This window comes from Algibacter agarivorans, assembly GCF_039543245.1.
Taxonomy (GTDB): Bacteria; Bacteroidota; Bacteroidia; order Flavobacteriales; family Flavobacteriaceae; genus Algibacter_G; species Algibacter_G agarivorans.
Window position 1 is genome coordinate 1 of the sequence record NZ_BAABJJ010000012.1, and the last position, 57671, is coordinate 57671.

Consider the following 57671-nt stretch of genomic DNA (forward strand, 5'->3'; position numbering starts at 1 on the left):
TGTTGCACCACAAAGGTAACTTTGCGGAACAAATTTCCCTTTCTCTTTTTTAATCGTTTAGGACGCTATTGTTATGTAATTATTGATGAATGTCATCATCAAAAAGCAAAAAGCTACAGGTCAATAATTAATTATTTTAAACCAAAAATACTTCTTGGTCTAACAGCAACACCAGAAAGAATGGATGGTGGAGATATTTTAGAAGATTTTGACAATAAAATTGCAGCAGAAATTAGACTACCTGAAGCAATGAACAGAAAATTACTTTCTCCTTTTCAATACTTTGGAATTACTGATAGTATTGATTTATCTAATGTTAAATGGGTTAGAGGTCGATATATCGCAAGTGAACTAACAGATATTTATACGGAGAGCGACAGTAGAGTTGGAGAAATAATAAATGCTTTAGACAAATACACAAAAGACATCAACGATGTCAGAGCTTTAGGTTATTGTGTTTCTATGGAACATGCCAAATATATGGCAGAAAAATTTACTTTAGCAAATCTAAAAGCAGACTATTTAACTAGTAAGAATAGTAAAGACAGAGTTCTGATTCGTAAAAAACTAGAGAAGAAAGAAATTAATTATTTGTTTGTGGTTGATATTTTTAATGAAGGCATTGATATTCCTGAAATTGATACTTTACTATTTTTAAGACCAACAGAAAGTCTAACTATATTTTTGCAACAATTAGGAAGAGGTTTAAGGCTATATGAAGAAAAAGATTGTTTAACCGTTTTAGATTTTGTTGGAAATTCTAGACCAGAATATAATTTTGAAAGTAAATTTAGAGCATTAATTGGTAAAACGAATACAACAGTTGTCAAAGAAGTTGAGGATAATTTTCCTCACTTACCATTAGGATGCTCAATAATTTTAGAGAAAAAAACAAAAGAAACTATTCTAAAAAATATAACAGCTGCAACATCATTAAATAAGAACAAATTAATTCAAAGAATTCAGCAGTTTCAACACGACACTAATTTACCTTTAACAATCGGTAATTTTAGTAAGTTTTATAATATCCCATTACAATCGATTTACAAAAGAGAAAGTTGGAAAAGGCTTTGTCAACTTGCGGGTAAAATAAATGATTTCGATTCAGAAAATGAAAAAGAAATTGTTTCTGCAATTTCAAATAAGTGGCTTTCAACAAATTCGTTTAGCTACTTTTCTTTCATTTTAAAAATTGCAAAAATAAATTTCAACATAAATATTTCAGAATTTAATTCAAATGAAAAAACGATGCTATTAATGCTGCATTATGATGTTTGGCAAAAAGAAGGTGGATTTGATTCGTTAGAAAAAAGCATAAAAACTATTGGTTTAAATAGTATTTTGGTTGAAGAAATAAAAGAAGTTCTTGAAGGGTTAATCGAAAATATTGACTTTAAAGAATTACCTATTAAACTTCCTTACGAACAGCCTTTAAAACTACATAGTCGTTATACGCGAGACCAAATTTTAACTGCATTCGGAAAAAGTAGTTTTGAGAAAAAATCTTCGAACAGAGAAGGAACAGCCGAAAACAAGGATTTAAACACAGAAATATTGTTTATCAATCTTGTAAAATCAGAAGAAAATTTTTCGCCAACAACAATGTATGATGATTATGCTGTAAATGAGTTATTATTTCATTGGCAAACTCAAAATCAAGCAAGACCAGATTTAGGCAAAGGCTTGTCTTATATAAATCATCTAAAAACAAACAAGCGAATTTTACTATTTGTTAGAGAAAAATCTAAAAACGAGTTTGGTAAAAGTTTAGGATTTGTTTTTATTGGCGAAGGAAAACTAAAAGATCACTATGGCTCTAAGCCAATGAGTATTAATTGGAAACTTGAAGAACCTATGCCACATTATTTGTGGAAAGATGCTGCAAAACTTTCAATTGGATAACTGTTTATTTTATACTTAAAAAGCTAAACGCCTACCAACACCCAAAGCTCAACTTCTTCCTCAGAACGTCAATTTTGCTCGCGCATTGTTTTACTAGAACCAGCTTTCACTTTTCTTTTTAAACAGGTATCCAATTAAAACGCCCACCTTTAGCTAACTCCCTCTCTTTAGAATGGTCCTTCGATTATTAGACTTTACTAAATTTTAATTTTCCTATATTTAAACCACGTCACACCAAAACAATTAACCACTAAAATAATTAGTGTAAAATATCAATCGAAGGATTGTCCCCTAGAGGGGACTTGAGGGGTGTCTGAGTACAAAATTCAAATCATGAAAAACAAAATAATCCCATATCATCCAGAATTAAAATCACTCGCTAGACAGCTTCGAAAAAACAGCACGTTACCAGAAGTTCTATTATGGCAAAATATAAAGCAACGCGCTTACGGTGTCCAATTTCACAGACAAGTACCCATGCTCAATTATATTGTTGATTTTTATTGTCATGAAATTGGTCTGGTTATTGAAATTGATGGAAGTAGTCATGACCATAATTATTTAAACGATGCTAAAAGACAAAGGGAATTGGAAGCGTATGGCGTTACTTTTTTGAGATTCTTCAATGATGAAGTTAAGAAGAACATGTTTAGTGTTTTGCTGGTTATTGAGGAAACTGTGAAGAAATTGAGTAAATAAGACTTACTCTTGCGGACACCCCTAAAGTCCCCTCTAGGGGACAATTGTTCACGTTAACAATAATGATTTTAGGTTCATATATAATTGTTAAAAGAACTTGAAAATTTTCATTTTTTGTTCTAAGGCTTAATATTTAGGAATGTCCCCTAGAGGGGACTTTAGGGGTGTCAGAGTACAAAATTCAAATCATGAAAAACAAAATAATTCCATACCATCCAGAATTAAAACCATTAGCTAGACAGCTTCGAAAAAACAGCACGTTACCAGAAGTTCTATTATGGCAAAATATAAAGCAACGCGCTTACGGTGTCCAATTTCACAGACAAGTACCTATGCTAAAATATATTGTTGATTTTTATTGTCATGAAATTGGTCTGGTTATTGAAATTGATGGAAGCAGCCACGACCACAGTTTTGAATATGATACTGAAAGACAAAGGGAATTAGAAGCGTACGGCGCTACTTTTTTAAGATTCTCCAATGAGGAGGTTAAAAAGAATATGTTTAGTGTTTTGTTGGTTATTGAAGAGGCCGTGAAGGAATTGAGCAAATAAGACTTACGCTTGCGAACACCCCTAAAGTCCCCTCAAGGGGACAATCCATACCAATAAACTTTAGTACAAATTCTTATTGAAAAAATGTATTACCAATAAACACTAAAAAAGACACGAAAAGATATACCATAACAATTGTCCCCTAGAAGTTTATTGAAATTGATGGAAGCAGCCACGACCACGCTTTTGAATATGACGCTAAAAGACAAAGGGAATTGGAAGCGTATGGTGTTGCTTTTTTGAGATTCTCCAATGAGGAGGTTAAAAAGAATATGTTTAGTGTTTTGTTGGTTATTGAAGAGACTGTTAGTGAGTTAAGTAAATAAGACTTACTCTTGCGAACACCCCTAAAGTCCCCTCTAGGGGACAATTGTTCACGTTAACAATAATGTTTTTAGGTTCATATATAATTGTTAAAAGAACTTGAAAATTTTTATTTTTTGTTCTAAGGCTTAATATTTAGGAATGTCCCCTTGAGGGTTATCGAAATAAAAAACAAAATATTACAATTCAGGAAATGCTTCTGCCAAACCTTTTACCGCAACTTTAACTGAATTGATTCAGCAAAAAAAAAAAATTTTAAACTAAATTTATGCTACGTCACACTAAAACAATTCATCAATTAAATTATTAGTCTAAAATTCTAATCGAAGGAATGTCCCCTAGAGGGGACTTTAGGGGTGTTCTAGTAAAAAATCAAAAAGTCAATTTACCTCCGCTTCTTCTTACTCTTAAACTTGGCCTTATTCTTTCTTTTATTAAAAGGAATAGCATCATCAAAAGTATGTTTCGCTTCACCGTCAGGTTTATTTTTTCGCCATTTATCATTTTCTGGCAAGAGTACCTTCAATAAATCTTGACGCCCCAATTTATTCAAGGTCTTTTTAATCCAATCTTTGTTTTCGCTTTTATACCAAAAGAAAAAACGGTGTTGCTCGTCTTTTTCTTTACGTGTTATAGGTGTGTTAACTTTCTTAAGTGTGTAGGGATGATAACCACTATAATAAATAACAGTTGCTACCGTCATAGGTGTTGGTGTAAACCCTTGCACTTGCTCTAACTGGAAGCCCATATCTTTAGTTTCCGCAGCAAGATTTGCCATATCTTCAACTTCACAAGCTGGATGGTTCGATATAAAATAAGGAATCAATTGTAACTTTAAACCCTTCTTAATATTAATCTTATCAAAACGCTCCTTAAACTTATGGAAATAAGAAAACGATGGTTTACGCATCAGTTTTAAAACAGGGTCGCTGGTATGTTCTGGCGCAACTTTAAGACGTCCAGAAACATGCTTGGTCATCACTTCCTCTGTGTAATCATCTAATTCTTGAGGGTCGGCATTTTTATTAAACTCTGGCACCAACATATCATGACGAATACCACTACCTATAAACGATTTCTTAATTTTTGGATGACTATCAACCGCTTGATATAATTCGGTTAACGGCTTATGAGAGGTATCTAAATTGCTACAAATAACTGGAGAAATACATGAAGGCGCTACACACTTATCGCATATAGACTGAATCTTCCCTTTCATCTTATACATATTCGCACTTGGCCCTCCTATATCAGATAAATAGCCTTTAAAATCGGGCATATTTGCAACCGTATCGACTTCTCGCAGCACAGATTCCTGACTACGGGATGCTATAAACTTTCCTTGATGTGCCGAAATAGTACAAAAACTACAACCGCCAAAACACCCACGATGGATATTAATGGAAAACTTAATCATTTCATAAGCTGAGATAGGGCCACGCTTGTTATATTTTGGGTGAGGTAATCTGGTGTAAGGCAACTCAAAAGACGCGTCAATTTCATCCTCGGTCATCGTTGGATACGGCGGATTAATCATTAAAGTCTTATCTCCAACCTTCTGAAAAATTCGTCTTGCAGCCAATTTATTACTCTCCTGCTCTATCGTTTTAAAGTTAGAGGCAAACTTCTTTTTATCCTTTAAACACGTTTCGTGCGATACAATTTCAACATCTTCCCAATTACTATTCTTAGGCACTTTAGCACCCGCATCCAACAAAACTGCAGTTTGCTTTATCGTGGTAATACTAGAAAATGGCACCCCTTTTTGCAACAAACGCACCACTTCGCGCAATGGTTGTTCGCCCATTCCATACACCAACATATCTGCTTTAGAGCTTTCCAAAATAGTAGGCAGCAGTTTATCACTCCAATAATCATAATGGGTTACACGACGCAAAGACGCTTCAATACCTCCAATTAAAACCGGGACATCTGGCCACTTTTCCTTTAAAATTTTTGAATATACCGTAGTGGCATAATCGGGTCTAAATCCAATATCACCATTTGGCGTATAGGCATCCTTATCACGGCGCTTTTTATTCGCATTATAATTGCTAATCATAGGATCCATACAGCCTCCCGTAACCCCAAAAAACAATTTTGGAGCGCCCAATTTCACAAAATCCTGAAGATTATCATTTACATTGGGTTGTGGTACAATAGCAACACGCAAGCCATAACTCTCTAAAATACGACCAATAACGGCAGGTCCAAACGACGGATGATCGACATAAGCATCTCCACTAAATAGTATCACGTCTAGGGCATCCCAACCACGTATTTTCACCTCTTTGTTTGTGGTAGGCAACCAATCGGAAAGTTTTAACTCTTGCATAGCGCTGCAAATTTAGTTAAAAAAAGACTCTTATCTATTATATATCAACGAATCAGAATAATCATGGTGTTATTTGGGCGTTACCACAAGGGTCGCGCTTTCCACTATATCTTTTTCTCGTATCTCAAAAAAGGATGCCGTTCCAATCGCTAACGCGAAAAAATCGTTACTATTGAACAGCACTACTAAAGAATCAAAGAGATTAATATAAATGAGACCCTAAAACAAGCTGAAGGTAACAGCATTTAAACGATTAAACATGACAACCGTTCTACAAATAAACGTATCAACAAATCAACACTCTAAAGATCTATCGCCTTTAAACTCTCTATTCTATTACGTTCCAAAAAAGCATCAATTGTTTCAAAATGCTCAATAACACGTTGGTCTTTAAATTCGAACACCTTATTAGATAATCCTTGAAGAAAGTCTCTATCATGAGAAACTAAAACCAAAGTCCCATCAAACTCCAATAAAGCTTCTTTTAAAACATCTTTCGATTTTAAATCTAAGTGATTTGTAGGCTCATCTAAAATCAGCAAATTAACGGGTTCAAGCAGTAACTTAACCATAGCCAATCTGGTTTTTTCTCCTCCGGAGAGCATGCCTACTTTTTTATCAATGTCATCACCTTTAAACATAAAGCGCCCCAAGATATTCTTAATCTGTTTTCTTACATCGCCTTGGGCCACTTCATCAACCGTTTGAAATACGGTTAATGACTCATCCAATAAAGCCGCTTGATTTTGGGCAAAATAACCTACTTGTACATTATGACCCAAAGCACATTCGCCATCAACGACAATTTCACCCAAAATGGCTTTAATCATGGTAGATTTCCCTTCTCCATTTCGCCCTACAAAACACACTTTTTCTCCTCTAGCAACAGACATACTAGCATTTTTAAACACCACATGATCGCCATAAGATTTTGAAACATCTTTTACCGTAACCGGGTAATCTCCCGAACGCTGTGTTTTAGGAAAACGTAATTTTAATGCCGAAGTATCAATGTCATCCACTTCAATGATCTCTAGCTTTTCAAGCATGCGCTCACGAGAATTTACTTGATTAGTCTTAGAATAGGTCCCTTTAAAGCGCTCAATAAACGCCATATTATCGGCTATAAATTTCTGCTGCTCTTCGTAAGCTTTAATTTGATGAGCCCTTCGCTCTTCACGCAGCTGTAAATAATGGGAGTAATTAGCTTTGTAATCGTAAATACGCCCCATAGTAACCTCAATAGTCCTATTAGTGATATTATCGATAAACGCTTTATCGTGAGAAATAACCATTACCGCATTGGCTTTATTTAGTAAAAAGTCTTCCAACCAAATTACCGATTCTATATCTATATGATTGGTAGGCTCATCCAAAAGGATTAAATCGGGCTTTTGCAATAAAATTTTAGCCAATTCAATACGCATGCGCCATCCGCCACTAAACTCACTAGTAAGTCGCGTAAAATCTTCTTGCTTAAAACCTAATCCTTTTAAGGCCTTTTCAACTTCTGCATCATAATTAACATCTTCTAAAGCATAAAACGTTTCGCCCAAATCGGAAACACGTTCTATAAGTTTCATATAATCATCAGACTCATAATCTGTACGCGTTTCCAGTTGTTTATTTAACTCATCCATCTCTTGACGCATTTCATAAACATGACTAAAAGCTTTTGAAGCTTCATCAAACACTGTAGCGTTATCTTCGGTTAACAAATGCTGAGGCAAATAAGCAATTACGGTATCTTTAGGGGAACGCACATGTCCTTTTGTTGGATTTTGAACCCCTGCAATAATTTTCATCATGGTAGATTTCCCTGCACCATTCTTCCCCATTAAAGCAATTTTATCGTTAGCATTAATGGTGAAAGAGACGTCGCTAAACAAAGTATTCCCACTAAACTCTACTGCTAAATTATCTACTGAAATCATATTCTAAAAATTAAAGCCGCAAAACTAATAAAAGCATCGTATTGATAAACAAATAATTATTGAAATTCTAAGCTCATTTTTAAGAGGTATAAAGATTGGTGATTTTGGTTAATAACTGCAACTAAAAATAAGTAACCTCACTATTTGGTAATCAAATATATAATCGTAAATTTGCAAACTCTTTTTGAGAGAGGAATGTTTAATAATTAAAAAATCAAAGTGTGGACACATTAAGCTACAAAACGATTTCAGCAAACAAAGCTACTGTAAATAAGCAGTGGGTTTTGGTTGATGCTGAAGGTCAAGCGCTTGGTCGTTTAGCTTCTAAAGTTGCAAAACTTATAAGAGGCAAACACAAGCCAAACTTCACACCTCATGTTGATTGCGGAGATAACGTTATTGTTATCAATGCAGAAAAAATCACGTTATCCGGTAACAAATGGACTGACAAGTCATACATTCGTCACACTGGATATCCAGGAGGTCAAAAAAGTTTAACTGCTACAGAATTGTTTGGAAAAGATCCTGCAAGAGTAGTAGAAAAATCAGTTAAAGGAATGCTACCTAAAAACAAATTAGGTGCAGCGTTATTCCGTAACCTAACCGTTGTTGTTGGTACAGAGCACAAGCATGCTGCTCAAAAACCTAAAACAATCAATCTAGAAGAATTTAAATAAAATGGAAGTAATTCACAAAATTGGCCGTAGAAAGACGGCTGTTGCTCGTGCTTATGTTTCTCCAGGAAAAGGAAACATTACGATTAATAAAAAAGACTTAGCTAACTACTTTACTACAGCTACCTTACAGTACAAAGTAAAGCAACCTTTAGTTTTGACTAACAATGACAGCAACTTTGATATTACAGTTAATGTATATGGAGGTGGTATTACTGGTCAAGCAGAAGCTGTTCGTTTAGCCCTTTCACGCGTAATGTGTGAGATTGATGCTGAAAACAGATTAATCTTAAAACCAGAAGGTTTATTAACAAGAGACCCAAGAATGGTTGAACGTAAGAAATTCGGTCAGAAGAAAGCTCGTAAGAAATTTCAATTCTCTAAGCGTTAATATTAATGCTGAACTTGTTTCAGTATCTGTTTATCAGTTACTCCAAACATATTCAATCATATTACAAAACAAGCTGAAAAAATTTCAGCTTAAAATTAAACAAGTTAGTGTTGTCCTAGTCCAAAAGACAGGATTTAGTTTAGCATCTAAATGGTTAAGGCGAATTTTTATAAATGACCACTTAATCATTGCTAATTCAACAGAACGTAAACTATTACAAAAATGGCAGTAGAAGTAAAAGAATTACTTGAAGCAGGTGTACACTTCGGACACCTTACACGTAAGTGGGACCCTAATATGGCACCTTACGTATATATGGAGCGCAACGGCATCCATATTATCAACCTTTATAAAACAGCGGCAAAAATTGATGAAGCAGGTGCAGCATTAGCTAAAATTGCAAATTCAGGTCGTAAGATTTTATTCGTTGCAACAAAAAAACAAGCAAAAGATATCGTATCTGAAAAAGCTGGTGAAATTAACATGCCTTACATCACTGAAAGATGGCCAGGTGGTATGTTAACAAACTTTGTTACTATTAGAAAAGCTGTTAAAAAAATGGCTTCTATTGATAGAATGAAGAAAGACGGCACGTTTTTAACCTTATCCAAGAAAGAGCGTTTACAAGTTGATCGTTTAAGAGCTAAGTTAGAGAAAAACTTAGGTTCTATCGTTGACATGACACGTTTACCAGGTGCTTTATTTGTTGTAGATATCAAGCGTGAGCACATCGCGATTAAAGAAGCTCAAAAATTAAACATTCCAATTTTTGCAATGGTAGATACCAACTCAGACCCACGTCAAGTGGATTATGTTATCCCAGCAAATGATGATGCTTCTAAATCGATAGATAAAATTTTAACTCACGTAACTGCTGCAATATCTGAAGGTTTAGCAGAACGTAAAGCTGAAAAAGATGCAACTGAAGCTCCTAAAGAAGAAGCTCCAAAAGCAAAAGTGGAAGCAAAAACTGAAGCAGTAGTTGAAAAAGTTGCAGAGGTTGCAGAAGCAACTCCAGAGGTAGTAGTAGAAAAAGCTGCTCCTAAAGCTAAAGCTGCTCCAGATAAAAAAGCGGCAGCTGAAGAAGAAGAATAAATAACATTAATACAATATTATAAAGTCGTTTGATTCTTTTCTTTGTTGAAAATATATTGAACGACTTTTTTAAATTATAATTATTATGAGTACTACAGTAAAAGTAACAGCCCAAGAGGTAAATAAATTAAGACAAGCTACTGGTGCAGGTATGATGGACTGCAAAAAAGCCTTAGTTGAAGCCGAAGGCAATTTCGATAAAGCCATCGAGGTTTTACGAAAAAAAGGTCAAAAAGTAGCAGAAAAAAGAGCCGACAGAGATTCTTCTGAAGGCGCTGCAATTTCTAAAATTAATGCAGACCAAACTGAAGGGGTTGCCATTGTTTTAGGTTGTGAAACTGATTTTGTTGGTAAAAACGAAAACTTTTTAGCATTAGCAAGTCAATTTGCTGAGATTGCATTAAATCACGATTCAAAAGAAGCGTTTTTAGCTGCTGATTTTGGAGGTATGACTGTTGCTGAGAAATTAACTGAGCAAACTGGTGTAATTGGTGAAAAACTAGATATTACTGGTTTTGAAAAATTACAAGCACCATTTGTTGGAACTTATGTTCACATTAACAAAATTGCTGCTTTGGTTGGTTTATCTGCTAAAGTTGATAACGCTGAAACTTTAGTTAAAGATGTCGCTATGCAAGTTGCATCCATGGGAGCAACAACATTATCTTACAAGGATTTTGATCCTGCATTTATTGCATCAGAAACTGAAGCTAGAATTGCTGTTATTGAAAAAGACAATATTGAATTAGGACGTTTAGGTAAAACACTTAAAAATGTACCTCTATATATTTCTATGGCACAATTAACGCCTGAAGTTTTAGCGCAAGCTGAAGAAGCTGCAAAAGCAGAATTAAAAGCTGAAGGTAAACCAGAACAAATCTGGGATAGAATTTTACCAGGAAAAATGGAACGTTTCATTTCTGATAACACGACTTTAGATCAAGAAAAATGTTTGTTAGACCAGAATTTCATTAAAGATGAAAAAATAAACGTTGCTAAATACGTAGCATCTTACGGAGATGTTGAAATTACAGATTTCAAACGTGTTTCTGTAGGATAGTAAATTTCCGCGAATCCCGATAGCTATCGGGAAGAAATCGCAATAAAAATTAAAAGCCACTATTCTATTTTAGAGTAGTGGCTTTTTTATGCAAAAAATCCGCATTAGCAAATTAAGATATTGTTTATATTTGCACAACCTTGTTTCCATGTAGATGGAAATCTCATCAATTATTTATGAAATATAAAAGAATACTCCTTAAACTATCTGGCGAAGCCCTAATGGGAGAACGCCAATACGGTATAGACCCCGATCGCCTTGCAGAATATGCTGAAGACATAAAAACAATTACAAGTAAAGGTGTAGAAGTTGCCATAGTTATTGGTGGTGGCAATATTTTTAGAGGTGTTGCTGGAGCTAGTAAAGGGATGGATCGTGTACAAGGCGACCATATGGGTATGCTTGCTACGGTTATTAACGGCCTGGCATTACAAGGTGCTTTAGAAGATGCCGGTATCCCAACCAGACTACAATCGGCTATTAAAATCAATGAAGTAGCAGAACCATTTATTAGAAGAAAAGCTATGCGACATTTAGAAAAAGGTCGCGTCGTTATTTTTGGAGGTGGCACAGGAAACCCTTATTTTACTACAGATTCTGCAGCCGTATTGCGCGCTATAGAAATTGAAGCTGATGTTATTTTAAAAGGCACTCGCGTTGATGGCATTTATAATACAGACCCTGAAAAAGACGATAAAGCCATTAAATTCAACACCATAACTTTTGACGATGTATTAAGAAAAGGATTAAAAGTAATGGATACCACGGCATTTACCCTTAGTCAGGAAAACGAATTACCAATTATTGTTTTCGATATGAATAAAAAAGGTAATTTACTTAAAGTGGTTGCCGGCGAAAAAATTGGCACAGAAGTTAATATTTAATAATTGGCGCAATTTTTGAATAAACATATATAATTTGACCTAAAAGTTTAAAACCATGAACGAAGACATACAATTTATATTAGACACAACAAAAGAGGCTATGGATAATGCCATTAAGCATCTGGAAAAACAATTCCTCAACATTAGAGCAGGTAAAGCTAGTCCTGCCATGCTTGGCAGTGTTATGGTAGATTATTACGGATCGCAAACACCTTTAAGTCAAGTAGCCAATGTGAACACACCAGACGGCAGAACCATTACGGTACAACCATGGGAAAAAAGCATGCTTCAAGAAATTGAACGCGGTATTGCCTATGCAAACCTTGGTTTTAACCCTATGAACAATGGAGAAACCATTATTATCAATGTACCGCCTTTAACAGAAGAACGTCGAAGAGATTTAGCAAAACAAGCCAAAGCCGAGGCCGAAGATGCCAAAGTAAGTATTAGAACGGCGCGTAAAGATGCTAATAATGACATAAAAAAAAGTGAAGATGTTTCAGAGGATTTAAAAGCAAATGCCGAAATAGACGTGCAACAAATGACTGATAATCACGTTAAAAAAGTAGATGAACTTTTCGATAATAAAGAAAAGGAAATCATGACTGTATAATATTACACCAATTAAATTGGTATTTAAAGCGACGTTTTAGTCGCTTTTTTTATTAATTCTTAGTTTTTAGGTTGCATAAATGTTAAAACGTTGTTCACTTTTTCTTTTTATTATTTGTACTACCATAGTACAAGCCCAATCATTTTATGAAAAAAATGCAGAACCTAGGCAAGATTCCATTAAAAAAAGTGAATTTATTAGAAGTCTTGGCAATGGATACTTACCAACAAAATATTTCAATTTTGATTTAAGATATTTAATAAAGTATAACCAATATGAAGGTGTAAGAACGGGGCTTGGAGGCGTTACCAATGATGCCTTTTCAGAGAAATATCGGGTTAACAGTTACCTTGTTTATGGATTTAGGGATCATCGTTTTAAATATAGTATAGGAGGCGGTTTTAGAGTCACTAAAAAAACCAATACTTGGATAAACCTTTCATATACCGATGACTTACAAGAAACAGGCAGCACAAAATTTTTAACGGATAAGCGGCTTTTTCAATTTTTTGAACCTCGTTTGTTAAATATCGATTTGTTTCATAAACATGTTACAAAAGCCATAGCTTTAGAGCATCAATTATTACCTGAATTGCTAACCGAAACAGAACTAGCAGTCAGCAATATTGACCCCACTTATGCCTATGGCTATCCTTCAAACAATTCAGTAATACATTCTTTTCATTTAAGCACAGCAAAATTAGCTTTGCAATGGAATCCTTTTAGCCAGTTTGGATTAACAGAAAATGGATCAAAAGAAACCAAAGAAGGGTATCCAAAATTCACACTTCAATATACCAAAAGCTTTGATAATGTTTTTAAAAGTGATTTTAATTTTTCAAAATTAGACTTTAGAACCATTTATAAAATAAGGAATAAAAATGATGTGTTTTCAGAAATCACTTTAGTTTCTGGAATAGCAAACGGCAATACGCCATTAACACATTTGTATCATGCGTACCCCAACAATATTAGGAAAGAAACTGTTATGCAACGATTTTCGGTAGCTGGGATAAACAGTTTTGAAACGATGTATTTCAATGAATTTTTTTCTGATAAGTTTATCACATTCCAATTAAAGCACTTTTTAAAACCTTTCAATATTTCCGAACGTTATAAACCTCAACTGGTCTTAATTACACGCTATGCAATCGGTGATATGAAAAACCCAGAAAAACACGAAGACATCACTTTTGGTTCATTAAAAAAAGGATATACAGAATCTGGTTTTGAAATCAATAAATTGCTTTTTGGTTTCGGTTTAAGCTTCACATACAGATATGGCGCCTACCATTTACCTCTATTCACAGATAATTTTGCATTTAAATTTACATTTAATGTCTCATTATAAATAAAGCTGCCTCAAAAATAAATTTGGAGTAATACCAATTATCACATTGAGCATTAACGAAGTCAAAATGACAACTGAAAAAACTTTTCAGAGCCTCCTTGCCAATTAAATTAAGATGTACTAAAAGAAAAAAGACCGCCTGTATTTGGCGGTCTTTTATATCTACAAACTAATTATGAAAATTATTCATAATTTGGATTTTCAATTAACTCAGGACTTCTTTGTCTTCTCTCTAAACCAATAGGAAAATAGTAATGATGCTCTTCAAAAATACGATCCCAACTATCGGTTGCAGTACCCGAAGTTGTATGAATAATTTCATACATTCCCGGATTATCATAATCTTTGCGCCATCTCACTCCTGAATACTTATTGCCTTTGCCATCTCTACGATCTAATTCTGTATGGGCAATTCTCCATCGTCTTAAATCCCAGTAGCGGTGTTGTTCAAAAGCTAATTCAACAGCTCTTTCATTTTGTATCACTTCCCAAGTAATAGCTGGCTTATCTGGCATTAACACACGTCTGCGAACAGTATTTAAGGCTTCTAAAGCTTCTCCGTCTTTTTCTAAAGCAAATGCAGCTTCAGCCATATTTAGGTATATTTCTCCCAAACGGAACACCATAAAATCTGTACCTCCTAAAGCAAAACCATTTCCAACTAGATACTCTTCATTACTTCGTTTTTTGTTAAAAAACCCTGTACGCTGAATATCTCGTGCTGGTCCTTTAGCAGGAACATCAATTCCATCTACATTATCTGTTTCCAAAACACCATTTACATAAAGCCCTTCGTGCATCCAAACGGTTGCACCTCCATATTGAACTTCTGGTAAAAAGATATTAGCACGACATCTTGGGTCTTTTCGTCCAATAAAATCTGCCATATCATGAAAAATGCCTGCCACCAAAGTACTTCTATCTAATTTTCCCGAGGTACCGTCTGTGTATTCATACATTTCAAAAGTTTCTAAATAGGTATTAATAAATGTTGTGCCGCTAATAACAGCTGGCGCACACCATCTTTCCCAATCTTCAGACTTTGATCCTTCACCTACAAATACTTCAGCAAAAATGGTTTCACTATTGCCTTCTGCTTTTGTAAACAACTCATAATATGATTTTTCGGCTTCTTCAAAACTAGCAGCACCAGTTCCAAATAATGCAAAACCGCCTTGTTCTATTAATTTCTTTGAAGCATCATAAGATATTTGCCAATATTTGTCTGCATTGTCAATTCCCAATAAACCATTTAATTGCATGGTTCCAAATTCGCCAATACTACCAGCGTATAACATGGCTCTGCTTTTTAAAGCTAATGCCGTCCAAGATGTTGCGCGTCCATATTCCAAAGTTTTCCCTTCTAATAAAGCTTCAGCTGTATCACATTCTTCAGCAATAAAATCGTAAACTTCTTGCTCAGAATTTCTTGGCACTGAAATTTCTTCAAAAGACTGTGTGAGGCTTTGTGCACTTTTAATTATAGGAACCCCTCCGTAACGTTTTACTTTTTGAAAATACACCCATGCTCTTAGAAAGTGTAATTCTCCCAAACGCGCGTCCTTGTAATCTGCGGGCAAAACGCTATTAGGGTTATTTAATTCTTCGATACCCGTATTGATGTCGCGAACTAAATCCCACTTCCAATACTCATTGGAATCATTTCCAGTGCCTTGACTTGAAAAAGCCCCTTGCGTAAAGGTATAACCTGCTGGCCACCCCCCAAATGTTCTGGCGTAGCCACCAGCACAAGCATCAACAACTAATTCATGAATGTTACCATTACCAGCGCCTGGCAAAAAGTTTGTGCGTGCAAATACGTTTGCTACATATAGATCTACCAATCCTTCATCTGTCCAAACATTCTCTTCGGAGAATATACCAACAGATGTTCTTTCTAAAGGATCCTCACAAGACGACATGATGGTCATCATTGTAAGCGTTATTAACAATATTTTTATATTCTTCATAATATTTAAATCTTTAAGTTAAATTTATAAACCGATATTAACCCCTAAGCTTATATTCTTTTGTACAGGATAGGTTGCAATACCATCATTACTTCTCGCCTCAGGATCAAAATCAAAAATACCAGTATCTCTAATAGTTAATAAATTGTATCCAGCAACATATACTCTTGCACTCTTTAAATTGATTTTATTTAAAAGAGATTCAGGGATACTATAACCAAGACTTAAAGATTTTAGCCTTAAATATGTACCATTTCTTTGATAAATATCTAACGTTTGATTATTATGCGTATTTAATCCACTAGTTGATGGCGCAGGTAATTTTGCTGCAGAAGGATTAGAAGCATTCCAAGCGTTATCTGCCTGATACTTAAATGGTATAAAACCAATACTTGTATTAGCTGCCACTTCCAATGCCTCCAATTGAGCATCAAAATTACCAGCTCCTTGCCAAAGCATAGAGAAATCGAATCCTTTATAATCTGCATTTAAGCTTAATCCGAAGAACAATTCAGGAATTTCACTTCTTCCTATAATTTCTTGATCTCTCCAATTTATAGTTCCATCGTCATTTCTGTCAATGTATTTAACATCGCCTAAGGTTGGTTCTCCAATACTTGGGTCATAGTCTATACCGTCATTATCTATTTCATCTTGGGTATCATAGAACCCGTCTGTTCTGTAACCAAAACGGCGGTTTGCCCATTGTCCATTATTTTGATTTATCCTAGCATCATTTGGATCATTAGGATCAAATTCTCTTTCAACATCATCGATAATTTTCTCCCTTGTCCAAGTAATATTACCTGCAATATTGAAGTTTACATCACCAATATTATTTTTATGGGTCAATACCAATTCAAATCCCCTATTGCTTCGTACACCGAGGTTTTCTTGAGGTAAATCTGCTCCGAAAGTATCAGGAAATTGATCTAACCTATCTCTTAAAAGCCCTGCACGTCTGCGGTAAAACATATCAAGTTCTACTCCTAACTTGCTGTTCCATAATCTGGCATCAATACCAAAATTAAAAGTTTCCATAGTTTCCCAAGTAATGGTAGGGTTTGCTAGACCAATGGTTCTTAGAGTTGTATTAACAGCAGAACCGTAAGCATAAGTATTAGCTCTTCCATCTTGCAAACCAAATCCGCTTAAATAATCGAAACTAGATGTACCATCAAATCCTAAGCTGGCAAAAGACGTCCTAAACTTTAAAAAGTCTATTGTTGAATTATTCATCATAAAATCTTCCTTAGACACTACCCACCCCAAAGACACTCCAGGAAAGTAGCCCCAACGTGTATCGGTAGGAAATTGAATATTGGCATCTGCTCTAAACAAAGCTTCTAGTAAATATTTACCTTGGTAATCATAATTAAGACGGCCTACAACGCCCTTACGTCCATCTTGCGAAACAGAATCTCCGTTTTCTTGAGTTCCGATTCCAGCAAAAAGATATGGGATTTCTGAAGATAAAAGCCCCGTTCTACTGGCAGTAAAAGAATAATTATCTATATATCTATTTTCTAATATAAGTGCTCCAGACAAATTATGGTCACCAAAACTCCCCTTATAGTCTAGACCTATTTGAGTAGTTGTTTGGGCAAAATTAGTGCTTGTTGAATTAACTTCATCATCAGCAGTGGTAAAAGCAGGTAAGCTTACCCCTGTTTCGAAATCATGACTATAAGTGGTAAAAGGCACCCTTGTTAGGTTATTGATTATATTCGCTGTTTGGTGTGCAACTTTACCCGTAAAATTCAGTCCTTCTACAAATGGTAATTTATATTTAAAATTTAGAACTGCATCAAACTGCTTCCTTTTAGTATCGTTTATACCTGTTATGCCTCTAGTTGAATATGCAATAGCATTACTTTCAAGGGGGTGTGCCGCAGTTAATAAACCATCAGGGTTTTGCTGAACCGTTGGATTCATTGACGCTAAAAACCTAAATATTCTTGAGTAACTATCATTATCTCCCGAAATACCACTTGGTCTTTCTGTTTCTTCCTCTCTATACTTTAGGTTTACACCAATATCCAAACGCTTACTGATTTTAGCATCTATTGTTGCACCCATGTTATACCTTTTAAATTTTCCGTCGCCAGATTCTAACAATGATTTTTGATCTAACTTACCTATTGATGTAAAATATTTCACATTTTCGGAACCACCTTGTATATTAAAATTATGTTGCCTTGTAGTCGCCCAGTCTTTTAGCACCACATCTTGCCAATCTGTGCCTCTAAAACCATTTTCTGTACCAGCTTGGTATTTAGCGATATCTTCATCTGAATAAGTTAAATCAGCTATAGCTACGCCTTCCAAAAGTTCTGCTTGCTGTTGGTATCTGGCAAAACCTGCTGGACTTGCCATTTTAGGCAAAAAAGTTGGCTGTTGAAAGGTATAACTTCCTGAATAATTAATTTTTGGCGCGCCATATGTTCCTCGCTTAGTTGTAACAAGTATAACTCCATTACCTGCTCTAGCACCATAAACTGCAGCCGAAGCATCTTTTAATACAGAAACAGACGCTATGGTATTAGGATCTAGTTGCTGATAATCGCGAGGTACGCCATCTACAATTACTAAAGCATTGCCAAAGCCTCTAATACTAACATTAGCAGTATCGCCGCCAGGTTGTCCGTTATTTTGAGTAACTACCAATCCTGGTAGTCTACCAGCTAAAGATGCGGTAGTATTTGTGGTTGGTGTTCTAACAAGATCTTCGGATTTTACTGATGAAATTGCCCCTGTAATACTTTCCTTGCTCTGAGTACCGTAACCTACCACAACGATTTCGCCTAAGCTTGCAGCATCTTCAACTAGTACAATATCAATAGTTGTTTGGTCAGCAACAACTATCTCTTGAGACACAAAACCTAGATAACTTATTACCAATATGGAATTTTTATCGGCAACTTCAATTGAAAAATTACCATCAAAATCTGATTGAGCTCCGTTTGCAGTCCCTTTTTCAATAATATTAGCACCAGCCAAAAACATACCAAACTCATCTTTTACCGTTCCGCTTATCTGGATTGGTTCCTGTTTAATGATTGGTGTTTCAGAGGTTTGTTTTACTTCTTGACTTTTTTCTTTTTTCGGTGTTAAAATAATTTGCCTCTCAATAACATTATAATTTATGCTACTATCTTGAAAGACTTTCTCTAGTACTTTCTCAATTTTTGATTTTTTAGCATAAATATTTACTTTTTGGAGTAAAGACAAATCGTTTTTACTGTAAAAGAATTTAAACTCCGTTTTAGATTCAATCTCTTCGATGATTTCAAATATCGAAGCGTTTTCCATGTTTATATTAATCTTTGTGTTCTGAGCATATCCAGTGGTTGCCTGAAGTTGAAATAATGAGGAGACACATAAAAATAGGAATAATCTCATTTTTAGATCAATTTTAAATAAGGCGCATGTGCACCTTACCATTGAATTAATTAATTTTTTCATAATTTAGTTTAGATTATAGTTGATTCTTTACTTCTTTAATCGTTTTTTAAAGAGGAAAGTGTTCCAGCACTTTCCTTTTTTTTTGATTTTTATTATCTCATATATTTTTATGGTTTTTAAATTTTTAATAAGATTTTTTCATTAAAAACGGGGTTAAACATTTAGTTAGCATGAATTTTTAGTTAAACTGTATTCATATTTATTCTATTCTAAGGTGTAATTTTATAAGTATTTTCATTTACTACATATGTAAATCCTGAATGCTCTTTAAAAATTTTCAAAATTTCATCTAAGGTTTCTACAGTAAATGTTCCTGTAAACTCTTTTTTATTTAACTCATAAAACTGATTGTCTATATTAACATCAAAATGTCTTTCAAGTTCTTTAACAATAACATCAAAACGGTCATTAACAAAAAGTAACCTCCCTTCTTTCCAAGCTATATATTTGTTAACATTCACCTTATCAATCTCAATAACACCATCTTCTAAAACAGCTCGTTTCCCAGGCTTTATCATTATCGGCCCCTCTCCTTTGTTGTTATTTGACTTATATACACCAACACTCCCTTCTACTAACACGGTTGATGTATTATGTTCATTCTTATAACTAGACACGTTAAACTCAGTACCATATACTTGGGTATTTAAGTCATCCGTTATAACCGTAAACAAGCTTGTTTTATCCTTTTTTACAGAAAAATAAGCTTCACCATCTAAGAAAACATTTCTAGGCTTGTTTTTTAAAAACGTTACAGGATACCTTAATTTAGATCCGGAATTTAAAAAAACATGTGTGCCATCTGAAAGTAGTAATTCAAACTTTTTTCCATTTGGGACGGTTAATTGATTATAGGTTAAAATCTCTAATTCAGTAGAGTTATTTTTATAGGACAATAAAGTTTCTTCATGATTCACCACTCTATCTCCACTTTTATCTGTTATTACTTCAGAAGAAATCTCATCTAAAAACTTTACTGTACCATCATGCAACTCTAAAGTTATTCGTGGTTCTTCATTACTATTTATAATTTGATTTGTGTCTAATATCCCTGATGAATACAATCCATATGAAAGACTAATAAGTCCAATAAAAACAGCGGCTATTCTCCTTAATCGTTTTACAAAAGATGTATTTAATCTAAGTCGCTTGGCTTTATGTTCTGGCGTATCTCTTTTTTGCACTATAAATTGCCACATTTCATCAAAATCTTCTTCAGGAAGCACCTCTCCATCACCATGTATTAATCGAATAAAATTGGAGGCTTTTCGAATTGTTTCTTTTTTATCAGGGTGAGAAGACAACCAATTATTCCAAAAATTTGAAGTCATTTGATCGGGATTTAACACCCATTTCTGGAAATATTCATCCTTAATAAAATCATCTTCAGAAAAATTGATATATTTCATCTAATATTACTTGTAGTAGCTAAAAAATCTAAAGCCTATATTAGTAAGAGGAGAAAATCTGATTTTTACCCCATAAAAATTTAATTATTTATAAAATTTAAGACGTTTTTTAACATTTTTGCAATTTCTCTTTGTGTAAAGAGCTAATTGGTTTTACCAATAAAAAAAGCTAAAACAAGTTTTATGGGGCAAAATTATTTTCACATATGCTTCCTGAGCCCTTGTAAAGCTCTATCTACTAGTTTGTAAGCTCCTTTTTTGCTTAAAGACATGATTTGAGTTATTTCATTATAACTCAATTGAGCAATATATTTTAAATGAAGAACTTCCCGTTGTCTGTTGGTAAGTTTTGTTAAGGCGACATTCAATAGCCTTTTTTGCTGTTCAAAATTTTGTTTCTCAATTAGACTTCTTTCTTCAGAAAAGGAATATAGTGAATCTAAAACAGCATTTTTTTCAGTATCTGAAACCTTCATTCTGTTCTTTTGTGTTACTGAAATTATTTTTCTTCTAATACACGTATAGAGATAAGATCTAATAGATATAACTTTCCCTAAATAGGTTCTGTTATTCCATATTTCCACAAAAAGGTCTTGAATACAATCTTTAACTAACTCTTTATCATTGACTATTTTTAAACCATAATTATAAAGAGGAGAAACATTTTTTTTATATATCATAGCAAATGCTTCTTCATTTCCAAGTTGAAATTCTTGCCAAAGCTGCACGTCTCCAATTTCTTTTAAAACTTCACGGCTTACATACTTAATTTCAGTGAAATTTTCACGAGAATGCATCTCTTTATATAATAACCGTGACATAAAAAAAAAGTAGTTAGTCTAGTTTGTTGGGAACAATGTATAAAAAAAGCTTTCAAAATTATAATTTATTTAACAAAACTTATCCTTTTTTGATACTAAACGAAGCTTTTTATTCAATATAATTAAGCTATAAACTTTCAAGAAAGTATTATAAACGTTGATGGTTTGATAGTTTTTTAAGAACATCCAGAAAAGACACCTATATATTAATACAGTTTTTAATAATTTTATATTAAGTCTGGTTTTGAGGCAAACAGACTTGTATTTATGTTCGGCTTAAGCTTCACATATAGATATGGTGCTTACCATTTACCTCTATTCACAGATAATTTTGCATTTAAGTTTACATTTAACGTCTCATTATGAGGTATTATACTCGTTTTTTCTACCTTTGCCCATCTTTTAACTAAAGCATGTTTAAACTTTTTACAAAGGACTTTTGGGACGTTACCGCAAGATTGATTTTACGTAATAAAATTGCTATTCTTGTTGGTATTCTTTTGGTTACTATTTTCTTTAGTCGTCAATGGGAAAACATGCGTTTAGCCTATAGCGAGGCAAATATGTTGCCAGACGACCATGAGGTAAATATAACTTACAATAATTTTTTAAAGACTTTTGGAGAAGAAGGAAACCTTATTATACTTGGTGTAAAAGACCCCACTTTATTTACAGTTGAAAAATTAAATGCCTGGAATAAACTTTCAGATAATTTTAAGCAAAATGAAGCGGTTGAAACTGTTATTTCCATAAAAGACCTTCAAAAACTTGTAAAAGATACTGAAAATGAAAAGTTCAATTTAGAACCTTTTATTAAAGACTCTATTGTATCTGTAAATCAAATTGAAACACTTCAAAACGAACTTTTCAAAAAATATCCGTTCTACGATAATTTCTTATTCAATAAAGAAACAAAAACAATACGAACGGCTATTTACATGAATAAAGCCATTGTAAACACATCGGCAAGAAAAGATTTTGTTATTGATGTTTTAATACCTAGCATTGATGCTTTTGAATTAGAAAACAACTTAGATGTTAGGGTTTCTGGAATGCCCTATATCCGAACCTTAAATTCCACCAACATAGTTGACGAAATTAGCTTATTTATTGGTGCCGCATTACTGGTAACATCCATTATTTTCTTCTTCTTTTTCAGGTCGTTCAGAGCCACATTTATCTCACTAATTGTAGTTTGCATTGGTGTTATGTGGACCTTAGGAATTATTGGTTTATTAAATTACGAAATCACGGTTTTAACGGCACTTATTCCGCCACTTATTATTGTTATTGGTATTCCAAACTGTATTTTCTTAATTAATAAATATCAACACGAGGTTAAATTACATGGTAATAAAGTAAAATCATTACAACGTGTAATTACTAAAATTGGTAACGCTACATTAATGACCAATGTAACAACAGCGTCTGGTTTTGCAACATTTATTCTAACAGAAAGTAAACTTTTAAAAGAATTTGGTATTGTAGCCTCGTTAAGCATTTTAGCAATTTTCATTTTATGTTTACTAATAATCCCTATTATTTACACCTTTCTACCTTACCCAAAAGAGCGTCATTTAGAACACTTAAACAAACGTTGGATTGGTGGTTTTGTAAACTGGATGGAACGTATGGTCAGGCAAAAACGGATTGCTATCTACATAACATCTGTTGTATTATTAACTTTAAGCATCATCGGTATTTACCAAATAAAAATATCTGGAAGCCTGATTGAAGACATGCCTCAAGACTCAGAATTTGTTAATGATATTCGGTTTTTTGAAGATGAATTTAATGGCATTATGCCATTAGAAATCATGATTGATACCAAGCGAAAAAAAGGCGTTATGAAACTCTCTACGCTTAAACGTATGGATGACCTTGAAGATTTAATCATTGAAACTCCAGAATTATCAAAACCTATTTCAGTCGTTGGATTGGTTAAATATTCTAAGCAAGCCTATTACAATGGCAACACCAAATATTATCAATTACCAACATCGCAAGAAAACAGTTTTATTTTATCCTACGCCAAAAACTCATCTTCAAATGTAGATTTACTCAAAAACTTTGTAGATAGTACAGGGCAATACGCACGTATTACCACCTTTATGAAAGATGTTGGCACTGATAAAATGGAACGTATTGAAGAAAATCTTCAAACTAAAATAAATAAAGTATTCCCTAAAGAAAGATACGATGTTACCATGACAGGTAAAGCGTTGGTTTTTCAAAAAGGGACAAAATATTTGGTTAAAAACTTGGCCATATCCTTATCGCTAGCCATATTTTTAATCGCTTTATTTATGGCTTATATGTTTAGGTCTGCACGTATGATAATTGTATCGCTTATCCCTAACCTACTACCACTATTAATAACTGCTGGTTTAATGGGCTATTTAGGTGTTCCGATAAAACCATCAACCATATTAGTTTTTAGTATTGCTTTTGGCATTTCGGTAGATGACACCATTCACTTTTTAGCAAAATACAGACAAGAATTGCAAGCCAATCACTGGAAAATCAAAGTATCGGTTTATGGTGCTTTACGCGAAACCGGTGTAAGTATGTTCTATACGTCTATTGTTTTATTCTTCGGATTTTCAGTATTCACCATTTCTAGTTTTGGAGGCACTGTAGCTTTAGGCGCTTTAGTTTCTGCCACTTTATTATTTGCTATGTTATCAAACCTATTGCTTTTACCTTCATTATTATTGTCTTTAGAGCGCAGTATTGCGAACAAACAAGTACTTAGAAAACCTTCAATTAATATTATTCCCGAAGAAGACGAAACAGTATAAACTTTACTGGTAATTAATTTTATATTCCCACATGTTTTTTTAAACTCTGATTGCATAAAAGCCGATACGCTTTTTTTATATTTACATTATAAATTTATTACAAATGCAATCACGTACAGTTTCAGAATTACTATCGCAAGATATTGTTATACCAGAAGTAGAAATTAAAGGCTGGGTTAGAACCTTTAGGGCCAATCGTTTTATTGCTTTAAATGATGGCTCAACCATAAATAACATACAATGTGTCGTTGATTTTGAAAACTTTGACGAAGCCCTTTTGAAGCGCATAACAACAGGAGCTGCCATACATATTAAAGGCGAATTGGTTGAAAGCCAAGGCAAAGGTCAAAAGGTTGAAATACAAGTAAACGAATTAGAAGTGTTGGGAGATTCAGATCCTGAAACCTACCCTATTCAGCCTAAAAAACATTCCTTTGAGTTTTTAAGGGAAAATGCCCATTTACGCACGCGAACAACAACTTTTAGTGCAATTATGCGTTTACGTTCGGCACTATCATTCGCTATTCATAAATATTTTAATGATAACGGTTTTTATTATATGCACACGCCAATCATCACGGGTAGTGATGCTGAAGGTGCAGGTGAAATGTTTAAAGTAACAAATCTTGACACTAAAAACCCACCATTAACTGATGAAGGCAACATAGATTATTCTAAAGATTTCTTCGGGAAAGAAACCAATTTAACCGTTTCTGGCCAGTTAGAAGCCGAAACTTATGCCATGTCTTTAGGGAAAGTATATACTTTTGGCCCCACTTTTAGAGCTGAAAATTCAAATACGTCACGTCATTTAGCTGAGTTTTGGATGATAGAGCCCGAAGTTGCTTTTATGGATTTACCGGGCAATATGGATTTAGCAGAAGACTTCATGAAATCTGTAATAAAATACATACTTGATAATAATCTAGAAGACTTAGAATTCCTTGATAAACGTTTGCAAGACGAAGAAAAGACAAAACCTCAGGCTGAACGTAGCGATATGACTTTAATTGAAAAATTAAATTTTGTTACAGATAATCATTTTAAACGTGTTAGTTATACCGAGGCTGTTGATATTTTGCGCAATTGTAAACCAAACAAAAAAAAGAAGTTTAAATATTTAATTAATGAATGGGGAACGGACTTACAAAGTGAACATGAGCGTTTTCTTGTAGAAAAACACTTTAAGTGTCCAGTCATTTTATTTGATTATCCAGCTAATATTAAAGCATTTTATATGCGTTTAAATGATGACGGTAAAACGGTTCGCGCTATGGATATTTTATTCCCAGGTATTGGCGAAATTGTTGGTGGCGCGCAACGTGAAGAGCGCTTAGATATTCTAAAACAAAGAATGGCAGCCATTAATATCCCTGAAGAAGACCTTTGGTGGTATTTAGATTTACGTAAATTTGGTACCGCTGTGCACTCTGGTTTTGGTTTAGGTTTTGAACGTTTGGTTATGTTTGCAACAGGTATGAGCAACATTAGAGATGTTATTCCGTTTCCTAGAACACCACAAAACGCCGAATTTTAGTAAAAAAGTTTAAAAACAGGAATCTTGGTATGACTTTGGTATACTAATTCCTTTTTTTATCTTTGAATAATACCAATTTAATTTTAAAATCTTGTATGAATAATTTGAGTTGTTTTTCGCTTATATAAAGTAAAAAATCTAAGCATAGTCTTAGCTACGGTTCTATTTTTTCATGAAGTATCAGCGGAAAAGAAACGAATTATATGCACTATTTTATAATCAAATTGGTATAAAACCTTAAATCAAAATATGCTTAAACAATATTTACAATTCAAATTATCTCAAAAACTGTCGCCGCAGCAAATTCAATTAATGAAGTTGATACAGTTGCCAACACAAGCTTTTGAACAACGTTTAAAGCAAGAATTAGAGGAAAACCCTGCGCTTGAAGGTGGAAAAGAAGAAAATGATTCTGATTACGATTCTGATTTAGATAATACGGATGATTTAAACGACAGCGAAACCATAAATGCTGAAGATATTAATATTGATGAGTATTTAAGTGATGATGAAATTCCAGATTACCGCACCCAAGTTAATAATTACAGTAGCGATGATGAAGAAAAAACCATGCCCTATGCAGCAGGAACATCGTTTACACAGCATTTAATCAATCAATTAAACACCTACAGATTATCTGATGAAGAACGAGATATTGCTGAATTTTTAGTAGGAAGCGTAGATGAGAGCGGATACATTCGCAGAGAATTAAGTGATATCATGGACGATTTGGCGTTCACACAAAATGTTTATACCACTGAAGAGAACATTAATAAAGTTTTAAAAATCGTACATCAATTAGATCCTGCAGGTGTTGGTGCCAGAAATTTACAAGAATGCCTAAGTATTCAATTACACAGAAAAGATAAGACCTCAGCTACCGATTTAGCAATTAATATCATTGATAACGCATTTGACCAATTCACAAAAAAGCATTATAAAAAATTGCTTCAAAAATTCGATATTTCCGAAACACAGCTAAAGGATGCTATTCATGAAATTGAGCATTTAAATCCTAAACCTGGAGGTTCTTATGCTGGAAACAATAGAATTGTTGAACATGTGGTTCCAGATTTTGCTATTAAAATTGTTGATGGGGAATTAGAATTAACCCTTAATGGAAGAAACGCTCCAGATCTTCATGTATCTAGAGAATACAACAACATGCTTAAAGGCTATAAAGAGGCTAAAGATAAATCTAAATCACAGAAAGACGCCGTTATCTTTATCAAACAAAAATTGGACGCTGCCAAATGGTTTATAGAAGCTATAAAACAACGGCAGCAAACTTTATTTGTGACTATGAGTGCCATTATGCATTATCAAAGCGAATATTTTCTAACAGGAGATGAGCGTAATTTAAAACCCATGATTCTAAAAGATATAGCAGATGAAATAAATATGGATGTTTCAACGGTATCTAGAGTTGCAAATAGTAAGTATGTCGACACACCTTACGGCACAAAATTGATAAAAGAATTCTTTTCAGAATCGATGAAAAATGACCAAGGAGAAGATGTTTCTACCAGAGAGATAAAGAAAATTCTTGAAACTGTCATAGAAGAAGAAAGTAAGAAAAAACCTTTAACCGATGAAACATTAGCATCTATTTTAAAAGAAAAAGGCTACCCAATTGCCAGACGTACGGTAGCTAAATATAGAGAACAATTAGATATTCCTGTAGCTAGATTACGTAAAAAAATATAATGGATAAACTATTAAAAAGTATCTCGTATATTTTTCATCCATTAATAATGCCGTTACTTGGTGTTATTTTTTATTTTTCAAAATCTCCAAGATATATTCCTATAGAGGTTATTCAAGCAAAGTTAATATCACTTTTTATATTAACCTTCATGTTACCTGTTTTGCTTTATTTCTTGTTAAAAACTTTGGGAAAAGTAAAAACCATCAATCTTCAAACAACTAAAGAGCGTATTTATCCATTAATACTCAACTGTATTGTTATTCTACTGGTTTTGCAACGCATCATAACCCCTTCGCAAGGTCTTGAACTTTATTTTTTCTTTGTGGGGATATTATTATCTAATATGGCGTGCTTCTTACTAGTTATTATGAAATTTAAAGCTAGTATCCACATGATTGCCGTATCTGGGGTATTCATGTTTTTCATAGCTTTGAGTATCCATTTTAGCATAAATATAAATGGAACACTTGCCTTAATGGCTATAATAATTGGTGCGGTAGCCACATCCAGATTGCACTTAAAAGCGCACACTTATAAAGAACTTATCATGGGTGTTTTTGTAGGTGCAATTCCGCAATTGACATTAGTTAACTATTGGCTATAATGTGTCTTTAAGTGGTTTTACATAAACCCAGAGGGTTTTACTTCTGTATTTAAAACTGCAGGAATTTTGACATTTGAATTAGATTCAAATATCAAGCTCTTATAGTCTCCAAATAAATTTTTTATTTGTTTATTTGATGCTTTCTGAAGTATTACTTTTAAACCATTAATCATTCTGGAACCAGTCTCTTCTTAAGACAAACTATAAAAATGAATGCTTTTTTTGTGCCTTAAGGATCTTGTCGGATAGGTTTTTAGCAAACTCAACTTGTTTATTATTGGTGTTGGAGTATTGTTTATTCCGCTACTCGTCTTATTTTGACAGCTTGTAAATTACAATGACAAATAATAAAATTATTTTTCTCATAAGTGATTATCTAATTATACCATCTATAATACATAGAACATCAATCCAATCTTAATCGCATTCATATTTATATTATGACCATTAAGTTGAGCATCTTTAGAAAAAAGAGGATTTAAAGCATAATACAAATAAATATTCCAAGTGTTATAGCCAGCACTTAATGTTAAGCCGTATTGCAAACTATTAAAATCATCATTCTTACTGTGTTTTAAGCTTCCTAGATCGCCTATGTACTTTGATGTCTGCGCTAACACATAGCCAAACTTAAACCCCGTATAAATACGCCAAAATTTATACTCCATAGGGGTTGATGTTCGCCATCTGAATTCAAAAGGAACTTCTATCAAATAGCTAGAGAATTTGTTTTTAGAATAGGTACTACTACTCTCCAATATATCATAAGTGAAATCACGTGAATTATCTTTACTAATTAATAAATTTTGATTGAATGAATTTGCAGAAAACCCCAAGCCAACACCAATTGCAAAATTCCTTGATTTATTAATTGGCATATCTTTAATAAAACCTAGATGAAAACCTAATGAAAACCCACTTTGATTAAGTCCTGATGGTGTTTTAGCTAATAAGTTATAAGTAACTCCTGCATAAAATTGATCTTCTTTATATAGCGAATCAACTTCTTTAGTTACTATATTTTCTTGAGCATAAGAGAAAGTAATTATAAATAAAAAAAATAAAAAAGCATGTTTCATTATTAATAAATATTGCTAAAGCAGTTCTACAACTTTAAAATTGCAAAGTTATCAAAAGTTAAAAGGCGTTTTGATATATCAAAACGCCTTTTTTATATAAAATTAAGAGTGAGCAACTAATCTCTTCCAAATACACTACCTTTTTTAGTGGTATAATTTATTTTAAGAGCATTAACTTTACGCAATTCTTGTTTAATATCACCAATTAACCCCATATTAGCGTCTTTATCTACTTTTAAAGCAGTAGTTAGAAAGGGAATTAATTCTTCACGTTTTGAAGCGCGTTCGGCAGCAATAAAAGAAGCAATTTCTTTTACGTCAGCAAACTTATCATTTAACTGAATTTTTGCCTCAGTACCGTATTGTTTATAATTAGCACTTGGTTTACCCGCGTATATATACATTACCAAATCCTTTTTATCAAGCTTTTCTACCTGATCTGCGAATGGTAAATTATTATCAATCATTAAAGTATTTTGCCTCATAACAGTGGCTACCATAAAAAAGAATAATAACATAAATACAATATCCGGTAAAGATGCCGTATTAACCGCCGGCATATCGCCACTTTTTTTCTTTTTAAATTTAGACATATTTATAAATGTTAAATCTTAAATTATTTTTGTACTTCAGAAAGTTTTTGAGGATAATCTGCTTTTATTTGATCAATCTTCTCTTTTAACTTCTCTTTATTCCCAGGCCAGTTTACATCTTTATAGTTTGCTTCCATTTCTGTAAAAGATGTACCATATTGAGCTTGAGCTCTAACGTTTCTTAAGTCATTATATGCGGCTACCAATTCATTTTGTACAGCAATATATGTTTTATAAGATGTTTCTCTATCGTTCGCTAAAGAAATGATGGCTTTATCAGGATTATCTGATGACGATGGATCTTTCAGGCCTCTACAATAATCACAAGACCTGTCTCCACCATTATCTAAAAAGGCTATGGCTTTCTTTCTCAAATCCTTAAGTTCCAACGGTTCATCTTCTACCAATAACTGATCATTTTTATTCAACAAAACAGTAAATATATTTTTTTGTTTAATAATAACATCTTCATCAGACTCTTCCATTGGAGGAAGTTTACGGTTAATTCCCGAATCAGTCTCAATAGTAGTTGTTACCAAGAAAAATATTAGTAGTAAGAACGCAATATCGGCCATGGAGCCTGCATTTACTTCTGGTGCTGCTCTTTTTGCCATAATTTATTTATTAAATATTTTTTTAACTCCGCCTAATAACATAGATCCTATTGCAAGAATAGCTAGTGCATAAAACGCATATAATCCAGCTCCTACTGCTTTAGATGTTCCTTCATCTACATCCAAACCCTTATCTGTAAAAGGTGTTAAGTCTAAATCTGTTCCAGATGACATAGCATAAGATATAAATATCACTGCTGCAAATGCTCCAACTGTTATCAAAGTCTTTTTAATATCTCCAGCAAATAAACCTTTTAGAACAAATAATACAACCAATGCTAATACTATACCTAGTACAACGTATGTAACATATAGCATATTGCCACTCATACTTAGAGCTGTTTCATCGTCACCCGCCATAATAGTCAGTGCAAAAATCGCACCAAGTATAGCAAGCGCAAACGCTACTATTTTTAAAATTTTATGTAAACCCATTTTTTTTAAGTTTTAGATTATTACTTTTTGTTTCTAATCAATAGATCCATTAACGTGATAGAAGCATCTTCCATATCGTTAACAATACTATCGATTTTAGCAATAATATAATTGTAAAAAATTTGAAGTATAATAGCTACTACTAAACCAAATACAGTTGTTAAAAGTGCTACTTTAATACCACCTGCAACAAGTGATGGTTGCATATCTCCAGCAGCTTCAATTTTATCGAAGGCTTGAATCATACCAATTACTGTTCCCATGAAACCAAGCATTGGTGCCAGTGCGATAAATAATGAAATCCAAGATACGTTTTTCTCCAATTGCCCCATTTGAACACCACCATAAGCTACTACAGCTTTTTCAGCGGCCTCAAGACCTTCATCAGTTCTATCTAAACCTTGATAGTAAATAGATGCAATAGGTCCTTTTGTATTTCTACAAACTTCTTTTGCAGCTTCAACACCTCCAGATGATAAAGCATCCTCTACACTTTGTGTTAATTTTTTAGTATTTGTTGTTGAAAGGTTTAAAAAGATAATTCTTTCTATAGCAATTGCTAATCCTAGAATTAAACATAATAATACAATACCCATAAATCCAGCGCCACCTTCAATAAAACGCTTTTTTAATTCTTGATGAAATCCAAGAGGCTCATCAGCAGCAGCTGTGTCATCTTGAGTAATACTTGCTACTGTAGTTACAGCTGTACTAGTGTTTGCAATTGCAGTTGCATTAGCGGTTCCGAAAGCCATCATTCCTGTTATGGCAAGGATAGAAAATAATCTTTTCATGTTCTAGATCTTAATTTTATTAGTTAAAGTGTTAAAGATATAAAAAAAAAGCAATTAAAAAACAAAAATCTCAGCAGAGAGGAAGGGATTCGAACCCTCGATACCCTTTTGAGGTATACACACTTTCCAGGCGTGCGCCTTCGACCACTCGGCCACCTCTCTTTATTTAATAACTTTTTTTTACTGGGCTCAAATAACAAAAAAAACTTTGAACGCTAAAATTATAATAGTTAATTTTAAGTCATTTCTCCCCTTAAAGATGTTTCATAATTGGTTTTGAACATTTTAGGGGTTATATTTTTTCCCAACATATACATTAATTTACCAACTGCAGCTTCAGTTGTAATGTCTTTTCCTGAAATAACGCCTATTTTTTTCAATGCGCTACTTGTTTCATAATGCCCCATCATGACACTTCCACCTGAACATTGGGTAATATTTATAATATGAATGCCTTTAGAAATATTTTCTTTTAACATATTGATAAACCATTTTTCAGTAGTACAATTTCCTGCACCATAAGTCTCAATGAGAGCTGCTTTTAAATTTGGAGTGTTAAATATACTTTCTAGCAATACTTTTGTAATGCCTGGATATAACTTAATAAGCGCCATATTTTGGTCTAAACTTTTATGAACAGTAAGTTTTTTTCTTCCGTTTGGTTTAAATAGATACTTGCTATTAATTTTCAAATGCACACCAGATTCAGCTAGATCTGGATAATTTAAAGATGCAAATGCTTGAAAATGCTCAGCGTTTATTTTTGTTGTTCTATTCGCCCTATATAATTTGTATTCAAAATATAAACAAACCTCTTTTACCACAGCCTTACCTTTAATTTGCATAGAAGCCACTTGAATGGATGTAATTAAATTTTCCTTAGCATCGGTTCGTAAATCCCCAATGGGTAGTTGAGAGCCTGTAAATATTACTGGTTTAGCTAAATTCTCTAACATAAAACTTAACGCTGAAGCTGTATAACTCATCGTATCACTTCCATGGAGCACAACAAAACCATCAAACACTTTGTAATTACTTTCAATAATTTCTGCAATTTGAACCCAATATTCAGGATTCATATTACTGGAATCTATAGGCTCTTTGAAAGATACAGTATCAATATTACAGTCTAAAAGTTTTAATTCTGGAATACGAATGAGTAGGTTTTCAAAATCAAAAGATTTTAACGCTCCTGTATCTGCATCCTTAACCATACCAATGGTACCGCCAGTGTAAATGAGTAATATATTTGGTTTAGAATTGCTCATTCCTTAAATTTTAAAAACGTCCTTAGAATTTTGAGTTGTAATTTCGGCAATTTCATCTAAAGGCACATTATATATGTGCGATAGCTTTTCTAGCACCTTTATTATATAGGCACTTTCGTTCCGCTTACCTCTATAAGGAGCGGGCGATAGATACGGCGAATCTGTTTCTAACACAATATATTTTAAATTGATTTGATTTAAAAACTGGTCAATTTTTCCGTTTTTAAAAGTAGCTACACCACCAATGCCTAGCTTCATATTATAGGATATGGCTTGATGTGCTTGTTCTAAAGTTCCTGTGAAACAATGAAAAATACCGAATAAATCATCACTTTTTTCTGTTTCTAAAACTTGAAAAATTTCATCGAAAGCTTCTCTGCAATGAATCACGATTGGTAATTTATATTGTTTTGCAAGTTGTATTTGATGTTTGAAGGCTCTCTTTTGAATGTCTAATGTGGATTTATCCCAATACAAGTCGATTCCAATTTCGCCAACGGCATAAAATTTTCGCTTTGCGAGCTGCTCTTCAACATGTTTTAATTCGGCTTTATAATTATCTTTTACATGTGTTGGATGTAAACCCATCATTAAAAAAACATGTTCAGGAAAATCTTTTTCTAGTTGAAGCATGGATTCAGTGTATGTGGAATCAATAGCTGGAATAAAAAACCGAGAAACACCTAGTTCAATAGCGCGATTAATCATCTCGTTTCTATCTTCATCAAAGGCCTCACTATACAAATGTGTGTGTGTGTCTGTAATAATCATTTGGTAAAAATAATGAAGAATTTGAAGTTGGACATTGATTTCACAGATTTTCACGGATTGAAAAGCCCCTTCAGGTTTAAAAAACCGCTAGGTCTTGAAGACCTTGTAGATCTCTTTAACCAGACCTACAAGGTTTTTAAAACCTCGCAGGTCAACACACGAAAACTTTCTTTTTCTAATCCAACTTATTCAACAACTTCTGGGCGCGTTTATAATCATCTGCGTCTTCAGGAATGGTTTTTAAAATATCAACACAAGCCCCTTTATCATCTTGCTTCAATTTACTCAATGCTAAATACCAGATAGCTTTGTTTTTATATGCTGAATTTCCGTTCCTTAAATCTTCTAACAAGTTATCAGACGTTTCAAAATTGCTTAATTCTATATTACTAATGGCTCGGTACAATTTCAATTCAGAATTATCTTTATCTAATTCGATCAACTGTTTGAAAGCCTCTTCCGCGGAAGCGAAATTTTTTGTATTAAATGTGTTTTCAGCAGTTTTTAAAAGGTCATCATTCGCACCTCTAACGGTTAAACTTATAGCATCATAATTATTAAAATCGCCATACGTTGGGTTTGAAAATTGATTAACAGTAAAGATTCCGAAAAGCAAAGCAACAGATGCCGCTATAATGTACTTAAACAAAGTGTAGGTTTTAGTCTTTCCTTCAAATTCAGAAACATCTTTATTTTCATTAAAATGTGAATCAGAAATATTTTCTAAATTCTTTTTAAATGCATTCGACTTTTCTTCGTTTTCAAATGTATGCTCCAAAAAAGAAGACAATTCCTTATAGGTCTTAAATGCTTCCGCAAATTCAGGGTCGCTTTTTAATTTAGCTTCAAAAGTGATTACTTCATCTTCAGATAATTCATTAGACGAATAGGATTCAAATACTATATAATCTTGCTCTTTCATGACAGTTAATTATTAAGTTGGTTAAATTTGGGCGACTCTCGAACCAACGTTGTTAGTTTACCAATACACAACGATTTCTTTTTTCGTGCGTATGCATAAGTTACATTTAAACTTGCTGCTACTTCTTCCATCGATTTTATTTTGAAAGTTGCTTTAAGTAAATCTTTACAAGCGGTTCCAAGTTTTTCGAACATTTCGGCAAACAAGGCTTGTTTCTCACCAAATACCGAAGTTTCAAAAGCCAATTCTTGAGCCTCTTCACCTTTAGATAACACGTCCTCATTAATTGTTACCTCTTTATTAGAAGATTTTTTTAATTCGTTCAACCATTTGCGTTTGCATAATAAAAAGAAATAGGCATCAAACGGACAGGTTAATTGCAGATTCTTTTCGCTTGCCTGATTATATATAGTGACTAGTGTTTCCTGAACAATGTCTTGAGCTCTATCTCTGCTCCCACTGTTCTGCTTAATGTAATTAACAACCTTTGGCACAAACTCATCATAAATGGCTTGTATTATAAAAGAGTTGTTTTTAAGCAATCCGTCTATATATTTTTGATCTTCATGTATTTTTTTTTCACTCATTAACCCTTGTATTTGCTACTAATGTAAAAAAACTTTCAAAAAAAAGGGTAACAAATTTAAAATGGTTTTGATATAAGGGTGTAACAGTCAAAATGGCTGAACAATTAAAGCTAAAATTAATAACAATAAACAATTAGAAATCATGAGAAAATCAATTTTAATTATCGGAACCGTAGTATTATCAATAATAAACGTAAACGCTACAAATGAAAAAACGACACTTAGCACTTCAATTGAAGTTGTAGAAATCACAAAAAACCATATTGCCCAAGTTTTTGATTGGGAAGTAAAAACAAACAAAGGAACTTACGCAGGAACATCACTTAGTTTAGAAAGTGCAAAACGCATGATAACTTTATCAAGTAGCGGAGAAATTGTAAAAGACAAAAAAATTACAAGTTATTTAATGTTGAAAAGCGAAGCTAACAGCAACGCCAAAAGAAATTATTTCTGGGAAGTTAAAACCGCATCAGGAATGGCAAAAGGGTATTCTTCAAGTGAAGCTTATGCACATAAAATGATTGAACTCGTAGCCTCTGGTGATGCTATTGCAGAAAAAATGATCATCAGTCAACCTCAACAATAAAATAAAATTTTAAAATAATTACCTAAACAGGGTAACAAAATAGCTGCCCTGTTTATATAAACTTGAATAACAATTTAAAACACAAAATTATGAAGAATTTAAAACACCTTTTAGGAACATTAGTAATGACAGCTTTACTTTTTACAAGCTGTACAAAAAATGACAACGACGATTTAAATATAATTGTTCGTGCTACGACAGAAGATTTCAATAATTTAAAAGAAACAGCCTTAGAAAATTTAACTCAAGACTTTCAGTTTAACGCTGAAGATGGCGGTGTAACATTAACATCAGAAAACGGAGTAAGCATTTACATTAATGGATCATGCTTAACCTTAAACGGAAACGCCGTAACAGGACAAGTAAATTTAGAATTTGTTGAACTTTTTGAAAAAGGAAATATGCTTGTAACCAACAAACCGACTATGGGTGTTTTGCCAAATGGCGATAAAGCGTTATTGATTTCTGGAGGTGAGTTTTTTATTGAAGCTACTCAAAACGGAAACATTCTTGAAACAAATTGTGATATCCAATTAGGCATCCCCTCTAATTTAACAGGTGGAACCGACAATGACATGCTTTTATGGGATGGCACCATTGATGCAGAAGGAAACTTAGCTTGGGATGAAAACAAACGCGATAATACTGGTCAAGGTGGTGTATTCGCAGAAGGCAATCAATACTATGCTTTTATTGGAGATTTCGGGTGGTCTAACGTGGATCGTTTCTATAATGACCCAAGACCAAAAACAACTATTCTAGTTGGCGTACCAGAAGGCTATGATAACACAAATTCTTCTGTATTTCTATCTTATGATGGTGAAGATACCGGACTAGCAAATCTAGATACTTACGATGCTGAATCAGGTTTATTTAGTGAGCACTACGGACAAATTCCTGTTGGATTAGAATGCCATGTTATTTTTGTAACAGAAGAAGCTAATGACTGGAAATATGCTGTACAAGCTGCAACCATTACAGAAAACGGAGTTATAACAATTACAGACGGAGAAACGTCTATAGTTACTCAAGCACAACTTACAAACATAATTAATGGTTTACCTTAAACATCTACACAATTAATTACCTACTTAGTGGTTTCCCCAATTTTTCGACCTACTTACCTAAAACCAGAAACCAAGTGTTTCTGGTTTTTTTTGGGTAACAAAACATACTATAAATGGATATAAATATGTACACAATATCTATTATGAAAAAAATAGTTTACTTATTCATATTAGTTGTTCTTATACTTCTAGTCATAAGTGCCAATATCATTATGATAGTATCTAATATTAATGCGTTATAAAAAGTAATCTCTTTTTGTATATTTATCAACAACTAAACACTAAATGTATAATGAAAAAACATTTCGCCTTATTTCTGTTTTTCGCATGTATCCTATATGTTCCAGCACAAGAACTAGTCAACGACACCATTACAAGAACTGCAACAATAAAAGCAAACGTAAATGGCAACACGGTAGTTTTAACTCCAGAAACCCCTTCTTTAAATCAAATTGCGGGTGCGCCCAAAGCGTTTTATACCCATTACTGGGAATTGGGAGACGGCCATTATAGCACAGAAGAAAGTCCAAAACATGTTTACAAAAACAAAGGCGAATATGAAGTAAAACTTTGGGCAACCAATAATTACGACACTGGAAAACCACCTACAACGCGACCTAAAAAAATAACTGTTAATACTATTTCTGACGAACATGAAGACATAGCAACTATGGATGAGGATTTCACCTTAAAGCGTAACAGAGAACCTGTACTCAATGAAGACATTGTAACCATCCTAAGCTATAAAAACATCAAAAATTACAATACAAACGGAAAACTCTATCTGTTTTATAATGAATTAAAATATAAAGCTGATAATTTTGAAATAACAGACACAAGGCTTCATCATAATGAAAAGAAGGTTTCAACTGATGCTTTTGCTTTTACCAGAAATATAGATGATGATGGAACATACATTGCGTCTATAAGCAATCAAATTATTCAGTCTAATCAAGTATTGCAAGATTCTACCGTAAAAACCAATTTGCCATTAACCGTTTCAGAATCTAAAGCCATATATAAAAACTGGAGTGTTTTAGAATTCGATAATATGCAACCTAAAGAAGAGCGTCATATCTTTTTCAGTTTAAAAACAACTCCCGAAATGGTTAAAGATACGAGCGCCATAATTTCAGTTCGTGGCATTTATGTACCCGATGGAAATTATGATAATCACAAAGTGAAGGACATGGAAATGGAAATTGTTACCTCGCACGACCCTAATAAAATGTCGTCGAACGGCACCTTTATGAACTACAGATTGGTTCGTTTTAAAACCTTAAAATACAAAATCAAGTTTCAAAATAATGGTGAAGGACCGGCTAACACGATACGTTTAGAAACCGATATTCCAGACATGTTGGATAAATCTACTTTAAAGGTTTTAGAAATGTATCCAAAATGTGATATCTGCCCCAAACACGAGGTTGTTTACAGTTGCTTAGATACTACATTTACAGATACTCAAGCTATTTTCACATTCAAGAATATTTATTTACCTGGTAGCGAACAGAAAAATGTAAAAGCATATGATTCTACCAAAGGCTTTGTAAAATACAGTATCAAATTTTCTAAAGATTTTCATAAGAAAAAAACCAAAAGTAGAACCGTTATTATTTTCGATAAAAATGACCCAATAATTACAAACTATTCTACCACCCGTTTTTTACCCGGAATTTCCATTGGCACAAAAGTAGGCTATAATTCGTTTTCCAAATTAAGGAATTCTGAAAGCTACTTTTTTGGAGCTACACTCTCACCATACAAATCCTACCGCTGGTATTGGCAAATAGAATTAATGAATAATTTTCATAATTATGATGGAAACACAGCTATTAAAGAAGAATTTGTACAAGAAGCTCAAGGCTTTCGATTCAGGCAACGCACAACTACAAACATGTCATACGAAAATATAGATTGGGACATTCCTGTCTTATTACGTTATAACATTAACAATTATATTGGACTTGGTGCTGGCTTACAAAACACTATTTCTTTAACTGAAAAGAGCAGCAGCATGGTTTTTATTGAGCAATTTGAAGGCGAGCAACCTGATGCGCCTATTTTTAATACCATTGAAGAAACAAATAACGAAACCAATTCATTCACCAATTTACGAACTGGTTTATTATTTGAAGCCACTGCTGGTTTTGCCAGAATTGGACCTAGTTTAGGCGCACGATATATCATGAATTTTGAAAACGATTTTAATTATTGGCAATTTTACGCCATCTGGAAATTCTGAGAGCCTAAGGCTCATTTAGCAGTTCTTATTTATGAAAAAAACATACTTTCTTCTTTTTTTTATTTACGGATTTGGTTTCTCCCAAAACCTTGAAGAAACTATTTATGTAGTGGCTGAAACATTTATTGCTAATCAAAATGTAACTTCACTTCAACTTTTAAACACTAAAGAGTCTGACTTCAAAAATCAAGTAAAAACTAAGGATGAACAACTCGCATTGGTTTTTTTACAAACTCATAAAGCTTATTACTTATTTGAAACGTCGAAACTAAATGAAGCTATCACAACTTACGAAGACGCTTTAAAACGATTTAATGAGCATGAACTTTCTGAAATTTCAGAATTTGATATTATTGAAAATTGTCTAAAACCACTAGGTAATTTATATACCAAAACAGGCGATTTCACCAATGCTCTAATTACTATAAATCAATACATTTTTTTAGCTGAAAAAACCAAAAATACAGGGCATCAAATTAGTGGCAGTATTAATCTTGCAAAACTTTATTATACACTTGGCAAACACGAAACAGCTATAAAAACAATAGATGATGCCTACAAATTGCCAAACATATCCAAAGCACAAAAAACACATTTACATAATATTAAAACCGAAAGTTTGATAGCCTTAAATCAATCTGAAAAAGCATCTTCTTTAAACAGTTCAACTAAATTCTCAACTTTTCAGAAAGAAAAAAACACCTATTTAATTCAGTTACAAAACGGCAATTACCCGAAAGCCTTAACGTCCTTTATAACATATAAAAACCATCAACTTAAAAATAAAATTACAGGAAGAGCATTAGCACTGCTTTATATTGAAGAAGCACAACTTTATTATCTATTGAAACTTCCAGACGATGCTTTAAATAATTTAAACCTTGCCATTAAAGCGTTATTACCAAATTTTAAAAAGGAAGGATTACCCGAAAAAAACTTGTTATATCCCGAAAACAAATTCATTGATATTTTTGATTTATATGCTGAAATTGAAACCAATCCAGAAATGGCTTTACAGTGTTACGATTTAAGCTTTTACGTTTCCGGTTTATTACAAAACGCTTGGACCTCGCAAGAAACCAAAATTTTAAACGAAACCAATAACCGTATTAGAAGCGAAAAATGTATTGATATTCTTTTTGATTCATATAAACAAACTAAAAACAAGGCGCTTTTATTTAAGGCATTTCAATACTCCGAAAACAATAAAGCTTCGGTTTTAAAAGCCGTTTTTCTAAAAAAAATACACTTGCAACGTTTTCCAAATGACAGCTTATTAGTTAAAGAATTCGATTTATTGAAAGAGCAAGAACACATTACAAGCTTATTAGTAAAAGAGGGATTAAATGCCTCAGAAATCAATGATTTAGGCACGCAACTTAGCGCTATTAGCATGCAACTGAAATCTTTAAAAACCGCTATTTCTAAAAAATATCCGGATAACTACGACTTGTTTTCTTTGGAAGCTATGAAAAGGCAATTATTAGTAGACCATACTGTTTTAGTCGAATATTTTTATGGCAAAAACAGCATCTATCAGTTTATAGTTTCAAACAACGATATTATCCTAAATCGAATTCCTCTAAACACATCGATTAAAAGCGACATTACCAATTTTATTAGTCTTTTTGATTCGTCATCAACAATAAATAACGACATTAAAAACTATACAAACCAAGCGTTCAATATCTATAAATCATTAAAATTTGATGCGCTTTCTTCTTATAAAAATGTGCTCATTATTCCAGATGGTTTATTGAATTTCATTCCTTTTGAAGGGTTGTTAAAAGAAAAAACCAATACCACTTCATTTTCTAAAATGCCGTTTGTTATTACCAATCAAAAAATAGTCTATAACAGTAGTGTTATATTGTACTTAAACAAGATTAGCAAACTCGATAACAATACTGTTTTAGGGTTTTTTCCTGTTTTCGAAAACACCAAACAAGCACTCACCTATTCCATACATGAAGCCGACGCTATTGAAAATGTAATGCAATCGCAAATGTTGATGCGAACCGAAGCGACGAAAACCAACTTTAACAAAAATGCTTCAGATTATGGTGTTTTACACTTATCTACGCATGCCAGTAGCGGCGATTTTGTAAAACCTTCAAATTTATCGTTTTATGACACCTCCATCTTTTTAAACGAATTATATAGCCTAGATTTAAATACTAACCTGGTCGTTTTAAGTGCCTGCGAAACAGGTATCGGCAAACTTTATAAAGGAGAGGGCGCTATGAGTATAGCTCGGGGTTTCCAATATGCAGGAGTTCAAAATTTATTGTTTTCATTATGGCAAATAAACGATTTATCGACTTCGCAAATCATGCAATTATTCTACCAAAACTATAGTGAAAGTGAATCTGCTTTTGTTGCTAATCATCATTCAAAAATTAAATATTTAGAAAATGAATCTATAAGTAATATTAAAAAATCGCCTTATTACTGGAGTGCATTCGTTTTTTATGGCATTCCAGAAGTTGCAAAATCTCAAGGCTTTACATTTTATATTATTTTTGGGATATTAATTGTTTTGATTATTTTACTTTTATTGTTCAAATCAAAAATTTATGGCAGAAACGCTTCAAGAATTTCTTCTAAAAAAAGGATACACTAAAGTTAAATTACACCTTACAAAAACAAATCATTTCGAAATTAAGGCCACTATAAATGGTGAAAAAGGATTATTTATTTTAGATACAGGCGCTTCTAGTTCTTGTGTTGGATTTGAAGGTATTGAAACTTTTAAACTAAAAGCTGAAGACTCCATGATAAAAGCTGCTGGTGCCGGCGCTATAGACATGGAAACCAAAATGTCTAAAAAAAATAAAGTCAAAATTGGAAAATGGTCCAATAGCAAAATTGTTTTAGTTTTATTTAACCTGACCCATGTTAATACCGCACTTATAAACCACAATTCTAAACCTGTTGATGGTATTATTGGCGCAGACATTTTAAAAAAAGCAAAAGGGGTTATAGATTATGAAAAGAAATATCTATATTTAAAATTATAAATTTAATAGTAAATAATTTTCTCTCTAAGTCCCTATGAATACATCTATTGTAATAGCAGATGACCATCCGCTTATGCTGCGTGGTTTAACCGATTTTTTAACATCTAGAGGCTTTAATATCTTAGGCAGTGCCGCAGATGGAAACACAGCGTACAATCTTATTGTTAAATTAAAACCCGAAATAGCTATTCTTGATATAAGAATGCCACATAAAACGGGATTAGAGATTGCCGAAGCTTGTCAAAAAAATGGTTTATCAACTAAAGTAATTCTTATCACTTTTGATAAAGAAGAAGAACCATATGATCAAGCCTTAAAATTTGGTGTTTACGGCTATATTTTAAAAGAATTTGCGATTGAAGAAATAGAGACCTGCATAAGTCAGGCTATTAATGGCAAACCCTATTTTAGTAACGAAATAACATCTTACTTAAACGCAAGTACATTAGAGAAAAAGCCGGAAAAAATTGACACTTTAACTAAGTCCGAATTAAAAATAATAAAACTTATTTCAGAGAATAAAACCAGTCAAGACGTTGCAGATGAACTTTCCATTTCTGTTCGAACTGTTGATAAGCATCGAAGCAACATAGTAGCAAAACTCGGCTTAAATAACAAACCCACCGCTCTTGTAGTTTGGGCTAATTTAAACAAAGCATATTTTTAAAAAATACGTAGAAGTGCTTATTTTTTTAAACGTTTCCATAAACTACCTTTACAGTGCTATTAATTAGTTCTTAGGGAGAATTAAAGAAAACTCTAAATTGTAATAATTTAGAGTTTTCGCTTTTCACAAACTTTCATTTTCCATAAAAATACGTAGAAGTGCTTATTTTTTTTCACAACATTGCCACATATCTTTACCGTGCTATTAATTAATTCTTTTGAGAGAGAATTTTTTTAGATACTCTGCATTGTAATGATGCAGGGTTTTTAAATTTAATTTAAAAACCCAAACTATTGTTCAAAACCCCAATAATGGAAAAAGAAAATAATATTCTTAAAAAATATTGTTTTATAGGATTAGTCATTTTAGTTATTATAGTTATTTCTATAAATATCTTTATGTGTTTTAGTTAGTCAATCTTAATTTAAACCAAAAAAGGTGTTACATCAAACGATGCAACACCTTTTTTATGGTTAATTATATTATTTTAGAATTATAATTCTAAAGCCTTTTTAACATCATTGTTCATTAATAACTCTATTGGGTTTTCTAAAGCTTCTTTTACAGCTACTAAAAACCCTACACTTTCCTTACCATCAATTATTCTATGATCATAAGATAAAGCCACATACATTATAGGCCGAATTTCAACTTTTCCATCAATAGCAACAGGACGTTCAACAATGTTATGCATTCCTAAAATCCCACTCTGTGGTGGATTAATTATTGGCGTAGATAACATACTACCAAATACACCTCCGTTGGTGATAGTAAATGTACCTCCAGTCATTTCGTCAACTGTAATTTGACCTTCTCTCGCACGAATTGCCAAACGTTTAACTTCAGACTCAACACCTCTAAAGCTTAAGTTTTCAGCATTTCTAATTACTGGAACCATTAATCCTTTTGGTCCTGAAACCGCAATACTGATATCACAAAAATCGTAAGACAACATTTCTTTACCATCCATCATTGAATTGACTGCTGGATACATTTCTAAAGCTCTAACTACCGCCAAAGTGAAGAAACTCATAAACCCTAAACCAACACCGTGTTTTGCTTTAAAGGTTTCTTTATATTCTGACCGTAATGCAAAAATAGGCGACATATCTACCTCGTTAAACGTAGTTAACATGGCTGTGGTATTTTTCACCTCTACTAAACGTTCGGCTACTTTTCTACGCAACATAGACATTTTACTTCTTGAAGTACCTCGACTACCACCTGTTGGAGTTCCCATTGAAGGCACTGCATTTACAGCATCATCTTTAGTTACTCTCCCATCTTTTCCTGTTCCAGAAATAGCCTTTGCATCCATACCTTTTTCGGCTAAAATCTTTTTTGCAGCAGGACTTGCAGAACCTGTTGCATAGGTTTTAGTTTCAACTGATGCTTTTGGTGCTTCTTCTTTCTTTTCAGCTTTTGGTGCATCACCACCGCCTTCAGGTTTTTCGGCACTAGTATCAATTAAGCATACTACTGCTCCAACTTCTACAGCATCACCTTCTTCCGCTTTAAGCGTTATAATTCCACTTGCTTCAGCAGGTAACTCAAGGGTTGCTTTATCGCTATCTACCTCAGCAATAGCTTGGTCTTTTTCAACATAATCTCCATCTTCAACTAACCATGTTGCTATTTCCACTTCTGTAATGGATTCCCCTGGTGAAGGCACTTTCATTTCTAAAATCATTTTTTATAATTTTAATTGTATATGAATTTTATTCTTTTTTCTCTAAATTCCCAAAAACTTCGTCAATCACACGGCGTTGTCTTCTTTTATCTCTTGTGCTCGACCCTGGTGCAGGCACCGAATTGTATGGTCGAGATGCAACTTCTAATTTAACCAAATCCATACGTTGTAACATATAACTCCAAGCTCCCATATTTTTTGGCTCTTCTTGTGCCCATGTATAGTTTTCAACATTTGGATACTTATCAATAACCTTTTGAATTTTTTCTAAGTGAAGCGGAAATAACTGCTCAATTCTTATCAAAGCAACATCTTCTCTTTCAAGCACTTCTCTTTCGGCTAATAAATCATAGTAGAATTTACCTGTACAAAATACTAATTTCTTTACATTTTTAGGAGGTATTGAATCATCTATAACTTCCTGGAATTTCCCCGTAGCTAATTCATTTATTGAGGATACCGCTTTTGGATGACGCAATAAACTTTTTGGTGTAAATATGATTAAAGGTTTTCTGTAATTACGTTTCATTTGACGACGTAATAAGTGATAAATACTTGCTGGCGTTGTACAGTCCGCAACAATCATATTATCATTCCCGCACAATTGCAAGTAGCGTTCAATCCTAGCCGATGAATGCTCAGAACCTTGCCCCTCATAGCCATGTGGTAATAGCACAACAATACCGTTTTGAGATTTCCATTTATCTTCTGCTGCCGATAAATACTGATCGAATATAATTTGAGCACCATTACTAAAGTCACCAAATTGAGCTTCCCAAATAGTTAAGGTATTAGGATTCGCCATAGCATATCCATAGTCGAATCCAAGAACACCATATTCTGATAAAAAGGAATTATAAATATCCATTTTACCTTTATTTTCTGGATTGATGTTTAAAAGATTAATTCGTTCTTCAGATATTTCATCACGTAAAATAGCATGCCTATGACTAAATGTACCACGCTCTACATCCTGCCCAGAAATACGCACATTAAACCCTTCCTCAAGCAAACTACCATAAGCTAAAGTTTCAGCCATTCCCCAATCTAGAGTATCGGTTTCAAAAACCATTTTTGCCCGTCCATCTAAAATCCTTACAGCTTTACGCAAAAATTTAACGCCTTCTGGCACTGTCGAAACCACTTTAGAAATATGTTCTAGTTTTTCTTTAGGATATGTCGTATCAGAGTCTTCAAGCATGGCTTCAATACTTCCACGCTCAAAAGCGGTCCAACGCTCTTGCATAAATTCTCTAACTTTAGAGGATTTTGCTTGCTTAGACTTATCATATTCGCGCTCTAAAGTGGCTTTAAAATCTGCAACGATTTTATCTAAATATGCCTTATCTATAGTATTTTCAGCAATTAACTTATCTGAGTATATTTTAAATGGATTAGCATGTTTAGCTATTTCCTTATATAATTTTGGTTGTGTAAAACGGGGTTCATCACCTTCGTTATGCCCGTATTTTCTATAACCCAACAAATCTATATAAACATCTTTTTTGTATCGCATTCTATACTGTAAAGCCATTTCTACAGCGTGAACGACCGCTTCGGCATCATCAGCATTTACATGCAAAACTGGAGACAAGGTTACTTTTGCCACATCTGTACAATACGTACTTGAACGAGCATCTAAATAATTAGTTGTAAAGCCTATTTGGTTATTAACAACTATATGAATAGTTCCTCCTGTTTTATAGCCATTCAATTGGCTCATTTGTGCTACTTCATAAGCAATTCCTTGTCCTGCAATAGCAGCATCTCCATGCACAATTATTGGTAGAATTTTAGAATCATCCCCATCATAATCTGTATCAATTTTTGCTCGAGCAATACCCTCGGCTACAGGAGCAACAGTTTCTAAATGAGATGGATTTGGTACCAAATTCATTTTGATGTTTTTTCCGTTTTGATAGGTTTTATCTAGGGTTAATCCTAAATGATATTTTACATCACCATCAATACTTTCATCTTCAAAATCTTTACCATCAAATTCGCTAAAAAGTTCATTTACCGGTTTTCTAAAAATATTTACAAGTGTACTTAAACGTCCTCTATGCGCCATTCCTAACACACATTCTTTAACGCCGTGTTTTTCAACGGCATAAAAAAGCATATTGCTTATTGCAGGAATTAAGGACTCGCCACCTTCTAACGAAAAACGCTTTTGACCTACATACTTGGTTTGTAAAAAGTTTTCGAACGTTACCGCTTGGTTTAATTTTGAAAGAATATATTTTTTAGTTTCAACTGAATAATTAGGTTGGTTATCATTTTCATTTAACTGATCCTGCCACCATTTAATCACGTCAGGATTACGCATATACATATACTCAACACCAATAGAGCTGCAATAAATATTCTCTAAATGCGTAATAATTTGACGTAAAGGTTTAGCACCAATCCCTAATATTTCTCCAGCATTAAAAACAGTATCTAAATCACTTTCTGTTAAATTAAAGTTACTAATATCTAAAGTTGGTGAATATATTCTTCGCTCTCTAACAGGGTTTGTTTTTGTAAACAAATGCCCCCGCATTCTATAACCATCAATAAGTCTTACAACATTAAATTCCTTATGAACATGCTCTGGGATTTGTACTGAAACACCTTCAACGATTTCACCATCCAAACCGTAATTTTCACTACCAAAGTCATATCCTTGAAAAAAGGCTCTCCAACTTGGTTCTACTGCATCTGGGTTCTGTAGATATTGATCGTATAAATCAGCGAAATATGCTGTATGTGCGGTGTTTAAAAAGGAAAATTTATCCATTATTATTTCTATACTAAAACGATTGAGTCAAAATATTTTTCAAAAATACAACTTTTACCAAAATTAGATGTTTCTTTGACTATATTTATGGCATATATTATACGTTTAACGAATATGCTTAAATACGTGTTAAATTTTTAGTCATTTCTCATTCTCATGAATTTATTTCTCTTAAATAATAAAAAAACTGCCCTCATTTTATTTATCACCTTTTTTTGTTTTCAAAACACCATCGCTCAAGAAGCCAGAAGTGATTTCTGGAATCGTGTGCGTTATGGCGGAAACTTAGGTTTAAGCTTAGGAGATGGTTTTTTTAGTGGCACCATAGCGCCTAGTGCTATTTATGAATTTGATGAAAATTTTGCCTTTGGCGTAAGTATAAATGCCACTTTTAACAACCAGAAAAATGTTTACAAATCAACTATTCTAGGTGGAAGCTTAATTGGTCTGTACAACGTTTTTAGAGAATTACAACTTTCGGCAGAACTTGAAGAACTTCATGTTAATAGAAGATATAATGTTACCCTAAATATTCCTGATGACACGTATTGGTCGCCTGCCTTATTTCTTGGCGTTGGTTACAGAAATGGCAATGTAACTTTTGGCATTAGGTATGATGTTTTATATGATAAAAATAAAAGCATTTACTTTGACCCTTGGCTGCCATTTGTTAGGTTTTATTTCTAACTTATAAAGGCAAATAAGAATTCCCTTGTTCAACATCTAAGGCCAACTCTTTAATCGTCTTCTCGTTTAAAATTTTTAAAATCTCCTTTCTTGAAGGACTTAATATAGCGTGCAACGGACAAGGTTTATCCTCATTACATTTTTCTAAACTCAACATGCAACTAGTGAGTCTCTTTTCGCCATCAATATTGTTTAAAATATTTATAACAGGCTGACTTACATTCTCCTTATTTAAATAAAAACCGCCTTTGGGTCCTCGCGTAGAAGAAATTATATTTTCCTTAACCAATTCCTGAAGTAATTTTGCAATGTATGCCTGCGGAACATTTATAGGTTTCGCAATATCTTTTACCATAATTTTATGGTCTTCATTGGAATGCAAAGCCAAAAACAAAACGGCTTTGATTGCATATTTTGATGAATTTGAAATCATAATCGAAATTAAACAATTTCAATGAAATACAAAAAAGATATTTATATCTCAAATATGATTTTTATCATATAATATTGCTAGTCAAGATTATAATTTTGTTATTAAAATATACTAACATGAAGATAACACTAAAAATTTTAATGACCTTATTAATAACACTACTAATTAGTTGTGGTGGTAAAGAAGAAAAAAAGAAAGAAGGTTTTTCTTATGATAAAAAAGAATCAACTAAAACCAAAACAAGTACTACTCTAGAAAAAATCCCTGCCTCTAAAACAGTAGACTTAAAAAACAAAGGTATTGGCCCAATTACTTCGATATCACTAAATCCTGAAATCGACCAAACTATGGCAACACATGGTGCAGATGTATTTAAAAAAATGTGTACGGCCTGCCATAGGGTAGAAAAAAAATTCATTGGACCTGCTCCAACAGGAATTTTAGAACGTAGATCTCCTGAATGGGTCATGAACATGATTTTAAATCCAGATGAAATGACACAAAAAGATCCATTAGCAAAAGCATTGCTAATAGAGTTTAATGGCTCTCCTATGGCGAATCAAAATTTATCTGAAGAAGATGCCAGAGCTGTGTTAGAATATTTCAGAACACTAAAATAATGTAATTTATGAAAAACTTAAAACAACTATTTTTTGTTTTTGCATTTGTAACTTTAGTTTACTCGTGTAAAAATGAAAACAAAGACGCCTCAACGACCTCTACAGCCTCTCAAGCTGAAACCACTAAAGAAAAAACAGGTCAAGCCTTTATTACTGATGACGTAAGCAAACCTACTGTATTAAGCATTGCAATTGAGTCTAAGGACCATACTACTTTAGTTGCTGCTGTTCAAGCCGCCTCATTAGAAAACGCCTTAGTAAATGCTGGACCATTAATGGTGTTTGCTCCAACAAACGAAGCTTTTGCAGCATTACCTGAAGGTACTGTAGAAAATCTGTTGAAACCAGAAAACAAAAATGCTTTGGCTAATATTTTAAAATACCATGTTACACCTGGAAACTATTCTAAAGACTTCCTAAAGAAGTTCAAAAAATTAGGACAGGCAAATAATGCCTATGTGAAGGTTGAAGTGGTTGATGGCGAACCAATGATTGGAGGTGCAAAAATCTTAGCAAGTGTAAAAGCTGGGAATGGTATTGTTCACGTAATCGACAAAGTATTACTTCCGCCAACCGAATAATTAAGCACTAACTAAAACATATAAGACAATGAAAAAAATATTAAAATCAACTGTTGCAATATTAAGTGTTCTAGTAGCATTTACAAGTTGTAATAATTCAGGCAAGTCAGGCAATAAGTCTGGAGCTCTGGCAAGTAATGTAGCCGAAAAAGTTTATGTTGCTCCTGGTGAACATGATGAATTTTACGCGTTCATATCTGGAGGTTTCAGTGGTCAGTTATCTGTTTACGGATTACCATCTGGGCGTTTATTTAAAGTAATTCCTGTATTCTCACAAGATGCTGAGAAAGCATATGGCTATAACGAAGAAACAAAACCTATGCTGAATACTTCTCATGGTTTTATTCCTTGGGACGATTCTCACCATCCTGACATTTCACAAACTGCTGGAGAACTAGATGGTCGCTGGATATTTATAAATGGAAATAACACACCACGTATTGCAAAAATAGATTTATCTACTTTTGAAACGACTGAGATTATTGAAATACCAAATAGCGCAGGGAATCACAGTTCGTCATTTGTAACTGAAAATACCGAATATGTTGTTGCTGGCACGCGTTTTTCTGTTCCAATTCCTCAAAAAGACATGCCTATAAAAGACTATAAAGGAAACTTTAAAGGGTCTTTGTCTTTTATATCTGTAGACCCAGAACACGGGCACATGGATATCAAATTCCAATTAATCATGCCTGGTTTTGATTATGACCTATCGCATCCTGGACGTGGTAAATCTCATGGCTGGTTCTTCTTTACGACATATAATTCTGAAGAAGCAAGCACCCTTTTAGAGGTTAATGCATCTCAAAACGATAAAGATTTTATTGCAGCTGTAAACTGGAAAAAAATTGAAGAATATGTAAATAATGGTGGTGGTACAATGGTGCCTGCTAACTATGCGCACAATGTGTATGATGAATCTACACATTCAGCAACTTCAACAATGAAAAAAGAAGTACTTACTGTGAATCCTTTAGATGTTCCTGGAGCTGTATATTTCTTACCAACACCAAAATCACCTCACGGGTGCGATGTTGACCCTACTGGGGAATACATTGTTGGTAACGGAAAATTATCAGCTAACTTAACAGTACACTCATTTACTAAAATGCTTGATGCTATTGAGAACAAAAAATTCGCAGGTGATGCTTATGGTATTCCAATCTTAAACTTCGAAGATGTTTTAGCTGGTTCTGTTGAGCAACCCGGTTTAGGACCATTACATACTGAGTTTGATGGCAAAGGCAATGCATACACAACCTTCTTTATTTCATCAGAAGTTGTAAAATGGAAATTAGGTACTTGGGAGGTTGTTGATAGACAACCTTGTTATTACTCTGTTGGTCATTTAATGATTCCTGGAGGAAACTCAGCAAAACCATTTGGCAAGTATGTTGTGGCCATGAATAAAATTACAAAAGATCGTTATTTACCAACAGGTCCCGAGGTAACACAATCTGCACAGCTATATGATATATCTGGCGATAAAATGGAATTATTATTGGATTTCCCAACTATTGGTGAGCCTCACTATGCTGCTGGTTGTCCTGCCGATTTAATAAAACCACGTTCTAAAAAGATTTTCAATTTAGAAGATAACAAACATCCATTTGCAGCTAAAAATGAAATGGGCACCAAAGTTGTTAGAGACGGAAAAACAGTTCATATATATATGACCATGATTCGCAGCCACTTTGCACCAGATAATATTGAAGGTATTAAAGTTGGAGATAAGGTGTATTTCCACGTTACCAACTTAGAACAAGATTACGATGTACCACATGGCGTAAGTATGATTGGAGCTAATACTTCTGAATTACTTATTATGCCAGGGCAAACGGAAACTTTTCTATGGGAACCAAAACAAGAAGGTGTTTGGCCATTCTACTGTACCGATTTCTGTTCTGCATTACACCAAGAAATGCAAGGCTATGTTCGTGTATCTGCTGCAAATGCTAATACACCATTAAAATGGTCTCTTGGAGAAGATATAGAATAACAAAACTTAGGAGGATTTTGTTTTAGTGTTTATTTTCCTAATAAGGCGAGAGTTAATTATTTCGCTCTCGCCTTTCTTTTAAAGCACTAAATTTCCTGCGAAGGCAGGAATCAAAAAAAAAAAAAACATTTCTTTAATTAATATTTTGAATGTTTAATACTCTTGAATGAAAAACAAGGGGAATGCCTTAAAAAAGAATAGTATAACTAAAAACTAGATTCCCGTTATAACGGGAAGTATACAGATGAAAAGGTCTAATATCATCATGCTTATTGCTGCTTTATTGCCATTGGGATTATTTTTATTTCCACTTTGGAGAATCACATTAGAAGCACCACAATACCCTACGCCACTTGCTATGAATATTCATATCAATGATTTTTCAGATGTACACCCTCACGACATTAAAAACATCAACTTAATGAATCATTACGTCGGTATGAAGTATATTCCCGATGCTATTCCAGAATTCAAAATTTTTCCAATAGGTATACTTATAACAACATTTATAGGCTTAATTATTGCATGGAAAGGTAACTACAAATGGTTTTTGTTTTGGTTTATTTTAATGATTGTTCTAAGTAGTGCCGGTTTATACGACTTTTACATTTGGGAACACGACTATGGGCATGATTTAGACCCAAAAGCCATCATGAAATTTACAAATCCAGACGGCACAGTCATGGGATTTCAGCCCCCTTTATTTGGGAGCAAAGACATACTAAATTTTAAAGCACACTCATATCCAAGACTTGGTGCATTCTTTTTGGGAATTGGTATACTTGGTTCATTTATTGCTTATTTAGTAGGAAAGAAAAAACATAAAAAATCTTTGGCTATGTAGAAAAAGGACAGACAAAACACTAAAACAATGAAAACACTAAAACACTATTCAACCATAGCATTAACACTGATGCTTATCAGTTGTAATGTCTCACCCAAACCCATAGAATATGGGAGCGATGGTTGTCATTTTTGCAAAATGACCATTGTAGATAAGATTCATGCTGCAGAAATTGTAACCAAAAAAGGAAAAGTCTATAAGTTTGATGCAACAGAATGTATGGTTAACTTCTTAAAAGAATTTGACACTTCAGAAATAGCCTTATTCTTATCCAACAATTACACAGAACCTGAAGCTTTAATTGACGCTACAAAAGCCACTTTTTTAATAAGTGAAAACATCCCCAGCCCAATGGGTGCTTTTTTATCAGCTTTTAAAAATAAAGTTGATGCTGAAAAAACCCAAGCAGAAAAAGGAGGTAAATTATATACTTGGGAAGAATTACTAGCGCATCTTAAAGACTAGTAGCATGAAAAATTTAATCGTTTTTTTATCAGCCATTTTATTGGCCAACACAACTATTGCTCAAACTATTGAGGTTTGCAATACCTGTGCCGTTTCTACATTAAAAGAGGCAATTTCCCAAGCAAAGGATTTTGACACCATAATTGTAAAAAAGGGCACTTATAAAGAGCATAAAATTTTAGTTGATAAACCTTTAACCATAATTGGCAAAAACTACCCCGTTATTGATGGTGAATTAAAGGGAGAAATCATTACTGTAATTTCAGATAATGTAACGGTTGATGGCTTGTTTATTATTAACGTTGGCACAAGTTACACGGAAGACTATGCTGCCATTAGGGTTAAAAAAAGCAAAAATTTTGTAATTCAAAATCTAGTTTTAGAAAAACTATTTTTTGGTATTTATATTGAAAAATCGAATCATGGAAAAATATATCACAATAAAATTATTGGCGATGCTGTTGAAGAATATAACTCTGGCAATGGCATTCAACTTTGGCATAGTAATCATATTGAAATAGAACATAATTATGTTGAACATGTTCGTGATGGCATTTATCTAGAGTTTTCAGATGATTGTTTAATTAAAAACAATGTAAGTGCAGAAAACTTACGTTATGGTTTACATTTCATGTTTTCTAACAATGATATTTATCAAGATAACACCTTTGAAAACAACGGTGCTGGAGTTGCCGTTATGTTCTCAAAAAAAATAAAAATGCTCAATAATATTTTCAGAAAAAATTGGGGCACTGCTTCCTACGGCATGCTTTTAAAAGAAATAAATGATGCTGAAATTACGGGTAACACTTTTGACGAAAACACGATAGGAATTAATATAGAAGGCTCTAACCGCATTATTTATAAAAACAATAATTTCACAAATAATGGTTGGGCAATTAAGGTTCGTGGAGCATGTTACACCAATAGCTTTTTAGAAAACAATTTCTTGTATAATTCCTTTGATATTGCATATAACAGTAAAGTGAATGACAATATTTTTGACAGAAATTATTGGAGTAATTACACAGGTTATGACCTTGATAAAAATGGTGTTGGAGATGTACCATACAGACCGGTAAAACTATTTTCCTATATTGTAAATCGCACTCCAGAAACTATTATTTTATTGCGTAGTATGTTTATAGATATTATCGATTTCTCTGAAAAAGTATCTCCAGTATTTACACCCGATAATTTATTAGACAATAACCCGCTAACAAAACAAATAACATGGTAAGCATTAACAACCTTCATAAAAAATTTGGCAAAAACCAAGTACTAAGTGGCTTAGACTTAACCATAAATGAAGGTGGCATTTTCGCAGTTCTTGGGCCAAATGGCTCAGGAAAAACCACATTAATAAAATCTATTCTGGGTATGGTTATTCCCAATAAAGGCGATATTTCTGTACTTGGAGAAAACATTAAAAAAAATTCTGACTACCGACATAAAATTGATTATTTACCGCAAATAGCCAACTTTCCTAGTAATTTAAAAGTTAAAGAATTAATCAAAATGATTAAGGATTTACGCCAAAACACCAGTGAAGACAAACAACTAATCAAACTTTTTAAATTAGAACCATTTTTAGATAAAAAACTAGGAAACCTTTCAGGAGGCACAAAACAAAAAGTGAACATTGTTTTAACCTTTATGTTTGATAGTCCTTTAATAATTCTCGATGAGCCCACAACAGGATTAGACCCTATTTCTCTTATCAGATTAAAAGATTTAATTCAAAAAGAAAAGGCCAAAGGGAAAACCATTTTAATAACCTCGCACATTATGAGCTTTGTTGAAGAGGTATCAGACGAAATCGTGTTTTTATTAGAAGGTAAAATATACTTTAAAGGCACCATTCAAGATTTAAAAACCAAGACCAATCAACCAGATTTTGAACATGCAATAGCATCAATACTTACAGAAAATCATGCTTAAGATATTAAAATACAGTTTTTACGATTTAATGCGCAGCCGTTGGAGTTACGTTTATTTTGCGTTCTACTTATTGCTCGGTATTGTACTCTTATTTTTAAACAACGACCTTTCAAAAGCAGTCATAACTTTAATGAATGTTATCATAATTCTTGTACCACTAATAGGAACCATTTTTGGCGTGATGTACTATTATAATTCCAAAGAATTTACAGAATTGTTATTAGCGCAACCTTTAAAACGTTCGTCTATATTTTTAGGACAATATTTAGGTGTTGCTTTATCGCTTTCAATGAGTTTAATTTTAGGTCTAGGTATTCCGTTTGTGTTTTATGGCTTATTTGAAAGTAGTGCCATTTGGGATTTTTCACTACTGCTAATCACAGGAACATTTTTAACACTAATATTCACGGCATTGGCTTTTAATATCGCTTTATCTAACGAAAATAAAATTAAAGGTTTTGGTTATGCTATTTTACTTTGGCTGTTTTTAGCTATTATTTACGATGGATTGTTTTTAATGACGTTAATTATGTTTGAAGACTATCCGTTAGATAAACTATCGTTAGTTGGCACCATGTTAAACCCAATAGATTTATCAAGAACACTTATTCTTTTAAAACTAGATATTTCGGCATTATTAGGGTATACGGGAGCCGTTTTTAAGCAATTCTTCGGAACCAGTTTCGGATTAACAGTATCCTTTATAATGCTAACTGTTTGGGTAATATTACCTGTTTTAAGAATTAAATTCAAATCAAAAAAGAAAGACTTTTAATCTAAAATATTAGTGACAATAATCATGCTTTCTTTTATAAATTTCCTATAAATTTGCGAAATGCTAAAAGCAATAACTCATAAAATAACAGCTTTTATTTTAGTATTTATATTATTTGCACATAATATAAATACGCTGGTTATTATAGGAGATTTTATTGTTAATCAAGACTTTATTGCCAAGACCTTGTGTATTCAAAAAGAAGAACAAAAAGGTTGTAATGGTAAATGCCAATTACGTAAAGAGCTCTCTGAAAATAATTCAGATGCAAATAATTCTGATAATCCTTTACAAGAAAGCAAGCGTATGGTTTTAGATGCGTTTTGTTTATCTACTATAAGTAACGTTGAAAGTACGTTTGTTTCTTTACACATATTGAAACTAAACACCATTTTTAAAACTCCAAAAACCAACAACATGTATCTGGAGATAGATACACCTCCACCAAATTTTAGTTAGTTTTTCTATTTATAAAATCACTTAGATTTTACTTCCATCCCTTGCTTATTGAGTTAAGTGAATGGGAGGTTTCACACTTATTTTAAACATTAAAAACAAACTAAAAATGAAATTTAGACATGTATTACTAAACCTATGTATTGCAGTTTTCGCAGTATCATGTTCCACTGACGACAATAACGACACTCCAATAATAAATGAAATTGAAGGTCTGTTAAAAATTCAAGAAATCAGTAATGCCACGCACACCATAGAGATATTTAATACGGCTGGAGATTTTAAAACGGGTTATAACAACGTAAGTATCAGAATTAAAGATAACGCAACAAGTAATTATATAAAAAATGCAACATTATCTTGGATGCCGATGATGCAAATGCCGACCATGCAGCATTCGTGTCCTAAATCTGAAATTGCAAAAACCATAGGTAAAGAAACGGTTTATGAAGGCTTTATCATTTATCAAATGACAAATACAGATGGTTCGGGTTGGTCCTTAACTGTAAACTACGCCATTGACGGAACAGATTATACAGCTACTGATGATATCGTAGTTTTACAGTCCGAAAAACAAAATACAACTAGTTTTATGGGAAGCGATAATAACAGATATATTATTGCCATGATTGAGCCTAACAACCCAAAAATAGCCATAAACAATCTAAAAGTTGGACTTTTTAAAATGGAAAGTATGATGACTTTTCCTGTTGTTGAAAATTACACTATTACACTAGACCCTAGAATGCCAGGAATGGGCAATCACAGTTCGCCAAACAATACAGATTTAAGTTATAATGATGAAGATTACATGTATTATGGTGATTTATCGTTAACCATGACAGGTTATTGGGTACTTAATTTGAAATTAATTAACGACCAGGACGCCATTTTAAAAGGTGAAGATGTTACAGAAACTAACGAAAAAAGCTCGTTGTATTTAGAACTTGAATTCTAATTAACTTCTTAAAACGAAGCTGTCTAAAAAGACGATTTTTAGACAGCATCATTTAAAAACACAAAAACAGACAGATGAAAAAATTCATCATATATAACATAAGCTTACTTTTTAGCGGGTTTATAGTTGGGCAAGAAGCTGTTATCAATAAAAAGGACACGACTAAATTAGACAAAGTTATTGTTTTAGGACAACGTAAACTAAGCAACTATCGGCAAGAAAAAACATTGTCTAGTATAGACGATTATTTAGAAAAAGCCAATAAGGTTACTATGATAAAACGTGGTAATTACGCTTGGGAACCAACCATAAACAACATGAATAGCGACCGATTAAACGTCACTATTGATGGCATGCAAATATTTGGTGCTTGTACAGATAAAATGGATCCTATTACATCGTATGTAGATGTGTCTAATTTAGAAAAGGTAAGTGTTGGTTCTGGGCAAACAGGTACAGAAAATGGACATTGCTTAGGTGGTGGCATCGATTTAAAACTACCAGTAAGCAAATATTTTGAATCTGGTCTAAAAACAAGTATAGATTTGGGCTATGAAACCAATGGCAATTATAAAACCGGAGGTTTAGACATGGAATATTCAAGTCATGCATTTTATATTAATGCCGATGGTATTTTTAGAAAATCTGATAATTATGAGGC

51 protein-coding genes and 1 tRNA gene (1 of these 52 running past the window's edge) are annotated in these 57671 nt (G+C 33.2%); 33 read left to right on the plus strand and 19 right to left on the minus strand.

What is annotated here, in order from left to right; all coding sequences use genetic code 11:
- The 4 genes from ABD935_RS04820 to ABD935_RS04835 all read left to right on the plus strand — a co-directional run.
- The coding region (locus ABD935_RS04820; RefSeq protein ID WP_345190519.1) for a DUF3427 domain-containing protein at window positions 1-1902 on the plus strand (1902 nt) is incomplete at its 5' end.
- Window positions 1903-2235: 333 nt separating this feature from the next.
- On the plus strand, window positions 2236-2601 hold the full coding sequence (locus ABD935_RS04825) for an endonuclease domain-containing protein (protein ID WP_345190520.1): 366 nt from the start codon (window positions 2236-2238) through the stop codon (window positions 2599-2601).
- A gap of 188 nt (window positions 2602-2789) precedes the next feature.
- The gene (locus ABD935_RS04830; protein ID WP_345190521.1) at window positions 2790-3155 is read left to right on the plus strand and encodes an endonuclease domain-containing protein; all 366 of its coding nucleotides are present in this window, start codon (window positions 2790-2792) and stop codon (window positions 3153-3155) included.
- Between the two features lie 158 nt (window positions 3156-3313).
- Entirely contained in the window at window positions 3314-3481 is a 168-nt protein-coding gene (locus tag ABD935_RS04835) for an endonuclease domain-containing protein (RefSeq protein WP_345190760.1), read from the plus strand.
- A gap of 383 nt (window positions 3482-3864) precedes the next feature.
- On the opposite strand, the gene ABD935_RS04840 is transcribed toward ABD935_RS04835, so the two are convergent.
- Both ABD935_RS04840 and ABD935_RS04845 read right to left on the minus strand, forming a co-directional pair.
- Window positions 3865-5814 carry a YgiQ family radical SAM protein gene (locus tag ABD935_RS04840; protein WP_345190522.1) on the minus strand — a complete coding sequence of 650 codons (1950 nt, stop codon included), beginning with the start codon at window positions 5812-5814 and terminating at the stop codon, window positions 3865-3867.
- A 302-nt stretch (window positions 5815-6116) separates the two neighbouring features.
- Window positions 6117-7748, minus strand: coding sequence for an ABC-F family ATP-binding cassette domain-containing protein (locus tag ABD935_RS04845; protein WP_345190523.1), 1632 nt, complete (start codon window positions 7746-7748; stop codon window positions 6117-6119).
- A 221-nt stretch (window positions 7749-7969) separates the two neighbouring features.
- Between ABD935_RS04845 and rplM the strand changes: the two genes are divergently transcribed.
- The 7 genes from rplM (at window position 7970) to ABD935_RS04880 (ending at window position 13816) form a co-directional block, all read left to right on the plus strand.
- The gene (gene rplM, locus ABD935_RS04850; protein WP_345190524.1) at window positions 7970-8425 is read left to right on the plus strand and encodes a 50S ribosomal protein L13; all 456 of its coding nucleotides are present in this window, start codon (window positions 7970-7972) and stop codon (window positions 8423-8425) included.
- A gap of 1 nt (window position 8426) precedes the next feature.
- A complete protein-coding gene (gene rpsI / locus ABD935_RS04855; protein ID WP_345190525.1) occupies window positions 8427-8813 on the plus strand; it encodes a 30S ribosomal protein S9 in 387 nt (128 codons plus the stop codon).
- 222 nt (window positions 8814-9035) lie between these two features.
- The gene (gene rpsB, locus ABD935_RS04860; protein WP_345190526.1) at window positions 9036-9908 is read left to right on the plus strand and encodes a 30S ribosomal protein S2; all 873 of its coding nucleotides are present in this window, start codon (window positions 9036-9038) and stop codon (window positions 9906-9908) included.
- A gap of 85 nt (window positions 9909-9993) precedes the next feature.
- A complete protein-coding gene (gene tsf / locus ABD935_RS04865) occupies window positions 9994-10968 on the plus strand; it encodes a translation elongation factor Ts (RefSeq protein ID WP_345190527.1) in 975 nt (324 codons plus the stop codon).
- Window positions 10969-11144: 176 nt separating this feature from the next.
- Entirely contained in the window at window positions 11145-11852 is a 708-nt protein-coding gene (pyrH, locus tag ABD935_RS04870; protein WP_345190528.1) for a UMP kinase, read from the plus strand.
- Between the two features lie 55 nt (window positions 11853-11907).
- Window positions 11908-12465, plus strand: coding sequence for a ribosome recycling factor (frr, locus tag ABD935_RS04875; protein ID WP_345190529.1), 558 nt, complete (start codon window positions 11908-11910; stop codon window positions 12463-12465).
- A 79-nt stretch (window positions 12466-12544) separates the two neighbouring features.
- Entirely contained in the window at window positions 12545-13816 is a 1272-nt protein-coding gene (locus tag ABD935_RS04880) for a DUF5686 family protein (RefSeq protein ID WP_345190530.1), read from the plus strand.
- A gap of 182 nt (window positions 13817-13998) precedes the next feature.
- On the opposite strand, the gene ABD935_RS04885 is transcribed toward ABD935_RS04880, so the two are convergent.
- The 4 genes from ABD935_RS04885 to ABD935_RS04900 all read right to left on the minus strand — a co-directional run bounded on the left by ABD935_RS04885 (window position 13999) and on the right by ABD935_RS04900 (window position 21481).
- The gene (locus ABD935_RS04885) at window positions 13999-15786 is read right to left on the minus strand and encodes a RagB/SusD family nutrient uptake outer membrane protein (RefSeq protein ID WP_345190532.1); all 1788 of its coding nucleotides are present in this window, start codon (window positions 15784-15786) and stop codon (window positions 13999-14001) included.
- A 24-nt stretch (window positions 15787-15810) separates the two neighbouring features.
- Window positions 15811-19098 carry a TonB-dependent receptor gene (locus ABD935_RS04890; RefSeq protein WP_345190533.1) on the minus strand — a complete coding sequence of 1096 codons (3288 nt, stop codon included), beginning with the start codon at window positions 19096-19098 and terminating at the stop codon, window positions 15811-15813.
- A 362-nt stretch (window positions 19099-19460) separates the two neighbouring features.
- Window positions 19461-20660, minus strand: coding sequence for a FecR family protein (locus ABD935_RS04895; RefSeq protein WP_345190534.1), 1200 nt, complete (start codon window positions 20658-20660; stop codon window positions 19461-19463).
- A gap of 200 nt (window positions 20661-20860) precedes the next feature.
- Window positions 20861-21481 carry an RNA polymerase sigma factor gene (locus tag ABD935_RS04900; protein WP_345190535.1) on the minus strand — a complete coding sequence of 207 codons (621 nt, stop codon included), beginning with the start codon at window positions 21479-21481 and terminating at the stop codon, window positions 20861-20863.
- A 413-nt stretch (window positions 21482-21894) separates the two neighbouring features.
- Here ABD935_RS04900 and ABD935_RS04905 point away from each other — a divergent pair, with 413 nt between their 5' ends.
- The 4 genes from ABD935_RS04905 (at window position 21895) to ABD935_RS04920 (ending at window position 28131) form a co-directional block, all read left to right on the plus strand.
- Entirely contained in the window at window positions 21895-24282 is a 2388-nt protein-coding gene (locus ABD935_RS04905; RefSeq protein ID WP_345190536.1) for an efflux RND transporter permease subunit, read from the plus strand.
- Between the two features lie 103 nt (window positions 24283-24385).
- Complete coding sequence (gene asnS, locus ABD935_RS04910) at window positions 24386-25819, plus strand: asparagine--tRNA ligase (protein ID WP_345190537.1); 1434 nt, start codon at window positions 24386-24388, stop codon at window positions 25817-25819.
- Between the two features lie 249 nt (window positions 25820-26068).
- Window positions 26069-27526: an RNA polymerase factor sigma-54 gene (gene rpoN, locus ABD935_RS04915; RefSeq protein ID WP_345190538.1), complete on the plus strand. Its 1458-nt coding sequence runs from the start codon at window positions 26069-26071 to the stop codon at window positions 27524-27526.
- A complete protein-coding gene (locus ABD935_RS04920) occupies window positions 27526-28131 on the plus strand; it encodes a hypothetical protein (protein WP_345190539.1) in 606 nt (201 codons plus the stop codon). The genes rpoN and ABD935_RS04920 overlap by 1 nt, the downstream gene beginning before the upstream one ends.
- A gap of 389 nt (window positions 28132-28520) precedes the next feature.
- Here ABD935_RS04920 and ABD935_RS04925 read toward each other — a convergent pair whose 3' ends face one another.
- The 10 genes from ABD935_RS04925 to ABD935_RS04970 form a co-directional block, all read right to left on the minus strand.
- Window positions 28521-29210: a porin family protein gene (locus ABD935_RS04925; RefSeq protein WP_345190540.1), complete on the minus strand. Its 690-nt coding sequence runs from the start codon at window positions 29208-29210 to the stop codon at window positions 28521-28523.
- 116 nt (window positions 29211-29326) lie between these two features.
- On the minus strand, window positions 29327-29803 hold the full coding sequence (locus ABD935_RS04930) for an ExbD/TolR family protein (protein WP_345190541.1): 477 nt from the start codon (window positions 29801-29803) through the stop codon (window positions 29327-29329).
- A 23-nt stretch (window positions 29804-29826) separates the two neighbouring features.
- Window positions 29827-30417: an ExbD/TolR family protein gene (locus ABD935_RS04935; protein ID WP_345190542.1), complete on the minus strand. Its 591-nt coding sequence runs from the start codon at window positions 30415-30417 to the stop codon at window positions 29827-29829.
- Window positions 30418-30420: 3 nt separating this feature from the next.
- A complete protein-coding gene (locus ABD935_RS04940; protein ID WP_345190543.1) occupies window positions 30421-30852 on the minus strand; it encodes a hypothetical protein in 432 nt (143 codons plus the stop codon).
- Window positions 30853-30872: 20 nt separating this feature from the next.
- Window positions 30873-31646 (minus strand): MotA/TolQ/ExbB proton channel family protein, encoded by a 774-nt coding sequence (locus tag ABD935_RS04945; RefSeq protein ID WP_345190544.1) that lies wholly within the window; start codon window positions 31644-31646, stop codon window positions 30873-30875.
- A 74-nt stretch (window positions 31647-31720) separates the two neighbouring features.
- Window positions 31721-31808, minus strand: a tRNA-Ser gene (locus ABD935_RS04950).
- Window positions 31809-31882: 74 nt separating this feature from the next.
- On the minus strand, window positions 31883-32914 hold the full coding sequence (locus tag ABD935_RS04955; protein ID WP_345190545.1) for an asparaginase: 1032 nt from the start codon (window positions 32912-32914) through the stop codon (window positions 31883-31885).
- 3 nt (window positions 32915-32917) lie between these two features.
- Entirely contained in the window at window positions 32918-33685 is a 768-nt protein-coding gene (locus ABD935_RS04960) for a TatD family hydrolase (protein ID WP_345190546.1), read from the minus strand.
- Between the two features lie 175 nt (window positions 33686-33860).
- A complete protein-coding gene (locus ABD935_RS04965) occupies window positions 33861-34607 on the minus strand; it encodes a tetratricopeptide repeat protein (protein ID WP_345190547.1) in 747 nt (248 codons plus the stop codon).
- Between the two features lie 5 nt (window positions 34608-34612).
- Window positions 34613-35194 (minus strand): RNA polymerase sigma factor, encoded by a 582-nt coding sequence (locus ABD935_RS04970; RefSeq protein WP_345190548.1) that lies wholly within the window; start codon window positions 35192-35194, stop codon window positions 34613-34615.
- A 142-nt stretch (window positions 35195-35336) separates the two neighbouring features.
- Here ABD935_RS04970 and ABD935_RS04975 point away from each other — a divergent pair, with 142 nt between their 5' ends.
- From ABD935_RS04975 to ABD935_RS05000, 6 genes are all read left to right on the plus strand, one after another.
- A complete protein-coding gene (locus ABD935_RS04975; RefSeq protein WP_345190549.1) occupies window positions 35337-35780 on the plus strand; it encodes a hypothetical protein in 444 nt (147 codons plus the stop codon).
- Window positions 35781-35869: 89 nt separating this feature from the next.
- The gene (locus ABD935_RS04980; RefSeq protein ID WP_345190550.1) at window positions 35870-36847 is read left to right on the plus strand and encodes a hypothetical protein; all 978 of its coding nucleotides are present in this window, start codon (window positions 35870-35872) and stop codon (window positions 36845-36847) included.
- Window positions 36848-37139: 292 nt separating this feature from the next.
- Window positions 37140-39092 (plus strand): DUF7849 domain-containing protein, encoded by a 1953-nt coding sequence (locus ABD935_RS04985; protein WP_345190551.1) that lies wholly within the window; start codon window positions 37140-37142, stop codon window positions 39090-39092.
- Window positions 39093-39123: 31 nt separating this feature from the next.
- Window positions 39124-41715, plus strand: a complete 2592-nt coding sequence (locus tag ABD935_RS04990) for a CHAT domain-containing protein (RefSeq protein ID WP_345190552.1) — start codon at window positions 39124-39126, stop codon at window positions 41713-41715.
- Window positions 41669-42112 (plus strand): retropepsin-like aspartic protease, encoded by a 444-nt coding sequence (locus ABD935_RS04995; RefSeq protein WP_345190553.1) that lies wholly within the window; start codon window positions 41669-41671, stop codon window positions 42110-42112. The genes ABD935_RS04990 and ABD935_RS04995 overlap by 47 nt, the downstream gene beginning before the upstream one ends.
- Window positions 42113-42146: 34 nt before the next feature.
- Window positions 42147-42779 (plus strand): response regulator, encoded by a 633-nt coding sequence (locus ABD935_RS05000; protein WP_345190554.1) that lies wholly within the window; start codon window positions 42147-42149, stop codon window positions 42777-42779.
- Between the two features lie 493 nt (window positions 42780-43272).
- Here ABD935_RS05000 and odhB read toward each other — a convergent pair whose 3' ends face one another.
- On the minus strand, window positions 43273-44469 hold the full coding sequence (odhB, locus tag ABD935_RS05005) for a 2-oxoglutarate dehydrogenase complex dihydrolipoyllysine-residue succinyltransferase (RefSeq protein ID WP_345190555.1): 1197 nt from the start codon (window positions 44467-44469) through the stop codon (window positions 43273-43275).
- Between the two features lie 28 nt (window positions 44470-44497).
- Window positions 44498-47251 (minus strand): 2-oxoglutarate dehydrogenase E1 component, encoded by a 2754-nt coding sequence (locus tag ABD935_RS05010; RefSeq protein WP_345190556.1) that lies wholly within the window; start codon window positions 47249-47251, stop codon window positions 44498-44500.
- Between the two features lie 156 nt (window positions 47252-47407).
- Between ABD935_RS05010 and ABD935_RS05015 the strand changes: the two genes are divergently transcribed.
- On the plus strand, window positions 47408-47938 hold the full coding sequence (locus ABD935_RS05015; protein WP_345190557.1) for an alpha-ketoglutarate decarboxylase: 531 nt from the start codon (window positions 47408-47410) through the stop codon (window positions 47936-47938).
- Window position 47939: 1 nt separating this feature from the next.
- On the opposite strand, the gene ABD935_RS05020 is transcribed toward ABD935_RS05015, so the two are convergent.
- Window positions 47940-48371 (minus strand): RrF2 family transcriptional regulator, encoded by a 432-nt coding sequence (locus ABD935_RS05020; protein WP_345190558.1) that lies wholly within the window; start codon window positions 48369-48371, stop codon window positions 47940-47942.
- A gap of 116 nt (window positions 48372-48487) precedes the next feature.
- Here ABD935_RS05020 and ABD935_RS05025 point away from each other — a divergent pair, with 116 nt between their 5' ends.
- From ABD935_RS05025 to ABD935_RS05075, 11 genes are all read left to right on the plus strand, one after another.
- Window positions 48488-48991, plus strand: a complete 504-nt coding sequence (locus ABD935_RS05025) for a c-type cytochrome (protein ID WP_345190559.1) — start codon at window positions 48488-48490, stop codon at window positions 48989-48991.
- 8 nt (window positions 48992-48999) lie between these two features.
- Window positions 49000-49572, plus strand: a complete 573-nt coding sequence (locus ABD935_RS05030; protein ID WP_345190560.1) for a fasciclin domain-containing protein — start codon at window positions 49000-49002, stop codon at window positions 49570-49572.
- 28 nt (window positions 49573-49600) lie between these two features.
- A complete protein-coding gene (gene nosZ, locus ABD935_RS05035; RefSeq protein WP_345190561.1) occupies window positions 49601-51571 on the plus strand; it encodes a Sec-dependent nitrous-oxide reductase in 1971 nt (656 codons plus the stop codon).
- Window positions 51572-51815: 244 nt separating this feature from the next.
- Window positions 51816-52415 (plus strand): hypothetical protein, encoded by a 600-nt coding sequence (locus ABD935_RS05040; RefSeq protein ID WP_345190562.1) that lies wholly within the window; start codon window positions 51816-51818, stop codon window positions 52413-52415.
- Between the two features lie 27 nt (window positions 52416-52442).
- Window positions 52443-52880: a nitrous oxide reductase accessory protein NosL gene (locus tag ABD935_RS05045; RefSeq protein ID WP_345190563.1), complete on the plus strand. Its 438-nt coding sequence runs from the start codon at window positions 52443-52445 to the stop codon at window positions 52878-52880.
- Window positions 52881-52884: 4 nt separating this feature from the next.
- Entirely contained in the window at window positions 52885-54120 is a 1236-nt protein-coding gene (locus ABD935_RS05050; protein ID WP_345190564.1) for a nitrous oxide reductase family maturation protein NosD, read from the plus strand.
- Window positions 54114-54821 (plus strand): ABC transporter ATP-binding protein, encoded by a 708-nt coding sequence (locus ABD935_RS05055; RefSeq protein WP_345190565.1) that lies wholly within the window; start codon window positions 54114-54116, stop codon window positions 54819-54821. The genes ABD935_RS05050 and ABD935_RS05055 overlap by 7 nt, the downstream gene beginning before the upstream one ends.
- The gene (locus ABD935_RS05060; RefSeq protein WP_345190566.1) at window positions 54814-55596 is read left to right on the plus strand and encodes an ABC transporter permease; all 783 of its coding nucleotides are present in this window, start codon (window positions 54814-54816) and stop codon (window positions 55594-55596) included. Before ABD935_RS05055 ends, ABD935_RS05060 begins: the two co-directional genes overlap by 8 nt.
- 60 nt (window positions 55597-55656) lie before the next feature.
- On the plus strand, window positions 55657-56055 hold the full coding sequence (locus ABD935_RS05065; protein WP_345190567.1) for a hypothetical protein: 399 nt from the start codon (window positions 55657-55659) through the stop codon (window positions 56053-56055).
- Between the two features lie 106 nt (window positions 56056-56161).
- Entirely contained in the window at window positions 56162-57010 is an 849-nt protein-coding gene (locus ABD935_RS05070) for a hypothetical protein (RefSeq protein WP_345190569.1), read from the plus strand.
- A 74-nt stretch (window positions 57011-57084) separates the two neighbouring features.
- Window positions 57085-57671, plus strand: the 5' portion of a protein-coding gene (locus ABD935_RS05075; protein ID WP_345190570.1) for a TonB-dependent receptor plug domain-containing protein. 1411 nt of this gene lie beyond the right edge of the window; the window shows 587 of its 1998 coding nt (coding positions 1-587); its start codon is at window positions 57085-57087; the stop codon falls past the right edge of the window.

Excerpts from the sequence above, each read along its gene's own strand:
- ABD935_RS04825 (WP_345190520.1), top strand. The coding sequence starts at position 2,236 with ATGAAAAACAAAATAATCCCATATCATCCAGAATTAAAATCACTCGCT.
- ABD935_RS04830 (WP_345190521.1), top strand. The coding sequence starts at position 2,790 with ATGAAAAACAAAATAATTCCATACCATCCAGAATTAAAACCATTAGCT.
- ABD935_RS04840 (WP_345190522.1), bottom strand. The coding sequence starts at position 5,814 with ATGCAAGAGTTAAAACTTTCCGATTGGTTGCCTACCACAAACAAAGAG.
- ABD935_RS04845 (WP_345190523.1), bottom strand. The coding sequence starts at position 7,748 with ATGATTTCAGTAGATAATTTAGCAGTAGAGTTTAGTGGGAATACTTTG.
- rpsI (WP_345190525.1), top strand. The coding sequence starts at position 8,427 with ATGGAAGTAATTCACAAAATTGGCCGTAGAAAGACGGCTGTTGCTCGT.
- rpsB (WP_345190526.1), top strand. The coding sequence starts at position 9,036 with ATGGCAGTAGAAGTAAAAGAATTACTTGAAGCAGGTGTACACTTCGGA.
- tsf (WP_345190527.1), top strand. The coding sequence starts at position 9,994 with ATGAGTACTACAGTAAAAGTAACAGCCCAAGAGGTAAATAAATTAAGA.
- pyrH (WP_345190528.1), top strand. The coding sequence starts at position 11,145 with ATGAAATATAAAAGAATACTCCTTAAACTATCTGGCGAAGCCCTAATG.
- frr (WP_345190529.1), top strand. The coding sequence starts at position 11,908 with ATGAACGAAGACATACAATTTATATTAGACACAACAAAAGAGGCTATG.
- ABD935_RS04880 (WP_345190530.1), top strand. The coding sequence starts at position 12,545 with ATGTTAAAACGTTGTTCACTTTTTCTTTTTATTATTTGTACTACCATA.
- ABD935_RS04885 (WP_345190532.1), bottom strand. The coding sequence starts at position 15,786 with ATGAAGAATATAAAAATATTGTTAATAACGCTTACAATGATGACCATC.
- ABD935_RS04890 (WP_345190533.1), bottom strand. The coding sequence starts at position 19,098 with ATGGAAAACGCTTCGATATTTGAAATCATCGAAGAGATTGAATCTAAA.
- ABD935_RS04895 (WP_345190534.1), bottom strand. The coding sequence starts at position 20,660 with ATGAAATATATCAATTTTTCTGAAGATGATTTTATTAAGGATGAATAT.
- ABD935_RS04900 (WP_345190535.1), bottom strand. The coding sequence starts at position 21,481 with ATGTCACGGTTATTATATAAAGAGATGCATTCTCGTGAAAATTTCACT.
- ABD935_RS04905 (WP_345190536.1), top strand. The coding sequence starts at position 21,895 with ATGTTTAAACTTTTTACAAAGGACTTTTGGGACGTTACCGCAAGATTG.
- asnS (WP_345190537.1), top strand. The coding sequence starts at position 24,386 with ATGCAATCACGTACAGTTTCAGAATTACTATCGCAAGATATTGTTATA.
- rpoN (WP_345190538.1), top strand. The coding sequence starts at position 26,069 with ATGCTTAAACAATATTTACAATTCAAATTATCTCAAAAACTGTCGCCG.
- ABD935_RS04920 (WP_345190539.1), top strand. The coding sequence starts at position 27,526 with ATGGATAAACTATTAAAAAGTATCTCGTATATTTTTCATCCATTAATA.
- ABD935_RS04925 (WP_345190540.1), bottom strand. The coding sequence starts at position 29,210 with ATGAAACATGCTTTTTTATTTTTTTTATTTATAATTACTTTCTCTTAT.
- ABD935_RS04930 (WP_345190541.1), bottom strand. The coding sequence starts at position 29,803 with ATGTCTAAATTTAAAAAGAAAAAAAGTGGCGATATGCCGGCGGTTAAT.
- ABD935_RS04935 (WP_345190542.1), bottom strand. The coding sequence starts at position 30,417 with ATGGCAAAAAGAGCAGCACCAGAAGTAAATGCAGGCTCCATGGCCGAT.
- ABD935_RS04940 (WP_345190543.1), bottom strand. The coding sequence starts at position 30,852 with ATGGGTTTACATAAAATTTTAAAAATAGTAGCGTTTGCGCTTGCTATA.
- ABD935_RS04945 (WP_345190544.1), bottom strand. The coding sequence starts at position 31,646 with ATGAAAAGATTATTTTCTATCCTTGCCATAACAGGAATGATGGCTTTC.
- ABD935_RS04955 (WP_345190545.1), bottom strand. The coding sequence starts at position 32,914 with ATGAGCAATTCTAAACCAAATATATTACTCATTTACACTGGCGGTACC.
- ABD935_RS04960 (WP_345190546.1), bottom strand. The coding sequence starts at position 33,685 with ATGATTATTACAGACACACACACACATTTGTATAGTGAGGCCTTTGAT.
- ABD935_RS04965 (WP_345190547.1), bottom strand. The coding sequence starts at position 34,607 with ATGAAAGAGCAAGATTATATAGTATTTGAATCCTATTCGTCTAATGAA.
- ABD935_RS04970 (WP_345190548.1), bottom strand. The coding sequence starts at position 35,194 with ATGAGTGAAAAAAAAATACATGAAGATCAAAAATATATAGACGGATTG.
- ABD935_RS04975 (WP_345190549.1), top strand. The coding sequence starts at position 35,337 with ATGAGAAAATCAATTTTAATTATCGGAACCGTAGTATTATCAATAATA.
- ABD935_RS04980 (WP_345190550.1), top strand. The coding sequence starts at position 35,870 with ATGAAGAATTTAAAACACCTTTTAGGAACATTAGTAATGACAGCTTTA.
- ABD935_RS04985 (WP_345190551.1), top strand. The coding sequence starts at position 37,140 with ATGAAAAAACATTTCGCCTTATTTCTGTTTTTCGCATGTATCCTATAT.
- ABD935_RS04990 (WP_345190552.1), top strand. The coding sequence starts at position 39,124 with ATGAAAAAAACATACTTTCTTCTTTTTTTTATTTACGGATTTGGTTTC.
- ABD935_RS04995 (WP_345190553.1), top strand. The coding sequence starts at position 41,669 with ATGGCAGAAACGCTTCAAGAATTTCTTCTAAAAAAAGGATACACTAAA.
- ABD935_RS05000 (WP_345190554.1), top strand. The coding sequence starts at position 42,147 with ATGAATACATCTATTGTAATAGCAGATGACCATCCGCTTATGCTGCGT.
- odhB (WP_345190555.1), bottom strand. The coding sequence starts at position 44,469 with ATGATTTTAGAAATGAAAGTGCCTTCACCAGGGGAATCCATTACAGAA.
- ABD935_RS05010 (WP_345190556.1), bottom strand. The coding sequence starts at position 47,251 with ATGGATAAATTTTCCTTTTTAAACACCGCACATACAGCATATTTCGCT.
- ABD935_RS05015 (WP_345190557.1), top strand. The coding sequence starts at position 47,408 with ATGAATTTATTTCTCTTAAATAATAAAAAAACTGCCCTCATTTTATTT.
- ABD935_RS05020 (WP_345190558.1), bottom strand. The coding sequence starts at position 48,371 with ATGATTTCAAATTCATCAAAATATGCAATCAAAGCCGTTTTGTTTTTG.
- ABD935_RS05025 (WP_345190559.1), top strand. The coding sequence starts at position 48,488 with ATGAAGATAACACTAAAAATTTTAATGACCTTATTAATAACACTACTA.
- ABD935_RS05030 (WP_345190560.1), top strand. The coding sequence starts at position 49,000 with ATGAAAAACTTAAAACAACTATTTTTTGTTTTTGCATTTGTAACTTTA.
- nosZ (WP_345190561.1), top strand. The coding sequence starts at position 49,601 with ATGAAAAAAATATTAAAATCAACTGTTGCAATATTAAGTGTTCTAGTA.
- ABD935_RS05040 (WP_345190562.1), top strand. The coding sequence starts at position 51,816 with ATGAAAAGGTCTAATATCATCATGCTTATTGCTGCTTTATTGCCATTG.
- ABD935_RS05045 (WP_345190563.1), top strand. The coding sequence starts at position 52,443 with ATGAAAACACTAAAACACTATTCAACCATAGCATTAACACTGATGCTT.
- ABD935_RS05050 (WP_345190564.1), top strand. The coding sequence starts at position 52,885 with ATGAAAAATTTAATCGTTTTTTTATCAGCCATTTTATTGGCCAACACA.
- ABD935_RS05055 (WP_345190565.1), top strand. The coding sequence starts at position 54,114 with ATGGTAAGCATTAACAACCTTCATAAAAAATTTGGCAAAAACCAAGTA.
- ABD935_RS05060 (WP_345190566.1), top strand. The coding sequence starts at position 54,814 with ATGCTTAAGATATTAAAATACAGTTTTTACGATTTAATGCGCAGCCGT.
- ABD935_RS05065 (WP_345190567.1), top strand. The coding sequence starts at position 55,657 with ATGCTAAAAGCAATAACTCATAAAATAACAGCTTTTATTTTAGTATTT.
- ABD935_RS05070 (WP_345190569.1), top strand. The coding sequence starts at position 56,162 with ATGAAATTTAGACATGTATTACTAAACCTATGTATTGCAGTTTTCGCA.